Here is a 57671-nt window from a genome sequence, read left to right as displayed (position 1 = left end):
ATCGTGATGCGTCGCTCGCGGGTGGTGGAAACCGGTCTGACCGACCAGATCCTCGATGACCCGCAACATCCTTATTCGCAGTTGCTGGTGTCTTCGGTGCTGCAGCCGTGAATCGCCTTTTGGGGGACGTCTCATGAATACGCTGATCGAGGTCCGCGACCTCTCGAAAACTTTCACATTGCACCAGCAGAACGGTGTCGTGCTCAACGTGCTGCGCGGCATGAATTTCAAAGTACGCGAAGGGGAATGCCTGGTGCTGCATGGCGACTCCGGCGCGGGCAAAAGCACTTTGCTGCGTACGCTATACGCCAACTATTTGCCCGCTGGCGGCAGCATCCGCGTGCAGCATGACGGGGAATGGCTGGAGCTGGTGGGTGCAGAGCCCCGACAAGTGCTGGCGGTAAGGCGCCAGACGTTAGGCTACGTCAGCCAGTTTCTGCGCGTGATCCCGAGGGTTTCCAGTCTGGATGTGGTCATGGAGCCTGCGCTGTCACGGGGCTGGTCAAAAGCCGACGCCAAAGCCCGCGCTGAACAGTTGCTGACCCGCCTGAACATTCCACAACGCCTGTGGCAACTGGCACCGGGGACTTTTTCCGGCGGTGAACAACAGCGCATTAATATCGCCCGCGGCTTCATGGTGCCCTGGCCCGTGCTGCTGCTGGACGAGCCCACCGCATCGCTGGATGACAGCAATCGCCAGGTGGTGCTGGAACTGATGAATGAAGCCAAACATGCCGGTGCCGCGTTGATTGGCATCTTCCATGACCGCACCGCCCGTGAAGCGGTTGCCGATCGCTATCTGGACATGACCCCGGTGGACCTGACCGCCAAGGAGTTGCAGCAATGCTGACCGAACAGATTCTCACCAATGCTCAAGTGGTAACCGCCGATCAGGTGTTCAACGGCACCGTGGTATTGCGCGATGGCGTGATCGTTGAGATGCAAACCGGGCGTAGCCAGGCGCCTCAGGCGCAGGACCTGCAAGGCGATTTCCTGCTGCCTGGCCTTGTCGAACTGCACACCGACAACCTTGAAAAACACCTGTCGCCACGCCCCGGCGTAGATTGGCCTTCGGCGTCGGCCGTGCTCAGCCATGATGCGCAGATCATTGCATCGGGCATCACCACGGTGTTCGACGCGCTGTCTATCGGTGACGTCAATCCCAAGGGCAAGCGCATGCAGCAACTGCCTGCGATGCTTGAAGCGATTGCCCACGCTAACGCGGCAGGCCTGACCCGTGCCGAGCACCGCCTGCACTTGCGTTGTGAAGTCTGCCACCCGGATACCTTGAGCGTGTTCCGCGATCTGGTAGCGCAGCCACTGGTGCAACTGGTGTCAGTGATGGACCATTCGCCGGGTCAGCGCCAGTTCGCGCTTGAGTCCAAGTACCGCGAGTACTACATGGGCAAATATCAACTGACGACCGCGCAAATGGACGAGTTCATCGTTGAGCAGGTGGGCAATTCCCGTGAGTACAGCGATCGTTTTCGTCGCGCTATCGTCGAGGATTGCCTGGCGCGAGGGCTGTCGGTGGCCAGCCATGACGACGCGACACTGGCTCATGTCGAGGAGTCCGCAGGTTACGGCATGAGCATCGCTGAATTCCCCACCACCATGGAGGCTGCGCAGGGTTGTCGGCGTCTGGGCATGAGCGTATTGATGGGTGCACCCAATGTGGTACGCGGTGGATCTCACTCCGGCAACGTGGCAGCCGTCGATCTGGCAAAAGAAGGGCTACTGGATATTCTCTCCAGCGACTATTATCCGGCCAGCCTGTTGCAGGCCGCGTTCACGCTGGCCGGGCAGGGCGATTACTGTACGCTGCCCCAGGCAGTCGCAATGGTCAGTCGGGCTCCGGCCGTTTCAGCCGGGCTGGATGATCGCGGGGAAATCCGGGTCGGGTTGCGAGCCGATCTGGTTCAGGTCCGTGCTGATAAGAGCCGTGGTGATAAGAGCCGTGCTGATAATGTCCGGAATCAAGGTACGCTGCCGGTTATTCAGCAGGTCTGGCGACAAGGCAAGAGGGTGTATTGATGGCAGGCAGGTTGATCTATCTCATCGGGCCGTCCGGTTCGGGCAAGGACAGCCTGCTGGATAGCGCGCGCGATGAACTGACCCGGCGCGGTTGCCGAGTGGTACAGCGCGTCATCACGCGTTCGGCAGAGGCCGTCGGTGAGTCCGCGCAGGCGGTGACCGTCGAGCAGTTTATGGCCATGCAGGCGCAGGGTGAATTCGCTTTGAGCTGGCAGGCCAACGGCTTGCATTACGGCATTCCGAAACAGGTCGATGAGTGGCTGGCCGCTGGGCTGGACGTTCTGGTCAACGGCTCCCGCGCGCATCTGTCTCAGGCCCGTCAGCGCTACCCTGATTTGCTGGCGATCTTGCTGACGGTCAATGACGACACCTTGCGCCAGCGATTGCTGGCCCGAGGCAGGGAATCACTGGCTGACATCGAAGCGAGGCTGCAACGCAATTCCCGTTTCACTGTGGAGTTGCTGGACAGCGATTCAGCGGTATTCCTGCTCGACAACTCGGGAGCGCTGGAGCAGACCACCGAGCGTTTGTTGCAACACATCGCCCGTGAGCACGCATGCGCCTGACTTTGCTGGGCACCGCAGATGCTCGTCAGGTTCCGGTGTATGGCTGTCAGTGCCCGGCGTGTCTGGCAGCCATGGCCGATCATCGCTTGCGGCGTCTACCGTGCAGCGCTTTGATCGAGTGTGGCGATCAACGCTGGCTGATCGACAGCGGGCTGACCGATCTTGCCGAGCGTTTTCCACCCCGTACGCTGAGCGGCATCCTGCAGACCCATTACCATGCTGATCACGCCCAGGGCCTGCTGCATTTGCGTTGGGGGCAGGGACTGATCATTCCGGTACACGGGCCAAAGGATCCGGAAGGCCTGTCCGACCTTTACAAACACCCGGGTATTCTTGATTTCAGCCAGCCGTTCGATGCTTTCGAGACCCGTGAGCTTGGCAGCCTGACCGTCACCGCATTGCCGCTGCTGCACTCCAAACCCACCCTGGGCTATCTGCTGCAAGGCGAGGGCAGGCGCGTTGCTTATCTCACCGACACAGTAGGTTTGCCTGACGCAACGCGCGATTATCTGCAACGTCAACCGCTGGATGTGCTGGTCCTGGATTGTTCAATGCCGCCGCAACCGCAAGCCCCGCGCAACCACAACGATCTGAATCTTGCGCTTGAGATCATCGAGCAACTGCAACCGGGCAAAGCCGTGCTGACCCATATCGGCCATACGCTGGATGCGTGGTTGATGGAGCACGAGGATGAGTTGCCGGAGCAGGTGGTCGTCGCCAGGGACGGTATGCAGGTTTGATCTGCGGTCGAACTTCGTCATACACGACCGTTCAAAAGTGACAGATTGATCACGCGGTCATCGTCATGATGGTTATTTGCAGTGTGCGGAGACTTACCTATGAGCATTCAGCCTTACGCTACAGCGGCCCCGAGTCGCGCCGAAGTTGACGCCTTTGCGGGGGCGACCCTGATCCAGTTCGGGACCGATTGGTGCGGCTTCTGCAAGGCCGCCGAGCCGCTGGTCAATAAGGTGCTTGCGGACTATCCCGACGTACGTCATCTGAAAATCGAAGACGGCAGTGGGCGACCACTGGGCCGCTCATTCAGGGTCAAGCTTTGGCCAACACTGATTTTCATGCGCGATGGTGTTGAACTGAGTCGTCTGGTACGGCCCGGGAATGTCAGTGATATCGAAGAGGCGTTTGAAGTGATGGTGGGCCAGGGCTGACAGGACACAATGCTAATAGAGGACCTGTAGGAGCTCACCGAGGTTACGAGGCCAGCGATGGCGGAGTGTCAGATGAACCGCTATCGATGCCTCGCGTTGCTCGTGAGCTCCTACAGGGGCCATCTCTACCTCGCGGCTCAACAGGCTTCTCTAGCCACCCGTCATATTCATGAACCGCACCACCTGCACTTCATCGTTGACGCTGAAGTTGTGGCTCCACGGCTTCAACTGCATGGCGTCGATGATCGCTTTCTCAAGCTTTTCCGGTTGGCCCGGATTGGCACGCAGCACGGCTTTGAGGTCCGCAGAGTGTTCATTGCCCAGACACAGGAGCAGCCGACCCTCAACGGTCAACCGTACCCGGTTGCAGGTCGCGCAGAAGTTATGGCTGTGGGGGGAGATGAAGCCGACACGAATGTCCGGTGCTTCCGCCAGGCGCCAATAGCGTGAAGGACCTTGAGTGGATTCAGCGGAATTGATCAGCGTATAGCGCTCGGCAATCCGTTCGCGTACCTGATCACTTGAGTAGAAGGACTCGGCGCGGCTGTGATCGCTGATGATGCCCAGCGGCATCTCTTCGATGAAGGAAATATCCAGCTTGCGGTCGATGGCGAAGGCCACCAGATCATTGATCTCATGATCGTTGCGACCTTGCATCACCACGCAGTTGAGCTTGGTGTGCACGAAACCCGCAGCGTTGGCTGCATCGATCCCGGCGATGACCTTGCTCAGGTCACCCGTGCGGGTCATTTCCTTGAAGCGCACCGGGTCAAGGCTGTCCAGACTGATGTTGAGTCGGGAAACTCCGGCGTCGAACAGCGGCTGAGCAAGTTTGTCCAGTTGCGAGCCATTGGTGGTCATGCACAGCTCACGCAAGCCGGGCAGGGCGGCAATCTGCTGACAAAGCCCGACAATTCCGGATCGAACCAGCGGCTCCCCGCCGGTCAGTCGAATCTTGCGTGTGCCAAGGGCGACAAACTGTTCAGCTACCTGATAAATCTCTTCGAGCGACAGAATCTGTTGGCGCGGCAGAAATGTCATTTCCTCGGCCATGCAATACACGCAACGGAAGTCGCAACGGTCTGTCACTGACATCCGCAGGTAATCGACCTTGCGTGCAAAGCTGTCCATCAGGATACGGTCTGACATTTCCACCTTCTCAATACTTTATCCAACAGCCATATAACAGCACTGTGCGTGGCAAGTTTCATATTTTTTGCGAACTGGCCGCCGGTGACGCTACAGGGTTATCGGCCGATGTCAGCGTTTCGCTATAGGACACATAGTAAGCCAGACCCACAAATACTGCGCCACCCACCGCGTTACCTAGAAATACCGCGACGAAGTTGTCCACGAACTGGGTCCAACTCAGGGCGTCGGCGAATATTGCCGCAGGAATCAGAAACATGTTGGCCACGACGTGCTGGAAACCGATGGCCACAAAGGCCATCACTGGAAACCAGATGCCGAGGATCTTGCCTGCAACATCCTTGCTGGCGTAGGACAGCCACACGGCCAGACAAACCAGCCAGTTGCAGCCGATCCCGGAAATGAATGCCTGGGTAAAATCTGCGTTGACTTTGCCGGTAGCGATGGCGATGGTCTTCGCCAGGAACGGACCTTCAGTCAAGCCCAGCAGGTGACCAAAGAAAAACGCGACAAACAGGGCTCCCAGCAAGTTGGCCACTGTCACCAGCAACCAGTTGCGTGCCACCGCCGACAGCTTGATGCGCCCAGCGAACATTGCCATCGGCAGGCTCATCATGTTGCCGGTGAGCAACTCGCCGCCTGCAAGAATCACCAGGATCAGGCCAATGGGGAAAACAGCAGCCCCGAGCAAATTACCGAATGAAGCCCACTGCGCCGGAATCATGGTGCTGACGTGGATATCCAGCAGGAAGCCGAGGGAAATGAATGCCCCGGCCAGAAAGCCCAGAATCAGGACTGAGAGCATGGGCAGGTGGGCTTTCTTCACGCCTGCTTCGACGGTCAGTTCGGCAATCTGTTGCGGGGTATTCACGGACATAATCATGGCTCAAGCAAGGCAACTTTCAGGGTGCGAGCGCGGGGCCCGCGACTGCTGGCAGTCACCGGTCAATATTTGGGGTTCTGGCGTCCTGTCGGGTTGCGCAACATGCGCGTGGGCACGTCGGCGAAGTCCTGTGATTCAGAAGAGTGGTTCGCGGCATGTTCGGCGGCGGGCGGCGCACGGTACAACGCAGTCGCTCGCGGGCGGTCAGGGCAAGCTGGGCTCGTTCACCGAATTAGTAAGCAAGCTACTGAGTCGAAATGCCGCAGTCCAATCGCTTGTTCCGATGAGGTGATCGATAGACTCAATCACTGGTCTACAGGCCCCGTGCAACAAGGGGTTAGCGGCATGGCTCAGTTGAGGGGATCAAGCTTCAACATGAGCTCAACCTGTGCGCCATGACCCTTATCGAGTTGTTTGTTGCTGCGTTGCACGGTCGCGCCGCAGCGTTTGGACAGTGCATCCACAAGGCTCAAGGCCAAGGGCGTGCCTGACGCGGAGAAGGAAGTTAACACCTCATCGCTGAATCCGGGGCCTTGATCACAGATACAGATCCGCGCTGTTTGCGTATCCATTGGCTCTATTTGCAGGTCGATACCACTGCCGTTGCTGTGCTTGATCGCGTTGTCCAGTAGCTCGTTGAGAATCAAACCCATGTTGGACGCTATTTGCAGGGAAACGTAAACCGGCCGGGTTTGAAGACTGAGCGCGATAGGCCTGCTGTACTGGGTGTCGATAACGCCCCGCGCCAAGTCAGGCAGCAGTTGTGCGAGATCGACCTGATTCTGGCTATTGCGGTGCAATTGCTCCTGGACGGCGCCAATCCCTACCACTCGTGATATGGCCGACTGCATCAGGTTTTTTGCTTCGTCACCCTTGGCGCGCAGGCTGGAAAGTTGCAACAGGCTGATGATCAACTGAAGGTTGTTCTTGACCCGATGATTGAGCTCGGCAAGCAGCGCCTGCTGATTTTCCGCCATTTCCCGTTGTTCAGTGATATCGACGCAGCTGCCGAAATATCCCGCGAACTCTCCGTCGCGGTAAAACGGTGCGCCGCTGTCCAGCATCCAGCGGTATTGCCCGTCATGACGCCTGACCCGGTAGGGCGTTTTGAAAGGTGCGCGCTCGTCGAATGCCTTGTCATACGCATCGACACAGGCGTCCAGGTCTTCGGGATGAATATCGTCCTTCCAGCCATAACCGCAGAGTTGCTGCTGGCTCTTGCCGGTAAAGTCTGTCCAGGGCTTATTGAACCAGTCGCAGTGTTTGTCGCTTCTGGCTCGCCAGATCATCACCGGTGCGTGGTCAGCCAGCTCCCGGAATTCCCGCTCACCGAGTGCTGCCGGGTGGCTCGTCTCCTCAGGCTCGGATTTCATTGATGCTGACCGTTGGCAATCGTGACCGGGCAGGCTGGAATATCTCCAGTGCGTTATGAGCAGGGAGCGTGGCGAGGGGCCGACCATCCAGCAACGCTTGAGCAACTTTCGCGCACAGGCTCAGGTCATGCGGCGCATAGGGTTTGCGCAACAAGCCCAACGCTGCATCGGCGTTGGCCCGGGCAGTGAGGATTTGCCCGCTGATGAACATCGAACTGACGCCATGCTCTTCCATAAGACTGCGGGCCAGCGCGATGCCCTCGTCATGACCACCGAGATTGATATCGACGAAAGCGATGTCTGCCCTCTGTTCACGGGCGAGTTTCAGCGCGTGAGACACGTCGTATGCAGGGCCGATTACTTCATGCTCTGCACCTAGCGTGGCGGCGGCAATCATTGCCAGGACCGGATCATCTTCTATTAGAAGGATGCGCATTCTTTATTCCTGCCTTTCAAACGGGAGACGCAAACGTTGGCGTGGGAGTGGCCAGTTACGTCGCGAGGCAAAAAGCGTCTACTCATGCAAATGCACGTCGTTGCAAGATTGGGCTGCCCCTTGACTGAATGGTTCATAAATGGTTTTAAAAACATTCAAACGAGTGTAAGTCTCTGTTATTCCTCTCGGATGCTTCGCTCATAACGCTCCAAAAGCGGTTGAATGCTGACACCGTGGAGCAGAATACTAAGTGCCACTACTGACAGCGTGAGGCTGATGCTGATACTTGCTACATCGTCCGGTAGCCCGTGGCCCAAGGCAAAGCACAGGTAGAACAGGCTGCCGATACCGCGTATGCCAAACCAGCCAACCAGAGCTTTCTGACGTTTGTTGAGCAATCGCTTGCTGACCAGAAGCCATACCGCAATGGGCCTGATGAAGCAGAACAGCACCAGGCCCAGGCCCACAGCGCGCCAATCCCAGTAGATCGCCAGCGATGCGCCGAGCAGGGTGATCAGAAGCACTTCCATTGAGCGCTCCACCAGGCTTGAGAACGCCAGCATGTCGCCCATCATCACGCCCGCAGCGAGTTGCGATTCACTGAGGTCGCCTTTCTCGGCAACCGTAGTGCGTTCAATGCTGCCGCTCATGTGACCTATCACCGGTTGCGCCAGATGTTCGGCGGGCACCTCGGACCGGGTTGTCTGTGCTTCTGCCTGACGCAAGCCAAGCCCTGCAGCGAACACTGACAGAAAGCCAAACGCGCCCAGACCGTCGGCGACTACGTAAGCGATGGCGATGAGAGCCAGGGCCAGAAAGTCGTTAGGCGAGGTGTCACTGTCAGCGTTTTTGATGCGCAGATAAATCATCAAATGCCCGATCCCACGGCCCAGGCCGTAGCCGACCAACAGTCCAACAGGCACACCCCACAGCAGGTTTTTTATGGCCCAGTGCTGGATCCAGTCAGTGTCACCGCTGGCGTGAGTCAGAAACATCAGGGCGAAGATCACGAATGGAAAGGCCGTGCCGTCGTTCAGCCCCGCCTCACCTGACAAGCCAAAGCGCAGCCGGTCGGAATCCTGAGCATTATTGACCTGCACCAGCGAAGCGAGAACCGGATCGGTGGGCGAGAGCATGGCGCCCAGCAAGATCGAAACGCCCCAGGACAGGCCGAACAGGTAGTGGGCCGCCAGGGCGGTGCCAGCAATGGTCGCCAGCATCACCGGTCCAGACAGCCAGTAAGCGGAGTGCCAGGCCTTGCTGTTCAGCGGCAGACGCAGTTTGATCCCGGTGCTGAACAACGAGAACAGCACGGCGGCTTCGGTCAGACGTTCCAGCCAGCTCGCCGCGTCGCGGAAGTCCAGATCCAGCATGCCCAACCCGGCAGGGCCAATGGCAAAGCCGAATGCCAGACACACAGCCGACGTCGTGACGGGCAGCCAGCGCAAATAAGAAGAAGTCAGCGCGAGCATCATCAGCAACGCGCCAAGTACGGTCATGCAAAGAATGAAACTCATCCGGCCTGTTTTCTCACAACTGAACCCCGTCAATGCGGAGCGATAGAGTTGTGACTGTTCAGGTTCGGGATAGTTGAAACATTTTGTATCAGAGCATCAAGGGGGGGGCTTCTATAGTCACAAAGTATCTGACTTTTTTCAGCCCCCTTCACGGGCAAGCCTCGCTCCAACAGAAATCGCTTAACGCTGTTGGAGCGAGGCTTGCCCGCGAAGAACGATGACACGGTTATCGGTAGTCCAAGGCTGGTACCGAGGTTTATCTACCGCTCCACTGTCCTGTTCCAGCGCGCATTCCACTCTGGGCGCGTCTGGTTGACCTGATCCCAATCAATGGTCACTGCCGTTTCCAGATACTTGTTCATCGCCTCGACCTGAGCTTTGGTCTTCTCGGTCGTCGGGGTTTTCGGGTTTGACGGGATCTGATCACCAAACTCCAACGCGGGTGCCTGAGCTTCTGGCGTCAACAGATAGGCCGCAAGCTTCTGCGCCAGTTCTGGCTGGTCGTTTTTCGCGATGGCGCACTCGGCGACGTTCAGTACCACACCACCTTCCTTCGGAGGCGCGTACTCGACAGGTACGCCCTTGATCTTCAGCGCAGTCACCTGCGTGGGTGTGAGCGGGAACAGCGCGGCTTCGCCGGTTTGCACCATCTCGGAAATCTTCGCCGAGCTGGCGATATATTCCAGGACGTTCGGGCCCACGGTTTTCGGCCAGGCCTTGAAGCCCGGCTCCACGTCAGTTTCGCTGCCGCCCTGAATGCGGTTGAACATCAGGAAACCATGCAGGCCGAATGTGGAGGAGGCCATGGACTGAAATACCACTTTTTCCTTGAACTTCTTGTCCGCCAGATCCATCCATGAGGTTGGCGCGGCCCAGCCGTTCTCCTTGAACATTTTCGTGTTGTAAGCCAACCCGGTGACGCCGAGGCTTACGGCAGCACCTTCATCCTTGATCTTCGCCTTGGCCGGCAGGTCAGCCAGGGAAGGGCTCGGCTGTAGCTTGTCGCACAGACCCATGGAGATCGCCCGGTACATGATGCCGTCATCAAGGAACATCACGTGCATCTGCGGGTTGTCTTTACTGGCCTGAACCTTGGCGAGAATGTCCGACGAGGTTCCCGGTACGATCACCACTTTGACGTTGTTGGCTTTCTCGAAAGCAGGCAACACCTGATCGGCATAGAGGCGTTCCATGGTGCCGCCGTTCATGCCCAGATAAAGGGTCGTTGCGGCGTGGGCCGGGGAAGCGGCCAGCAATGCCGCCAAGGGCAGGCTCGACAAGCCGGTAAATGCGATACGTTTTACGTTCTTCATTGCAGCGACCTTCCTCTGTGCAAAGTAATGAAATCAATGGCTAACGGTTTTACAGGGTTGGGCAGTGTGTTGAAAACGGCGGACGGAAAAAGCGTCCAGGGAAATCGTTGACTGGCCAGCGCATACGTATTCGGCGAGAGCCTCACCTGCAGCGGGTCCAATCTGGAAACCAGAACCTGCAAAGCCGAAGCCATGCAGCAGGCCTGGTTGCAGAATGCTGGGGCCTAGCACCGGCTCGCGATCCGGAAGATAACCTTCGGTGCCGCTCCAGGTGCGAATCGCCTGAGCACCGGCCAGCGGCGGGTAAAGCTCGACCGCGTTGCGCAGAATTTCCAGTACAGCCGCTTGCCCAGGCCTGGCGCGGGCCGGGTCCAGCGCAAAACCCTGTCCGCCACCCAGCACGCAGTTGCCTCTGGCGACCTGCCTGGCATAGATGCCACCCCCCTCGACGCCGGTGCTGACGTCCATGAACATCGGCAGCGGCTCAGTCACCAACATGGCCGGATGGCCCGATACCATCGGCACCGGTTCGCCAAATTGTGCAGCCAGATCGCTGGCCCAGGCTCCCGCGCAGTTGAGCAACCAAGGCGCGCGCAGATTAAGACCGCTGGCCGTGTGGACCACAAATGCCTGGCCGTCGTGACCGACTTCAACCACCTTGGCCTGTTCGAAAATCTGCGCGCCAGCCCGCCTGGCTGCCTGGGCGAAAGCCGGGGACACCAGTCTCGGGTTGGCGTGGCCATCGTCGGCGCACAGGGAAGCGCCTACCGCGACATCGCCTGCCCAAGGAAAGCGCGCCCGTAACTGCTCGCGATCCAGCAGTTGCAGCTCCAGTCCGAAACCGCGACTGGCTTCGGCGTAAGCGCGCAAGGCATTCATGTCTGTTTCGCTGCGGGCCAGTTTCAGGTGCCCGGAGCGCTGATATTCGCCATCAATGCCAATCAGTTCGCGCAAACCGCTCCAGATGTCGTGGGCGCGTTGCGACAAGGGTAGTTGGCTCAACGGCCGACCCTGACGGCGCACGCCGCCGTAGTTGACGCCGCTGGAATGCGAGCCGCAAAAGTCCCGTTCAAGCAAGGTCACGCGCTTGCCTTTCATAGCCAGAAACAGGGCGGCTGAGGCGCCGACGATTCCACCGCCAATGATCAGCGCATCGCTTTCAATCACCGCGCTCATGACTGCGCCTCCACGCCAAAGGGCAACGGTTTGATCGGTGCCTGGCCGCGCAGCCGACCAATGCCTTGCAGGTCACGACCGCTGCAGTGGGCGACGATTTCCGTGGCTGCCAGTCCGCACATCCGGCCCTGGCAACGTCCCATGCCGACCCGGCACATGGCCTTGACCCGATTGATTTCCCAATGGCCTTCGTCGACCACGGTACGGACATCACCGGCGCTGACTTCCTCGCAGCGGCAGATAATGGTTTCGTCCGGAACCTTCGCGGCCCAATCAATGGGAAAGGGGAAAGCGGTTTCCAGTCCGTGACGAAAGCGCTGGATGCTCTCCAGTCTGCTTTTCAGCTGTTCGCTACGAGCGATATCAATGTTCTGCCCGGTATCGGCAAGCAAGGCCAGCGCCGCCAGTTCCCCGGCCATTTCCGCTGCATCCGCGCCCATGATTCCTGCTCCGTCACCCGCCAGATAAACCCCTGCAATGCTGCTGCGTCCTGCGTCATCACGCGCGGGCAGCCAGGCGCGATTAAGGGCGCTCCACTGAAAATCGCAGCCGAGCAGGTCGGCCAGTTGCGTCTCACTGCGTAGTGCATGAGCGAACGCCACTGCGTCGCAATCCAGCGTTTCTACACGGTTGCTGCCTTGCCACTGCACGGTATTGACGCGTTTATGACCGTCGATACGTTGCAAGGTCGCGCCTTGATGGACAGCGATACCATGAGCGGTCAGCCAGGCGCGGTAGTACAAACCTTTGGCCAGCGTCAGCGGTTGGCCGAGCAGCGCGGGCAGGGCGCGGCACTGGGCGGAAAAGGGCGCGCTGTCGAGCACTGCAACCACGTTCGCACCGGCTTTGGCATATTGATACGCAACCAGGTAAAGCAGCGGACCACTGCCAGCAAACACCACTCTTTCGCCGATGGCACAGCCTTGGTATTTCAGGGCAATCTGCGCCGCACCCAGGCTGTAGACACCCGGCAACGTCCAGCCAGGTACCGGCAGAATGCGGTCGGTGGCGCCGGTTGCGATGATCAGATGGCTGTAGTCGATGCTCCCGGCACGGTTCTCCTGCAGGGTGTCGAGTCGCCGATCTTCGGCATTCCAGACCAGCGTTTGCGGACGATAGTCGATATGCGATGCCAGTTCGTCGAGGGTCTGATGCACGGCGATAGCCTTGCCCGCTTCAAAGCCATACAGCGCTTTTGGATCGCGACGGAAGTTCTCGGGCTGACGGCGATAAATCTGTCCGCCGCCCCGCAGGCCCTCGTCCAGCAGACAGGCTTTCACTCCGTGGGCATGCAAGGTTTGCGCAGCGCGAATGCCCGCAGGACCCGCGCCGACGATCACCACCGATTGCACGGTATTCGTATTCATAGCTGCCGTCCCGGATCGCGGCTGACGATTTGCCCACTTTCGAGCAATGTCGAACAGGCGCGTACCCGGCGACCATCGCCCAGGCGCACCCAGCAATCCTGGCACGCGCCCATCATGCAAAACCCGGCGCGGGGTTCGGCGCTGAAATCGCTGCCGCGCAAGTGTTCGCTGCTGGTCAGTACCGCCGTGAGCAACGTGTCACCCTGCAAGCCGCTGGCAGGCTGGCCGTCGAGGGTGAAGGCCAGCGCCGGACGGTCTTGTTCGACCAAACGTTTGAGCAATGCCATGAGGTTCGTGCTCCCGGCCTCGGATTAATGTTTGCCAACCAGCACTCGATCCAGGCCATAAACCCGGTCGAGGATGATCATGGTGGCGGCGGTCAGCGCGATAACCAGCGCGGAAACGGCGGCCATCATCGGGTCGATGGACTCTGTGGCGTAGACGTACATGCGCACCGGCAGGGTCTGGGTCGAAGGTGAGGTGACGAAGATCGACAGCGTTACTTCGTCGAAGCTGTTGATGAACGCCAGCAGCCAGCCACCGGCCACGCCGGGCAGAATCATCGGCAAAGTGATTTTGCGGAACAGCGTGAAGCGGCTGGCGCCCAGTGATTCAGCGGCCTGTTCGGCGCTGCGATCGATGCCGATGGCCGCTGCAATTACCAGCCGCAGCACATACGGCGTGATGATCACCACGTGGGCCAGGGTCAGCCAGAAGAAGCTGCCGTTGACGCCCATCAGCGCGAACAAACGCAGCATCGCCACGCCAAGGACGAGATGGGGAATGATGATCGGCGAGAGGAACAATCCATTGAGGAAGTTGCGCCCCGGAAACTGGTGACGGGTGATGGCCAGCGCTGCCGGTACGGCAATAATCGTCGCCAGTGTGGCGGCGACAAAGGCCAGAATCAGGCTGTTGTAGAACGAGTCGATGAAGTCGGCACGCTCGAAGATCGCCCGGAACCAGCGCAGGGAAAAGCCTGAGGTCGGCAGGCTGAGGGTATTCTCTGGCGTAAAGGCCACCAGGCAGACCACCACCAGCGGCGCGAGCATGAACACCACCACCAGGGCATGAAACGACAGGGCCAAAGGACCGTTTTTAGACATGGCTCATTCCCCCAGGGTTTTCTTGTAGCGGCCTTCGACCATGCGGTTCCAGGACAGCATGACCAGCAGGTTGACCAGCAGCAGCGCCACCGCAATGGTTGCGCCCATGGGCCAGTTCAGTTCCGAGAGGTATTGGTCGTAGACGACTGTGGCGACCATCTTCAGACGGCGTCCGCCAAGCAGGCCGGGGATTGCAAAAGAGCTGGCCGACAGGCCGAAGACGATCAGCGTGCCGGACAACACGCCGGGCATGACCTGAGGCAGCACTACCAGACGCATCACCTTGGCCTGACTGGCGCCGAGGGACAGGGCGGCCTGCTCAGCCGCCGGGTCAAGCTTCTGCAAGGAGGTCCAGATCGGAATGATCATGAACGGCAGCATCACATGGACCAGCGCAATGATTACGGCGAACGGGGTGTAGAGCATCTTGATCGGTTGGCCGCCCAGCGCTTGTATGCCCTGATTGATCAGGCCGTCGGCACCCAGCAGCAGGCTCCAGCCGAAGGCACGCACCACCACGGAAATCAGCAGCGGCGTGAGAATCAGAATCAGAAAAATCGAACGCCAGGGCGTGCCCATGCGACTCAGGATATAGGCCTCGGGCACGCCGATCACCACGCAGAGCAAGGTGACCAGCGCACTGATCCAGAAGGTGCGCAGGAAGATTTCGTAGAAGTACGAATCGGTCAGCACCTCGCCATAGTTGGCCAGGGTGTAAGAGTCGCTTTTGACCCCGACTTCATAGTCGAACACGTTGAACGACAGGATCAGGGTCAGTGCCAGTGGGACCAGCAGCAGGCAGGTAAACATCACCAGTGCCGGTGCCGACAGTAAGTAGCCGCGGCCGCCGCGGCGCATATCGCTCAGCAGACTCATGGGTGCACCTCGTCGGCATCCAGTACGCGCAGCAGACCGGCTGGCCAGTCCATGCCCACTGCGGTGCCTTCTTCCATGGGCGCTTCGCCGTCGTTGCGACGGACCACGGTCAACTCGCCGATGGCGGTTTCAATGCGGTACAGCCATTGGCTGCCGAGGAAGTAGCGGGTGATGACCTTGCCTTGCAGGCGCCCTGTGCCAGCGGCCACCAGATCAATCTTTTCCGGGCGCAGGCTCAGGGTCAGCGTGCCGTCGCCAGGGACTTGGCGTACCTGCGCAGCGCCTTCGCTGTCCAGATCACCGGGCAGCATATTGGCCTTGCCAACGAAGCCGGAGATGAACCGGGTGCGTGGGTGTTCATACAGTTTGTACGGTTCGTCGATCTGGGTGATGCGCCCGGCCTGCATGACCACTACGCGGTCGCTGATGGACAGTGCTTCAGCCTGATCGTGAGTCACCATCAGCGTGGTAATACCCACTTCGCGCTGAATGCGGCGAATCTCGAACTGCATCTCTTCGCGCAAATTGGCGTCGAGGTTGGATAGCGGTTCGTCGAGCAGCAGTACCGGCGGCTCAATCACCAGCGCTCGCGCCAATGCAACCCGTTGCCGCTGACCGCCAGACAGCTCGCGCGGGTAGCGCTGGGCGTGCTGGCTCAGGCGGACCAGTTCCAGCACGGTTGCCACGCGGCGCTGAATATCTGCGGCGGGCACTTTGCGCATCCGCAGGCCAAAGGCGACGTTGTCGGCAACGCTCATGTGGGGGAAGAGGGCGTAACTCTGAAACACCACCCCCAGGCCGCGGCTGCTGGGTTTGGCGTGAGTGATGTCACGGCCATCAAGAATGATGCGACCGTCGCTGACGTCAACGAAGCCGGCGATCATTTGCAGGGTAGTGGTCTTGCCGCAGCCCGACGGGCCCAGCAGAGAAACGAATTCGCCTTTCTCCACCGCCAGATTCGTGGCGACCACGGCGTCGATGCTGCCGTAGCGTTTGGAGAGACCTTCAAGCTGCAAAAAAGCCATAGCTGCGTTCCACCTTTTCATCACGCACAGCGTTGCGGTGCGTTTTTGTTATGGGCAGATGCGAAATGAAAGCTTTGCAGTTGCTGTGGACGTTGGTGCTCGATCTGGGTCGGCTACCAGGTTTTGTTCAAATCGCCCTGTGGACTGAGATTAAGACGAAGACTAGGATGGGTGAAAGGGTGAATTTCACTGGATGGTATATTTCTTTCAGTTCTTTCGTTCAATGAATTAGTTATTGATAAGTGATCATATGAATTCCACTGAGCGGAATGAAAATTCAAAGGATGCCGGTGTGGGTGCGGTCTCGCGGTTGTTCGCGGTGCTGCGCTGCCTGGGTGATTGCTCCGAAGAGGGTGAGCGCGTTACTCAACTCGCTCAGCAAGTGGGTCTCTCGCAACCCACGACGCATCGTCTGCTGCGCAGCCTGATGGATGAAGGCATGGTCGAGCAGGATCAGCGCAGTAAACGCTATCGCCTGAGCATCGAGTTCTTCGCTTTGGCCGCAAAGGCAGGCAAGACCAGCAACCTGCGTGACGTGGTGAGGCCGAGCATGCTGCGGCTTTCTGCCTCTTTGGGGGATTCATTGTTCCTGCTGGCGCGCAGTGGCTTCGATGCAGTCTGCCTGGATCGCAGTGAAGGCCCATACCCGATTCGCACCTTCACCGGCGACATCGGTGGTCGTGTCGCATTGGGCGTGGGGCAAGGCAGCCTGGCGATACTCGCGTATTTGCCGGAAGAAGAGCGCGACACGGTCATCCGCTACAACCTGCCACGTCTGAAGGATTTCCACCTGTACGACGAAGTGTTCCTGCGCTCTGAAGTCGAGAATGTCCGCCGCCTCGGCTACGCCGCCCGCAATACCGGCGCGCTGCCTGGCATGGCCGGTCTCGCAGTCCCCATCTTCGACCGCGAAGGCCGCTCGGTTGCCGCCCTTAGCGTCGCCACCATCAGCGACCGCCTCGGGCCGGACCGGTTATTGACGGTGGTGGAATTGCTCAAGCGTGAAGCAGCGATTATCAGCGCCAGGATCAACCCGTTTGACCCGACGTTGCGGCGGCCGAGTCAGGTGTTTGGGCAGGTGGATTAATAAGCTCGCTGGAATAGGTTCTCTGTGGGGTAGCGCCCGTCTTAGACACCGCGCTGTCGCGCAGCAAACGGGGACTTTCAGGAGCGCGCTAGCCCGCGATGGGATCTGGTCAGGATGCGCATTTTCCGCTGACGCACCGCATCGCGGGCAAGCGCGCTCATCAAACATAAAATAACTACCTGATACCCCAACAGATCCGTGTTTGCTGCGCGACAGCGCGGAGTCTGGACGACGGGGAATGTCCTACAGAACAAGATTTAAATTCATGCAGTTATTTTATGGTTGATGAGGGCTGCCTTTGGCTGCAATCCGGTCCTGAAGTCCCGCTGTTCGCTCTGTCATTGCAAGCTCCGAATCAGCCGCTCTCAAGAACCCACCACCCAAGCCGATGCGCATACAAGTGCATTACGGGCTCTCGTGCATCTGACATTTGTACAAGCAAGTCAATACTTCCGGTCTACTCGCCGCTGCTACTTATTGCACTGGCCTGATCTTCGCAGCGGCTTGTAATACCTCGCCCGCACCGGCACCATTCACCGCAATCGGCCGCCAGGCTTTGGCATCACGATAAACAATGGTAGGGCATGAGCAGCGATTTTAAGGATGAATGGCCAGATAACAGCGGACCGCTTGAGTTCCCGGCAAGGGATGCGGCTGAGCGGCTACAACTCGCCCTGGATGCCGATGCGATCATCGGCACCTGGGTCTGGCATGTGCAGGATAACCATGTCATCGGTGACGAGCGTTATGCCGCAACGTTTGGCCTGACTGCACAGGAGGCCGTGGAAGGCCTGCCTCTGGAGAGGGTGACGGCCTCAATCCACCCGGATGACAGGGCGCGCGTCGAAAGCGAAATCGGTCAGACCTTGCTGCGCGGCGGTGTCTTCAGATCTGAGTACCGTGTATTGCACCGCGATGGTACTTATCGCTGGCTTGAGGCTAAAGGCCGCGTCGAGTTCGACGAGGAACGCCAGCCGACCCGTTTTCTGGGTGTGCTCATGGACATCGAGCTGCGCCGCGAGGCTGAAGTCGAGCGCGACCGGATCACGACGCTGTTACGCACCTTCACAGCAGCAGTTCCAGGCGTGGTCTACGCCAAGGACCGCCAGGGGCGCATGCTGGTTGCCAACCGTGGCACCACCGAGCTGATCGGCAAACCTCCCGAGTTTTATATCGGCAAGACCGACTTTGAATACCTTGAGGACAAGGATCAGGCACGCGTGATCATGGCCACTGATGAGCGGATCATGAGCGCTGGGGTGTCTGAACAGGTGGAGGAACAGGTCAGCCTGGCTGACGGCTCCGCAGCGACCTGGCTGTCGATCAAGTCACCGTTGTTCAGCGAAACGGGTGAAGTCATCGGTCTGATTGGCTCGTCCATTGATGTGACGGCCAGGAAACGGGCCGAAGCGGCGGTGCAGGAGCTCAACCAGACGCTGGAACAGCGCATTCGTGAAGCCATCAGCGAGCGTGAAGTGGTTGAGGAAGCGCTGCGTCAGTCGCAGAAGATGGAAGCGGTCGGGCAGCTTACCGGCGGTATTGCCCACGACTTCAATAATTTGCTGGCGGGTATTTCCGGAAGTCTGGAATTGATGCAGATGCGTTTGGGTCAGGGCCGGGTGGCGGATGTTGATCGTTATCTGGTGGTCGCTCAAGGCGCGGTGCAACGAGCGGCAGCGCTGACTCACCGGCTGCTGGCGTTCTCGCGCCGCCAGACACTCGCGCCTATTCCCACCAACGTCAATGCCTTGATCATGGACATGGAGGAGCTGATCCGGCGTACTGTCGGGCCTTCGGTTGATATTCAGGTTCGGGCCGACGCAGATTTGTGGGCTGCATTGATCGATCCGGCGCAGCTGGAAAACTCGCTGCTCAACCTGTGTATCAATGCGCGTGACGCCATGCCCCACGGCGGCAGCATTCTGATCGAGACACGCAATGAGTGTCTGGACGACAGTCACGATCTCGACCCTGAGGTGCTGCCGGGGGATTACCTGAGTATCCGCGTCACTGACAGCGGCTGCGGCATGAGTGCCGAAGTCGCGGCCAAAGCCTTCGAGCCATTCTTCACCACCAAACCGGTCGGCGAGGGCACAGGCCTTGGACTGTCGATGATCTATGGCTTTGCCCGCCAGTCAGGCGGCCAGATCAGGATTCGTTCGGAGGTTGATCTGGGCACGACGGTTTGCCTGCAGTTGCCACGTCACGAGCGTGAGCTGGAGCTTCCGGAACTTGCGGTGCCGGTCAGTCGTGCAGCTTTGACGGGGCAGGGTGAGGCGGTTCTGGTTGTGGATGACGAGTCATCGGTGCGGATGTTGGTCACCGAGGTGCTGAGCAGTCTCGGCTACGTGGCCATTGAGGCCGCCGACAGCCAGGCGGGTTTGCGTATTCTGCAATCGGACGTGCGAATCGATCTGCTGGTAACGGATGTCGGGTTGCCCGGTGGAATCAACGGGCGGCAGATGGCCGATGCGGGTCGGCAATGTCGACCGGGTCTGCCGGTACTGTTCATCACCGGTTATGCAGAAACCGCAGTGCTCGATAAATGCCACCTTGAGCCGCTGACCGAAGTGCTGACCAAACCCTTCGCGCTGGAAGCGCTGGCTTCCCGGATCAAGGACTTGATCAAGGCCGTTTGACGATCCGTTGATGGGGTAGGGTTGAGTGTTCGAGATTTCCAGCTATGCCGGGTTGTTCCTCGCTGCGTTCGGTGCGGCGACACTATTGCCGATGCAGTCTGAAGCGGTGCTGGTGGGCATGCTGCTGTCCGGGCATTACACCGTCGCAACATTGCTGCTGGTTGCGACGCTGGGCAACGTGCTCGGCTCATTGCTGAACTGGGTACTGGGTCGTTCGGTGGAGCGTTTTCGCCATAAACGCTGGTTCCCTGTCAGCGAAGCCAAACTCGAGAAAGCCCAGCGGTTCTATCTGCGTTACGGACGTTGGTCGTTGCTATTGAGCTGGGTACCCATCATTGGCGACCCGCTGACGATGGTGGCTGGCGTGATGCGCGAACCGCTGTGGAGTTTTCTGCTGATCGTCACGTTTGCCAAAGGCGTGCGGTATTTGCTGCTGACGGCCGCGACCCTGGGCTGGACGTGAATTAACGACGCGCTATGCTGAGTGATATCAATGCGCCATACTGTGCGCCTGATCATTCCATTCGCGCTGACCAGCGCAGAGAGCCGTCTATGAAGTTGCTTGCCGTCGTAATCGTCGCATTCCTGTCCATGGTTTCAGTCACTGCCCTGGCCCATAGCGGTGGCACTGACTCCAAGGGTTGCCATCGCAACCACAAGACTGGCGATTATCACTGTCACTGAAAACCACAGCGATCCAAGGAGCGCACGAGCACCGCGAGGCGGCGATAGCGGTTTTTCTGACACACCGTCATTGCTGGCCTCGTAACCTCGGCGATCTCTTACAGGGGCTTGAGCTGAGTCATAAACCCATCACTGGGCACCAAACACGCCCGTCCAGTAGATCCCCGCATCGCTCTTGGGATCCACCGCGTAGGCCGCGCCCAGTTCGCTGAACGCCGGATTCATCAGGTTGGCGCAGTGACCGGGGCTTGCCAGCCAGCCCTCCACGACCTTGGCGACACTGCCTTGTCCGGCGGCGATGTTCTCACCAATCTGCCGACCTGAGTAACCCGCCAGTTCTGCCCGATCACCTGGCATGCGACCGTCGCGGTCCATGTGGTCGAAGAAATTGTTGTTGGCCATGCCCCGGCTATGATTTTCCGCCGCCGAGGCCAGTGCCGGGTTCCAGGTCAGCGGCTTGGCAGCAGCCACGGCCTGAGCGCCGCATTGGCGAGATTGTGCTCGCGCAGTGTTGATCAGCGCCAACAGCTTTTGACCTTCAGCCTGCCAGTCTCCGAGACGCGCGGTCAGTAAGGGCCGGGCCAGCACGATGCGCCAGTCGCGTCCTTCGCGGCTCACACCGATATCGACAAACTGTGGGTCGAGCACGACGCGGCAGAAGCTTTCCTGGATGGTGTTCATGGCCGACTGTGCATCCCGAGGGCCAGACAGGCTGATCGCCTGCACATTGACCATCGGATAAGTGGCGCGGGCCATGGCTTCCTGTAGATCTACCGGGCTGGTAGCTGAAAGTACCAGCCGAGTGTCTACGTTGAGTGGAGGCAACTCTTGTGAAACCTGATCGCCGCAACGCTGTGACTGGTTGCGGAAATTGTTGATGGAGTCGACCAGTTGAGACTCTTCCGATGCCACCGCGGTGGCGGTAAATACCAATCCCAGTGACAAGGTGGCAAAACGCAAAAAAGATAAAGTAACGCGCATTAATGTCTCCTTGAACTGACCGCGCCCATGATGCGCGATTTTGCGCTGTGCTGCGAAATGCCATTTATCGAAGCAATATTGAGGCTCAAGAGCGCTGTCAGTTCAGTACCGCAGGTCTTCGAGGGTCAGAAATTGGCTTTAAGAGCGTCCAGCCCGCCTTGATAGACCTCAAGAAACAGTGCTTCAGCCTCTGCGTCGGAGATACCGTCAGGGGTGAAGCTGCCTGACCAGGTAATCAATGCCTCCTGATCGCCTGCTGCTGCGACCACGACGGTGGCGAGATAGTTGGTCACCGGGAACGGGCCTTTCACGATCGAATAGCTGTAGGTACGGTTGGCTTCGTCGAAAGTCTGCAGCTTCTCGACAATGACTGCGCCGTCGGCTGTGGTCAGCGTCCGGACACGTCCGCCTTCAGAGGCTTCGCTGCTGGCAATGAACGGCAGCCAGTCCGGCAGGGACAGGAAACCACCTACCAATTGCCATACTTTGTCGGCGGATACGGGTACACGAATGTTTGCAGAGGCCGTTGCCATGGGATTTGCTCCTGAGGGAATGAGGGGATAGTAAACGCAATTGCGTTGCGACTGACACCGTGGCGGCTATCTCGCTGTGGATCTTCATGTAAGCCATCCGGTTCCATGTCCCTGACCGTCTAGCGTGCATTGGAGCTGCAGCTTATCCTTGCGCAAAAGTCCCAGAGCTATTGCCCATGCCGTTTTCCCTCATCATCAACGGTTCCCCGGCCGTAACCGAACCGGCCGATGCACTTGAGAAACTAGTTCCCTGGTGGAGCTTCACCAAGACCGTCCTGGCCGCAACAGCGCTGACGCTGGTTCGTGATGGTCTTGTGGGGCTTGACGATCGGGTTGCTGAGGGCCCTTTTACCCTCCGGCAATTATTGCGTCATCAAGCGGGTCTCGCAGATTACAGCGAATTGCCGGAATACCATGCTGCGGTGGCCAGCGGTTCGCTTCCCTGGCCTGCGGATGAAATGCTGCTGCGCCTGGACGCCACCCGATTGCGCTACACGCCCGGCGAAGGCTGGCGCTATTCGAATGTTGGCTATCTGTTTGTAACCCGGTTGATCGAGCGATTGACGGGGCTTTCACTTGAAGAGGCACTCGTTCAGCGCGTGCTGTCTCCATTGGGGATTACGCGGGCGCGTTTGGCAAACGCCGGGGAAGACATGCAGGTTGCGTGTCAGGGCATCGCCCCTGGCTACGACCCCGGCTGGGTTTATCACCGTTTATTGATCGGGCCATTGGCAGAAGCGGCGCTGCTTCTGGATCGCTTGCTGTCGGGCAACCTGCTGCCGCACGGGCTACTGGAAGACATGCAGGCAGCGCTTGTGCTGGGTGGTCCGTTGCCAGGCCGTCCGTGGCTGACTCCGGGTTACGGCCTGGGCTTGATGCGTGGCGGCGTAGCGGGAGGCCTGACATTGAGCGGCCACAACGGCGTAGGGCCGGGTAGCGTTGTGGCGGTGTATCGCTGCACTCACGGTCGGAGCACTGCGACCTGTGCAGTTTTCCATGAAAGTGCGGACGAGGCTCTGGTCGAAGCAGAAATGGTAAGCCATGTGAGAGCAGCTCTTGGCCTCGCCCAGTGATAGCTCGGCAATTTACAGCTTCGCCTCTACCGCCATGAAGATTTCCTGCTTTTTGAATCGACCGCTGTTGCTCTGAAAGTCAGCGATTGTCAGCCCTTTGCTGTCAGCGATCTGGCTGACGATCTCGCGATTGGTCAGGCCGTTCTTTTCGTCTGCCAGATAGCTTTCAACCGAGACCCACTTGGCTTCGGCAATTTCATCGGTGTCGATGACATTAATGGCTTCGGTCAGCGGTTTGAGGCGGCAGATGAAGTGAATATTGGATTTGCCGAACTCGTAGGGATGCCGGGTCGTGAAGCCGAGGATCGCATCGAAGCTGACCTCGACGCCGGTCTCTTCCAGAACCTCGCGGACGATAGAGTCCTGAATGCGCTCACCAGGATCCACGTGGCCACCGGGTAAATTGAAGCTGGTAGCGCCTTGATCCCTGACCACCAGAATCTCGTTGTGCTGATTGATCACGATGGCCCCGGCACCCACGATGTGCGTCGGCATGAACGGCACGTAAGTCGATTCCTGGGGCTTGCGAACCAGCGTGAGGCTTTCGGGCAGGCAGCTGTGAAAGATAAAACCGTGCGCCACGAACTGCTCGACACTCGCGCATCGGGCGATAGGCAAAGTGATCCACGCAAGACCCTTCTTTTCGGTTTCCATGTACAGCAGAAAGCCTTTGATGGCGATTTCAAGATCGGCTTTTTCAAAAGAGAAAGACGTCGGATCGATGATCACGCCGTTGTAATCGTTCAGCTTGTACTTCATTGAAAGTCCTGGATGACGGAGGTCAGTGCGGTGAGTTTAATCCTGTCCATTGATTTGCTTCCACTCAATGCCAAAACGCGCCAGATACTTGCGCAGACGATCTGCGTCATTGGGGTTCGCCTTGTTCAGACGCGAGACGTCAAACAGTTTGCGTCCGGCATCCGACAGGCTTCGAGCATTGCGGCACACCTTGAGCACCGCCTCCAGTTGCAAACGGTCAAACAGATCCAGTTCGATACCTTCGTCCAGTATCGGTGATGGCTCATCCTGTCCGTCGTTCCGATCGTCGTTCAGCGCCCATGCGTAGCGCAAGCGCTGCAGCTCCTCTTCGACCTGGGTTTCATCGATGCGTCCGCTGTCAGCCAGCGTTGCCATGCGCGTGATCGAGGCTGACAGCTCGCGAAAGTTGCCAGACCATATCGAGTCCTCATGATTGGCGAACGCCATATAGTGCTGCCGGGCCTCGCGATTGAAGCGTATCAAGCGTCCGTGTTCGCGGGCGTGACGTTCCAGCTCGAAGTCGATGTTCGGCTCGATGTCTTCCCGTCGCCTGGCCAGGCCTGGCAGGTTGAACGTCCAGAGGTTGATCCGCGCGTACAGGTCTTCGCGGAATAAACCCTGCGCCACCCGGTCGCGCAGGTCGCGGTGAGTGCCGGCAATAATCATGAAGTCGCTGGCCACTTCCTTGTCCGAGCCCATGGGCAGGAAACGTTTCTCCTCAATGGCTTTCAGCAGCATCGCTTGTTCATCTGCGCCCAGTTCACCGATTTCGTCCAGAAACAACATGCCGCCTTCGGCTGCCCGCAGGAGGCCTTCGCGAGCAGCCAGAGCGCCGGTAAACGCGCCTTTTATATGCCCGAACAAGGTCGACATGGCGCCATCACCACGCAGGGTGGCGCAGTTCACTTCGACAAAGCGTCCTTCGATCTGGTGTCGGCTGCGCTTGAGTTCGTAGATGCGTCTTGCCAGAAACGATTTGCCTGCGCCGGTCGGACCAATCAACAGCATCGGAGCCTTGGAGCGCACGGCGACCTGTTCGATCTGCTCAATGGAGCGGTTGAACGCAGCATTGCGCGTAGCAATGCCTGACTTGAGAAACGCGAGGCCCTCCAGTCTTTTATGGGTGAAGCGTGACGCGATGCGGTCGTAGCGCGAGAGGTCCAGATCGATCAGCGAATGGGTGCCGGTGGCTCGCGCTTCATCATTGTCTCGCCGAGACGGGGAAGTCTGAATCAGTCGGGCGGGCAGGTAACGGGCTTCGGTGAGCAGGAACCAGCATATCTGTGCGACGTGAGTCCCGGTGGTGATGTGCACCAGGTATTGCTCATTGTCAGTGTCGAAATCGTAGGCGGTGGTGAAGTCATGCAGCGCGCCATATACCTCCTCGAAGTCCCAGGCGTTGCGAAGCGTCATGGGGTGAAGGCGAACTTCAGTCTGCGGGGATATTTGCCGGATATCCTCGGCCACCCGCTGCGCCAGACTGACGTCCCGGGCGGTCACACCGTGAATCAGCTCCAGTCGGTGAATCTGCATATCTTCTTGCTGGCACAGGCCAACGCTGGGACGCCAGTGATTCCAGCGGTTGGCACCCTTGCCGACGCGGTCGAGTTTTGAGCCGATGAAGCCGATGGCTACAGTATGTGTCACAGGCATGTCTATCTCAAAAGATAAGAAGCGATACAGAAGGATAGATAAATCGGGCCTGAACTGTCTTGCGGTTTTTGCACATTTGCCCGTTTAAAAATATATTTCTATTAAAAACAATTAGTTATAAAAGATTGCATGCCTTCTTCTAGATGTTGGCATGCCCGCTGCAATTACCTGTTCATAGCAAGGGGCAGTTGTAGCGCTGAACGCCAACCGCCGGAATGCAATCCAGGCCCATCTTTATGAATAGCGGCCATTGAATAGAAGTAGAGATCATGGAAACGAACACCTACCAACTGCTGGAAGTCATCAACGGTAAACCCATCAAAATGTGGACCGAGGGCGTGCCGGTAGAGAACGAAGCCAAAGAGCAATTGATGAACACGGCGCGTATGCCGTTCATTTTCAAACACATGGCTGTCATGCCGGACGTGCATCTGGGCAAGGGGTCCACGATCGGCAGTGTGATTCCGACGGTGGGGGCGATCATTCCGGCGGCTGTCGGTGTGGATATCGGCTGCGGCATGATTGCCGCGCGAACCTCGCTCACGGCGGCGGACCTTCCGGACAACCTGGCCGGGCTGCGCAGCGCCATCGAAAAAGCGGTGCCTCATGGCCGGACATCGACTCGTTCCCGTCGGGACAAAGGCGCCTGGGACGAGATCCCGCAACAGGCGGATAACGTATGGGGCGCGCTGTATCCGCGCTTCAAGTTGATTACCGATAAATATCCTTCGCTGGCTAACACCAACAACCGCCAGCATCTGGGAACGCTGGGCACCGGCAACCACTTCATCGAGGTCTGCCTGGACGAGGCCAACCGTGTCTGGTTCATGTTGCACAGCGGCTCCCGCGGGGTGGGGAACGCCATCGGTAACCTGTTCATTCAGATGGCACAGGCAGACATGCGGCAACACATTGCGGATCTGCCGCATCGTGATCTGGCTTATTTCGAAGAGGGCAGTCAGCACTTCGATGACTATGTGGAAGCTGTGGGATGGGCGCAGGATTTTGCCCGGCAGAACAGAGAACTGATGATGCAGGCAGTGATTCAGGCCACACGTCAGGTGATCAGCAAGCCGTTTCAAGTGGCGCTGGAAGCCGTCAACTGCCACCACAACTACGTGCAGAAAGAGCAACATTTTGGTGAAGAGGTGCTGATCACCCGCAAAGGTGCGGTGTCGGCGAAGAAGGGCGAACTGGGGATTATCCCCGGCTCCATGGGGGCAAAGAGCTTCATCGTCCGGGGTTTGGGCAATGAAGAGGCTTTCTGCTCTTGCAGCCACGGTGCCGGGCGCACCATGAGCCGGACCAGAGCCAAGAACACGTTCACTGTGGAAGACCAGATTCGTGCCACGGCTCACGTTGAGTGCCGCAAGGACGCCGCAGTGATCGACGAAATTCCAATGGCCTACAAAGACATCGATAAGGTCATGCACGCCCAGCGTGAGTTGGTGGAAGTGCTGCATACCTTGCGACAGGTCGTATGCGTTAAAGGATAGGGCGATGAATGAGGTGATGACGTTCGAACACTTGCGAGACTGGCATTACCAGCTGACTGACCACGAGGCCAGGTATGTTCGGGAAATCCAGGAAACTCATGATGCGGCCAGAGCCCTGGTGGCGCTGAGTCGGTTCGGTAATGGTTTTGTCCGGGAAGCGGCCGTGCAAAGGCTTGCCGGGCAGGCCTCCACTGAGGCGCTGCTCGCGATCCTGGAACGCTTGAATGATTGGGTGCCGCAGGTCCGGCAACAGGCACAAAAGGCGCTTGAGCAGTTTCTGGTTATCGAGCGGGTTGACCTGCTACTGCAAGCCCTGACGCCGCTATTGGCCTTGGGAAACAAGCAGCGCGTTGATCATCGCGACACCTTGCTCAAGGCCCGCAGCCTGTTATCACTGCCGCAATTGCGGGAACAGGTCGGGCAAGCGTTTGCTTCATGCCGCGGCAAGGCGGCGCGGTTTGTCTTCGATCTGTTGCTTGAGCATTGCGTGAATCGGCCGTCGTTTCTGGCTGCCGCTTTGATGCACGAGGACGTCACGGTCAGGCAAAAGGCGGTCACTGCCTGCGCTGACTTGCCGATGACAGACGCAGTGCCCTTGCTTGAACGAGCACTGCAATCATCGGCGGCCAGTCTGCGCGTGCAAGCGCTGCGGGGTCTGTTGAGCATGCTGGACGATCCCCGTGAGCATTTGCAGGCTGGCCTGCTCGATGGCTCCTCGGCCGTTCGCTGTCTGGCTCGATGGGCTGCGCCGCGTTACGCCGTGGACAGCCGGGAAGTATTGCGGTCGCGACTGGACAAGGACGTTCCGTCCAGCAAGCGCGAATGGCTGGGGTTGCTTGGGCTGGCGAAAGAGCTGGATGAGCCACTGCCTGCTTCGGCGTTGCAAGCTGCATTGGAGTCGCCTGTCGCCGTTGTTCGTGTGCAGGCGCTGCAATTGTTGGGGGAAGCGGGGCTGGAGCGGCAACTTGCGGCGCTGGACGATCAGTCTGACAAGGTGTTCCGCGGCGCGGTGCAGCTGTTGAGTCACCAGACCTGGTCGAGGTTCGATGCGCAACTCGATCAGCGCCTGGACAGCGACTGGCATGTCCTGAGTGATCAGCGTCGTGGGGCGTTATTGGGCCTGAAGCCCGTGTGGCTTCAGTTGCAGTATCTGCTGCGACGTTACGATCAGGCCACGGTGGATGCTGATGCCTGGCTAAATCATATCGTCCTCTGGTGTGACGCTCAGTACACGCTGGTGGATCCGGTTACGCCGAAAGCGCAGCGCGAGGCGCTATTGCAGCGTTTACAGGCTATGGAAGATTCAGGTGATTTGAAGTCAGGCGCGGTACGTCGCCTGCGTTAAATATGAAACATGAAGGACAGGATTATGGAAATGGAAGATGCAGTCGCTCATCCCCTCAGCAGCGCCATGCGCGAACGGGTGCTGGATGAGCTGAAGCGCATAGAACGCGAGCATAACGTCACAGTGCTGTATGCCTGTGAATCAGGCAGTCGCGCCTGGGGTTTTGCGTCCACTGACAGCGATTACGATGTGCGTTTTGTGTACGTCGAGCGCCCGGAATGGTTCGTTCAGGTCGACGCGCCTCGGGATGTAATCGAGCGCCCGCTGGATGACGAACTGGACATCAGTGGCTGGGAATTACGCAAGACCCTTGGCCTGCTGCGCAAGTCCAATCCGACGTTGCTGGAATGGCTCGACTCGCCGCTGGTTTATCGCAGCGAAGCTGATGCGACCCGGCGTCTGCGCGAGTTGGCGGAGGCGTTCTACAGTCCGCCAGCAGCACGTAATCATTACCTGTCGATGGCGAAGAAGAATTTTCGCGGTTATCTGCAAGGTGACGAGGTGCGGCTCAAGAAGTACTTCTACGTGCTTCGTCCGTTGCTGGCGGTGCGCTGGATCGACCAGGGCAGGGGAAGGCCGCCCATGACGTTCGCGGACTTGTTGACCACGGTTGACGATCAAGCGCTGCTTGATGAAGTTGCCGAGCTGCTGGTTCTCAAGCGCAATGCCGATGAGGCCGCTTATGGCCCGCGTCGAGTCGCGTTGCATGCCTTCATCACGGCAGAGCTTGGGCGTCCGGTGCCCGTGCTGAAGCGAACGGTTGAAGACAATGGATTACTGGACGAATACCTGCGGCAAATGGTTCGGCACTATTCAGAAGGGTGAAACACACGCAGAAGGGTGAAACAGATGAAGCAGGACATGGTTGAACTGGACGGATCCATTGGCGGCGGTCAGGTGTTGCGCAGTGCCTTGAGCTTGTCGATGCTGACCGGTCGGACGTTACAGATCGAAAACATCAGGGCCCGGCGCAGCCGTCCGGGATTGCTGCGCCAACACCTGACCGCTGTGCTTGCCGCTGCGCAGGTCTGTGGGGCCAGCGTCTCGGGTGCGGAGTTGGGTTCCCAGCGTCTGCGTTTCGAGCCAGGCATTGTTCGTGGTGGCGATTACCGTTTCGCCATTGGTACGGCCGGAAGTTGCACGTTGGTGCTGCAGACCTTGCTGCCCGCGTTGTTACAGGCGTCGGAGCCGAGCAGGGTGACGATCTCCGGTGGCACTCACAACCCGATGGCGCCGCCGGCGGACTTTATAGAGCGAGCGTGGCTGCCTCAATTGCGGCGCATGGGCGCTGGCGTGGAGCTGAACCTGTTGCGTCACGGGTTTGTACCGGCCGGTGGCGGTGAGCTGGAAGTGCATATCAAGCCCTCGATGCTGAAGCCGTTGCATCTGACGGATCGAGGCAGGTTGCTTGAATCGCGGGCTATCGCATTGATCGCCGGGCTGGCCAGGCAGGTTGCAGAACGTGAACTGCTGCACGCCGGGACGAGTCTCGATATCGCCTCTGAAGCCCGGCACTGTGTGGTGCTGGCTGATGAGCGTGGCCCGGGTAACGTCCTGATGCTGGAGTTCGCCTGCGAACAGGTCACTGAGCTGTTCAGTGCTTTTGGTCAGTCAAGAGTGCGTGCCGAGGTGGTGGCGCAAGGTGGGGTAGAGCAGGCCCGGCACTGGCTGGGCAGCCCTGCGGCCGTCGGCGAGCATTTGGCAGATCAATTGCTGCTACCCATGGCAATCGCGGGTGCTGGAAGCTTCACCACGCCCTCAATGACGGAGCATTTGCAGAGCAACATTTCTGTCATTGAGCGCTTTTTGGCGGTGCGTTTCGACTGCCAGCTACAGGCTGAAAACCTGCTGCGGGTGGAGTGCCATTCACTTGGATAGGGTCAGGTTTCCCGTCAAAACGTCCTGCGACGATCCGTCCATTTTGACAGCAGGCAAAGAGCTACACATTTGGTAACCGTTCGTAGATAATAACAATTCCCATTAATACCCGGAATTGTTCTCTGTGTTCATCCCAATGCGTCGCGCCTATTGCGTTTCCCTGGCTTTCGGTTGTGTGTTGCTGCCTGCCTTCTCTCATGCTGAAGACACCGTTACCGAGCTGCCTGCCACCGATATTCAGGCCGCAGGCGATATCGAGAGCAGCCCTTATGTGCGCTCTACCAGCAGCACCGCAAGTAAGTCGGAAGTGCCGATCAGGGATGAAGCACAGTCAGTGAACGTGGTCACCCAGCAGACCCTTGACGATTTTCAGGTCAAGTCGCTGGACGATGCGATGAAGTTTGTCAGCGGGGTGTCGCAGTCCAACACCCTCGGCAATACCAAGGACGCTCTGATCAAGCGTGGCTTCGGCACGAACGATGACGGGGCTATTTTGCGCGACGGTATTCGCTCGGTGGTAGGGCATAACCTTGGGGCGACCACTGACCACGTTGAAGTATTGAAGGGGCCGGCGTCGCTGTTGTATGGCGCAATCGAACCGGGCGGTTTGATCAACGTCGTCAGCAAGCAGCCGCAATATACCCGCAGCACCACCATCACCGGCTCTGGTTACAGCGAAGGCGGCGGCACGTTCAGCGTCGACACCACCGGACCTATTGAAGATACCGGGCTTGCTTACCGGCTGGTTGCCGAGCGCGGCCACGAAGATTACTGGCGCAACTACGGGGTCAACGAACACACGCTGGTAGCGCCATCCCTGAGCTGGACCGGCGAGCGCGCCAAGCTGACACTGGCTTACGAATACAATGACTATTCCAGCCCGTTCGACCGCGGCACCGTGTTCGCCAATGGCAGGCCCGCAGCGGCCAGCTACAAGGATCGACTGGATGAGCGCTGGGCCAAGACCGTCGGCATCAGTGAAACCGCGACTGCGAAGTTTGAATACCAGCTTAATGACGACTGGAAGACCCGGGTGACGTATGGCTGGAACAATGATCGGTATAGTCTGGCGATTGCGCAGCCCGGTAGGTTGACTGGAAGCAGCCTGGCACGCACCGCCAACGGGGGACACTACGATTACGAAACTCGGTATACCAGTCTGGATTTCATCGGCGAGCAGCAGTTGTTCGGCCAGCGCCATGACATTTTGGTGGGAGTGGATAACGAAGCGCTAGACAAGTATCGAGGCAAGACCTATCGCAATAGGGCTGGTGCGCCAATCGACATCAATGACCCGCAATATGGGCGTCTGGATGAGCCTAGCCTTGTCAGTCCAACTCAAAGTAATGCCCGCAATGAGCTGACTTCCACGTCCGTTTACTTCAAGGACAACTGGCATTTGAATGACCAGTGGATTCTGGTCTTTGGTGGGCGTCAGCAGCACTACGATCAATACAGTGATCAGGGTTTGGTGACCCGCGTAGTGGGTCGTGACGACAATGGCGACGCCTTCGTTCCGTTTGTCGGTGTCGTCTATCAACCCACCGAAGCGCTTTCGCTATATGGCAACTACAGCGAATCGTTTGTACCTAATGAAACCGTCTCAGATGACAACAAGACCTTTGATCCCGAAGAAGGACGCAGCTACGAAGTTGGCTTGAAGTACAATCCTTCAGATCGGTTGAACGTCAACGTTGCTGTGTTTGATATCGTCAAGAAAAACGTAGTCACTCCAGTCACGGTCGGTACCATTACCACCAATGAGCTAACAGGCAAAGCAGGCTCCAGAGGCCTGGAACTTGACGTCACAGGCAAACTGGCCGAGCGCTGGGACATGATCGGCACCTACGCCTACACCCACACCGAAGTGCTTGACGATCCGACGAATGAAGGCAAACGCCTCAGCAACGCGCCGATGCATACCGCCAGCCTGTATCTGACACACCACCTGGCTTTCCCTGAGCAGACCGGCCAATGGCATGTCGGTGGCGGTGCACGTTACGTTGGCGAGCGCGCGGGCGACAACGCAAACACTTTCTTCATGGACAGCTTTACCGTTGCTGACGCTTTCCTGCGTTGGGACTTGCCAACCAAAGACTACAAGACCCGTTTGCAGTTGAACGTCGATAACCTGTTCGACAAAGAGTACTACCCGTCAGGTACTGGTAGCAGCGAAGTACAGATCAACGTCGGCGAAGCGCGCACTGCGCGTTTGACTGCCAGTGTAACGTTCTAACTGCGCTTGATCCCTGGGAACTGTCGGCATTGCACCTGACAGTTCCCGGATTGCCCTACCGTTTTACTTCTTGCAGGACCCTTTGGCGCACAGTTCTTTGACTGTTGCCTCGGTGATCGCCTGTAGACCTTCTTCGGTGATGACTTTCCAGTCACTCTCCACGACCAGTTGCATGGATTCACGCTTGTCAGTGATGAGACTGATTGGGGAAGGCTGACCCGTTGAGGTGATGTTCAGGCGCGCCTTGTTGTTGACGGCAATTGAAAACGCACCGGGCGAAAACCACGACCAGAATTCTGTGATATGCACGGTCACGGCCTGGGCTTCACCATTCTTTTCTGCAGCCTCAACCACTTGATAACCGGCCTTTCGATAGCCCTCAGCGACGCTTTTGGCAATGAGCTGAGAAACGGTTTTGCCTTCAGGAAGCAGCACGTCACCCATGGCCATACCGTAACTGTTGCGCTTTCTGCCGATGGCGCGCTCAGTGATTTTCTTGTCGGAGATTTCTTCAGCGTTTTTCAGTGACGGGGTATCGGCCTGCTTTGGTGCGGTTTCGAAACGACGCTCATCAATCGCGCTAATCGTCACCTTCTGACCTGTACCATTTGCACTTTGTGGCGTCTGTACCTCTATGACAGAGCGGCTGCTGACACAGCCAAAAAGTACGGTGGAAAACATCAGCAGGGCGGCGATTTTCAGGTGTTTCATGACGGCTCCAGTCATTGTCTCTATCCATTGTTAATGCGCGTACTGCCACTTCGGGTGGCTATGCGGTGATGTCATTGTGCCTTTTTTAGCGTCGGCATCATGTCCATTCCTTACCCGCAGCACAAGTGCAACATTACCGTCCCGGATTTCTGCTAGCCTCGTCCGCCGACATCCATGCCTGACGAGCGCTATCAATGTTCACCATCCGCATCATGACCATGGACGACTACGACGCAGTCATTGCACTCATGAGCAGCACCCCCGGTGTATCGGTCAGGGATGCAGACTCTCGCGATTCGACCTCCAGGTATCTGCAACGCAACCCCGGAATGAGCTTCGTTGCTGAAGTGGATTCCGTACTGGTGGGTTGCGTGATGTGCGGCCACGATGGGCGACGAGGGTATTTGCAGCATTTGCTGGTGCTGGATGATTATCGGCGCCAGGGCATTGCCAATCAGTTGGTGGAGCGCTGCCTTGCAAGTCTCGAACGGGAAGGCATTTTCAAGTGCCACATCGATGTCTTGAAAACCAATCACACTGCCGCCGATTATTGGGTCAGGCAAGGTTGGCAATTAAGGACAGACATTGACCGCTACTCTTTCATCCGCACCGGTAACGCCAACGCGTGATGGATGCAGGGAACGTGCTGCTTGTATGGAACCAACGCTCTAGCCTGCGGTTCGAAGCAGTACATTCTCAATCAGGGACATTCACCCCATGCTTAAAACTCTTGCCTACAGTCTGATGCTGGCTTCCACCATTGGCCTCGCCGCTTGCGATCCGAAATCCGAGGACAAGGCGCAGGAAGCCCAACAGCACGCTGAGAAAGCACAGGACAAAGCCGCCGATGCGGCCAAGGAAAATGCCAAAGCTGCAGAAGCGCAGGCCGAGTCTAAAGAAGCCAAGGCCGAAGAAGACAAGACTTTTGTGCCAACCACCCAGGTTCCAGAGTCGCTCAAGACACCTGAGAAGAACTGATAAGCAGGGTGTCAGGTCATCCATCCCTGACACCCTTGCGTAGTGCATCAAAAAGAAGACCAGCAGGACCGGCTAGAGCCGATCCTGCTGGTATTTGTTTTCTCCACAAACCCCACCGCAGAATCAGGCAATCACTCCGAAGGATCGGTCTAATTGCTCCCGCGTTATCGCCTTACTCTGAATGCGTATCGAGCTACCGGCTCATCATTCGGATAAGGACAATAATCATGTCGAACATCAAAAACAAAGTCGTGGTAATCACCGGCGCAAGCAGCGGTATTGGCGAAGCCACGGCGCGGCTACTGGCCGAGAAGGGCGCGCACGTTGTGCTCGGTGCGCGGCGTACCGAGCGCTTGGCAGACCTCTGCAAAGAACTGGTTGCCGCCGGTGGCAGCGCGCAGTATCAGGCCGTAGACGTGACCGATCGGGCCAATGTGCAAGCCTTCGTCGACTATGCCGTGAACGAGTTTGGCCGCGTCGATGTGATCGTCAATAACGCCGGGGTCATGCCGCTGTCCAGGCTGGATGCGTTAAAAGTCTCCGAGTGGGACCAGATGATCGATGTCAATATTCGTGGCGTATTGCACGGCATTGCGGCCGGCCTGCCATTGATGCAGAAGCAGCAATCCGGGCAGTTCATCAACATCGCTTCCATTGGTGCCTATGCGGTCAGCCCGACGGCGGCCGTTTACTGCGCAACCAAGTACGCCGTAAGGGCGATCTCCGAAGGCTTGCGTCAGGAAGCGGGTGCGGACATCCGCGTTACGGTGATTTCCCCGGGCGTCACCGAGTCCGAACTGGCCGACAGTATTTCTGATGAAGGCGGGCGCGCCGAAATGCGCGAGTTCCGCAAAGTCGCCATTCCGGCACTGGCCATCGCTCGGGCAATTGCCTACGCCATTGAGCAGCCAGCCGATGTCGATGTCAGTGAATTGATCGTTCGTCCTACTGCCAGTCCTTATTGATTTACCTGGTATCTGTAGTGGCCGCGAGGGTTTTCCGCGACGTTGATATCGGGCAAACCCTCGTCCTTAACACTTGTACGATGACTTAAGCCGATGTACAACGAGCACCCCGTCCAACAATAAAATAACGGAGATGCACGATGGACTCATCGCAACAGGACACCACCGCCGACCACGGTCGCAGAGCATTCCTCAAAACGTCGCTGGCAGTATCCGCCGGTGTGGCGGCTCTGGGCAGCCTGGCGTTACCTCGATTGGCCAGTGCCGAGCCATTGAGTCAGCGTTATCCGGATCCGCTGGTCAACATCCTCGATGACAGCTTCATGGACCTGCGAATTTTCAATGCCAGCGTTGAACGCCTGGCGACGGGCCTGCGTTGGGTAGAAGGCCCTGTCTGGGTGGGTGACGGTCGTTACTTGCTGTTCAGCGACATCCCCAACAACCGCATCATGCGCTGGGATGAAGTCACCGGTGGCCTGTCGGTGTATCGCGATAACTCCAACTTCTCCAATGGCATGTGCCGTGACCGTCAGGGTCGCCTGCTGGTTTGCGAAGGCTCGACGACCAGCAAGGAAGGCCGTCGCGTCACCCGCACCGAGTACAACGGCAGCATCACCGTGCTGGCCGACAACTACGAAGGCAAACCTTTCAACTCACCTAACGACATCGTCTGCAAACGCGATGGATCAGTGTGGTTCACCGATCCGCCGTTTCAGACGGGTAACAACTACGAAGGGCACAAAGTCACCCCGGAATTGCCCCATGCGGTCTATCGCATTGATGGTGTGAGCGGCAAGGTCAGTCGGGTGATTGACGATCTGGCAGGGCCGAACGGTCTGTGTTTCTCTCCGGACGAGAAAACCCTCTACGTGGTTGAAGGTCGAGCCAAACCCAACCGGATCATCTGGGCCATTGCGGTCAACGATGACGGCACCCTGGGTTTGCGTCGCAAACACATTGAAGGGCTGGAGTTCGCCGGTATTGACGGCATCAAGTGCGATGAAAGCGGTAACTTGTGGTGTGGTTGGGGCAGTAACAGTGATCCCAAGGCTGATCCGGAAAAGCTCGATGGCGTTCGAGTGTTCAATCCGGATGGCAAAGCCATCGGTCACATCTCCTTGCCGGAGCGTTGCCCGAACCTGTGCTTCGGCGGGCGCGAAGGTAACCGGTTGTTCATGGCGGGCAGCCACTCGGTCTACTCGTTGTTCGTGAATACACGCGGCGCGACGTTCGTTTGATTGGGGGGACATGACACTGCGTTGTCATGCCGTAATTCGGTCTCTGTAGGAGCTGCCGAAGGCTGCGAAGCATTTCTCCTGACACGCCGCCATCGCAGCCTTCGGCAGCTCCTACAGACCCGTGTTTGCCGCGAAACAAACACCTCTCCTGGGATCAGCGTTTCGCCAGTTCGTGCTTGATGCACTGTTCATAATAGGTCTGCTTGATGGCCGCAGGTTTGAGTCGCGAGGTGCTTTTATAGGTCTGCTCGGTAATGCCCATGGCGGTCATGCGCATCCAGGGTTGTTTGAACTTGCGACCCTGCAATTTCTTGCGGGCGCCGTACAAAGTGATTCCGGCGAGTTTCGATTCCTGGGCGCCTGCGGCGATGCCCGAACCCCATGTACAAATCGATCGACCGCTCTGAGTAACGTCCTTGGCTTGCGACGCCAGTGAAACGCTGGCCAGCGCGAGCGTCGCTACGGTCAATACAAGAATCCGCATAAATGCCAGCCCCTAAGCTTCTGAAAAGAAAGCAAGTTTGCCAAGCTCGCTAGGAGGCGAGGGGCCAGCAATAGGTATTATTTCGGAACAAATTCACCTGACGCTTAACGGTCAGTTGAAATGCCGGGTCACGGCATGCGGCGCATCGGGCACGTCCATATTGATCTTGCGCCAGGCAGCTTCGGCGAAGCTGTATACCGAAAATGCGATCAGTCCCAAGGCCACGATCATCAGCACGATACCTCCAGCGGGAAGATCCTGCAGGCCGTTAAGCGCGTCTTTCAGACCCGGCGGGTGCATGGCCTGATAGCTTGAACCGCTGATGGCCAGCAACGCAGAGATTTCGATGAATGCCACACCTCGGGCAATCAGGCCGAATTGCGAAACCGGACGGACGTAGCGCATGACTTCTTCGTCGGCTTCGAAGTACTTCTCGAAAGACGCCTTCCAGCCTTTGATGATGTGGGTGATGCCCACGCCGAGCGGCACCAGTGCCACCAGATAAACAAGGATATTCGAATGATCCCAGGACAAAATCGTGGCAAGCAGGTCCTGGGTTTTGCCCCCTGAATCACCGGAGCTTTTGAGTGCGCTGATTAACAGACCCAAGGCAAAAAAGGCCAATGCGCCGTAGGTCACGCCGCCGACCAGCAGGCCTGTGCGAATCACCAAACCTTTGAATTCTGTGCCGTGATGATCCACGTCGCGAGTGGCCTGCAGGATTCGCCAGGCTGCAAACGCCAGCAGGCCGACTACGACAATCGCAACCATGACGTTGCCAAAAGGCTGACTCAACAGCGCTTCAAGGCTGCTATGGCTGTCTTTGGGCTGAGACGAACCCTGGGCGGCGAGCAGGGCAAAAATACCAATGATCAAATACACCACACCACGAGCGGCATAGCCGCTTCGGGCAAGGAGAGTGAGGCTGCGTTGCGGGGACATAAAGGCGATCTTCCTGAAAGTGATACAGGAGCAGACCGATGTCGGCACGCGGGGTTCGGTTTAATTGGTGGGTAGCCGGTGCTAAACAAACCATCCCCGTGGAGCTCGCCCAGTGTCCCTGACACAACTCGGTTCCCATGTGCGGTGCTTGCCCGCGATACATGAGACGCAGCTCGAAGACATACCGCGTTAGTGTTTATCGTCGGAATGCCGCCCAGGGCAAGCACCGCACATGTTGGCGCTGATCTTCAGTTCATGATCGACCTGTGGGACCGGCCGGGGTGGCGCTCCACTTCATTCGGGAAGACTATTTCAGGCGGCAGAAAGGCGGCGAATGTCCCGGCCTCTTCGCGAATGAATTCGCTCCCACCAGGATCAACGCTTGCAGGCCAACATAGAATCTCCCACACAAGATTGTATCTATCCAGTGGCTTGCGTTTTGTTCAATCGTAAATGCCGACTTTCCTTATCGCTCACACGCAGCCGCGATGGCTTTGCCCAGCGCTTCGGTATTGCCCTTGCCGCCAATATCAGCAGTCAGCGGTGCGTTTTCCGGTCCCATGGCCAGCACGGTTTCAATCGCGGTTAGCACTGCCGCACCGGCCTCCGGATGGCCCAGATGCTCAAGCATCATCGCGCCGCACCAGATTTGACCGATCGGATTGGCAATGCCTTTGCCTGCGATGTCCGGAGCTGAGCCATGCACTGGCTCGAACAGGCTCGGGAAGTTACGCTCAGGGTTAATGTTGGCCGACGGCGCGATGCCGATGGTGCCCGTGCAGGCCGGACCCAGGTCGGAAAGGATATCGCCGAACAGGTTGCTGGCGACCACGACATCAAACCAGTCCGGATGCAGGACGAAGTTCGCGGTGAGAATATCGATGTGGTACTTGTCGACGTTCACGTCCGGGTATTTCTTGCCCATTTCCACAACGCGCTCGTCCCAGTACGGCATGGTGATCGCAATCCCGTTTGATTTGGTCGCAGACGTCAGGTGCTTTTTCGGACGGCTCTGGGCCAGGTCATAAGCGAATTTCAGGATACGGTCGACGCCCACCCGGGTCATGACGGTTTCCTGCAGGACGATTTCCCGGTCGGTGCCCGGGAACATCTTGCCGCCAACACTGGAGTATTCGCCCTCAGTGTTTTCACGCACCACCCAGAAGTCGATGTCACCCGGTTTGCGATTGGCCAACGGTGCTTTCACGCCAGGCATGAGGCGGCAAGGGCGCAGGTTCACGTACTGGTCGAACTCGCGGCGGAACTGCAGCAGCGAATCCCACAGGGAAATGTGATCAGGCACCACGTCCGGCCAGCCCACTGCGCCGAAGTAAATCGCATCGTAGCCTTTGAGAATCTCGAACCAGTTGTCGGGCATCATTTTGCCGTGGGCCAGGTAGTAATCGGCACTGGCGAAGTCGAACCAGTCCCATTGCAACTCCAGATTGTGCTGCGCGGCCACCACGTCCAGCACGCGTACGCCTTCGGGCATGACTTCCTTGCCTATGCCATCGCCAGGGATGACGGCAATTTTGTAATGGGCCTTGCTCATGAGTTTCGACTCCAGGGTTGATGGTGGACGAAGCTCAGTGTATGCAGTGTTTCTGGATTAATAATTAGTCAATCGCGAAAGCCATTCTTAGATTCAAGGAAACAATCCATGAGCATGATCGATGACCTGAGCTTCTTTCAGCAGGTGGCCACGCGGGGCAGCCTGACCGAAGTTGCACGGCAGATGGGGCTGTCGCTACCCGCGGTGAGCAAGCGCTTGAGCCAGCTGGAAGCCCGGCTTGGCGTGCAACTGCTACAGCGCACCACCCGCCGGTTGTCGTTGACCCCCGAGGGCGTGCTCTATCTGGAGGGAGGGCGGCCGATCCTGCGGCAGCTCGAAGAGCTGGAAAGCGCCCTGAACAGTCGCCAGCCGACGTTGCATGGTCGTTTGCGAATCAACGCCACGCTGGGTTTCGGGCGACGGCATCTGGCACCGGTGGTATCCAGCTTTGCCCGGCTGCATCCTGAACTGGAGATTTCCCTGGAACTGACCAGCCAGCCGGTCAGCTTGCTCGATGATCAGTTCGACATCGGCGTGTTCATGGGCGAGCCGCCGGACTCGCGGCTGATCGGTATCCGCCTGCTAGAGAATCCGCGAATTCTCTGTGCGTCACCCCATTATCTGGAAGGTCGGCCGGTGTTGACGCGCGTAGCGGATCTGGCTGAGCACAACTGCATCGTGCTCCGTCAGTTCGGCAGTGATTACGCGATCTGGCGTTTTCAGAAAGACGGCCAGGATTTTACCCATAAGGTCAGTGGCACGTTGTCGAGCAACGACGGGGAAGTGGCGATGAATCTGGCGCTTGACGGCCACGGTTTGATTTTGCGTTCCCGTTGGGATGTGCAGGCGCATCTGGAAAGTGGGCGGCTGGTGGCGGTACTGGACGATTATCAACCGCCGCGCGGCGATATCTATGCGATGTACCAGCACCGACGCCACATCCCGCAGCGCATCTCGCTGTTCACCCGGTACCTTGCGCAGGAGCTGGCTAAACGCCTGCCGTTTGCGGCACGTAGCGAAGAGGTCTTTGTGGGAGCCGAGCTTGCTCGCGATGAACGATGATGCGGTCTGGCTTGAAACTGCGGTGTTCATATCGCGAGCAAGCTCTGCTCCCACAGAGCGTACGCAGTCCTTCAGGACCAGCATAGAGTCGCCCACAGATTCGTCATAACGACAGATCATGTTAGTAATGATTATTGGTGCATTGCCGGACAGGCCCCGGCTCTTGTAACGTCCTGCCGACCCGCTCGGTAACAATAAAACTTAAACCTGAGCATGCGTTGGATTTGCAGGGTGTTCAGAAAAGGGTTTTTAAGCTGCCGAATCATTCTACGTTCAGGAAGATTTGCCATGAAAACCGTTTCATTGGGTTCAGTCTTATCCCTGTTGTGCGTTTCGATATCGTGCACGATGTCGGTATCGGCAGAAGAAATCACCTTCGTTTCCCAAGGCGGGGTTTATCAGGAAGCCCAGACCAAGGCGATTCTTGATCCGGCAGCCAAGCGCCTGAACATCACCATCAAACAAGACAGCGTTCCCGACGCCTTGCCCATGGTCAAGGCTCAGGGATCGGCGGGCAAGCCGGTCTGGGACGTGATCGATACGCCGCCGTCCAACTGCATCCGCGGCGGCAACGAAGGGCTGATCGAAAAACTCGACCTGAGCAAGATGCCCAATGTTCAAGCTATGCCGGAGGCCTATCGCACGCCTTACTCCGTCGCTTATGAGTTCTATTCTTCAGTCCTGGGCTATAACACCAAAACATTGAAGAAGGTGCCGCAGAGCTGGGCCGACTTCTGGAATGTGAAGGATTTTCCGGGGACGCGCTCATTACGTAATGACCCGATGGGGACCCTGGAGGCGGCACTGCTGTCGGACGGCGTGCCTCGTGACAAACTCTACCCGCTGGATGTTGATCGCGCCTACAAAAGGCTGGAGCAAATCAAACCGGATATCGCCGTGTGGTGGAGCTCCGGTGGGCAATCGGCACAACTGCTCAACGATGGCGAGGTCGACATGCTGATGATCTGGAACGGTCGCGCCAGTGCGGTTCGCAAGGACAATCCTGACGTCGCCTTTACCTATAACGACGGCATTCTGCAAAACACCCAATTGTGCATCCTCAAAGGCGCGCCGAACTACGCAACTGCTGTGAAGTTCGTCAACGAAGCGCTCTCACCGGACCTGCAGGCCAACCTGCCGATGTATATCGATTACGGGCCAGGTAACCCGGCTGCATTCAGCACCGGCAAGTTGACCGCCGAACGGGCCAAAGAGCTGCCAAGTTCGCCGGATAACGCCGCCAGGCAGGCATTGATGTCTGAAGAATGGTGGTCGTCGGCTGCGGGCATTGCGGCCAAGGATCGCTGGCTCAAGTTTGTTCAGTAGGTCGTCATCTTGAAAGTGCTCGATTACCTGATTCTGGGCGGCGGTTCGGCAGGCTGCGTGCTGGCTGCGCGGCTGTCCGAGGATGCAGACAAACGTGTGTGCCTGGTGGAAGCGGGGCGGGACATCTCGGCGGGTAACATGCCTGCCGAGATTCGCAGCCGCTATCCCGGGCGTGCTTACCTGGACACGCGCAATATCTGGCGACAGCTGACGGCGCTGATGGGCAAGCGTTCCACCGAACGTCGCTATGAACAGGCACGGTTGCTGGGCGGTGGCTCTGCAATCAATGCCTTGATGACCAATCGCGGCGCGCCCGATGACTACGACGAGTGGCAGCGACTCGGTGCCGAGGGATGGAACTGGGACAATTGCCTGCCGTACTTTCGCAAGCTGGAAAACGATACTGATTTCGAAGGCCCGTTGCACGGCAAGCAAGGACCACTGCGGATCCGCCGCACCGCGCAGGAGTTTCTCTCTCCCTTCGTCAAAGCAGTGATGACGGTGCTGGGCGAGGCCGGACTGGCTACCAAAGCTGATCAGAACGGGCCCTGGGAGCCGGGCGTATTCGTTGGGGCAATTGGCGTCAGCCCGGAAGGGGAACGCATTCCCACGTCGGTCTGTTATCTCTCCGATGAGGTCCGCCAACGCAGCAATCTGACAGTGCGCACTCAATGTCTGGTCGACCGCGTGCTGTTCAAGTCCCATCAAGCGATAGGGGCGCGTATTGTGCAGGCGGATGGCACCTCAATGGATCTATTCGCCAAAGAAGTGATCGTGTGTTCCGGGGCGATCCACAGCCCGGCAGTTTTGATGCGCAGCGGTATTGGTCCTGCCGATGAGCTGATTCAACTGGGGATTTTTGTGGTGGCGGATCGTCCGGGAGTCGGCGGCAATCTGATGGAGCATCCATCGATTGCGGTGTCTGCGTTGTTGAACAAAGCGGGGCGTACGGCATTTGTCAACGAGCACCACGAGCAGGCCATTGTGCGCTTTTCCTCGGGTTTGCCGGACACAGTGCCTTGCGACATGCATGGCGCGATTCTGTCCCGATCCGGTTGGCACTCGCTGGGGTATCGATTGGGCACGATGTTTTTCTGGGTCAACAAGTCCTATTCCCGGGGCTGTGTGCGACTGGTCTCCAGTGATCCAGCTCAGGAACCGGAGGTGGACTTCAACATGCTTTCTGATCCACGGGACCTGGAGCGCCTCAAGCAGGCCTTGAAGTTTGGGGCCGGGACGCTGTCAGCCGCCCAACTCGGTGCCTTGCGTAGCGTGGCGTTCCCGTCCAGCTATTCGCCCCGGGTCGCTAAAGTGGCTCAGCCTGGTGCGATCAATGGCATGTTGCGCGGCGCATTAAGCCTGTTGCTGGACGTGGCCGGGCCGTTTCGGACGTGGCTTGTTCACGGGTTGGTCACTCAGGGTGTGACGCTGAAAAAACTGCTCGCCGATGATCAGGCCCTGACCGGGTTTGTCCGGCGAAATGTCGGTGGGACCTGGCATCCATCGGGCACCTGTCGCATGGGCCGGGCCGATGATCCGCAGGCCGTCACCCTCAGTGATGGGAGAGTGATTGGGGTCACCGGCTTGCGGGTATGTGATGCGTCGTTGATGCCTTCCATCCCGTGCGCCAATACCAACGTGCCCACAATCATGATTGCCGAGCGGATCGCAGATTTGATCAAGGCCGGGTAGGAGCGAACTTGTTCGCGAGGCGCCGGTACAGACACAGCTTCTCCCCATCATGACAATGACGAACCTGTGTGACCGACCGGGGTGGCGCTCCACTTCATTCGGGAAGGCGGTATTTCAGGCAACACACAGGCTGCGGATGGCCCGGCCCCTTCGCGAATGAATTCGCTCCTACCGTTTACTCGGGCAAGACGCAGAACCTGGTAGGACCGAATTCATTCGGGAGGCGGTATTTCAGGCAACACACAGGCTGTGGATGTACTGGCCTTTTCGCGAATGAATTCGCTGCTACCTTTGACTTGGGCAAGACACAGAATCCGGTAGGACCGAATTCATTCGGGAGGCGGTATTTCAGGCAACACACACAGGCTGCGGATGGCCCTGCCTCTTCGCGAATGAATTCGCTCCCACCGGTAATCTGGGCAAGACGCAGAACCGGTAGGACCGAATTCATTCGGGAGGCGGTATTTCAGGCAACACACAGGCTGCGGATGCCCCGGCCCTATCGCGAATGAATTCGCTGCTACCTTTGAGTTGGGCAAGACATAGAACCCGGTAGGACCGAATTCATTCGGGAGGCGGTATTTCAGGCAATACATTGGCTGCGGATGTACCGGCCTCTTCGCGAATGAATTCGCTCCCACCGGTAATCTGGGCAAGACGCAGAACCCGGTAGGAGCGAATTCATTCGGGAGGCGGTATTTCAGGCAACACACAGGCTGCGGATGCCCCGGCCCTATCGCGAATGAATTCGCTGCTACCTTTGACTTGGGCAAGACACAGAATCCGGTAGGACCGAATTCATTCGGGAGGCGGTATTCAGGCAATACACAGGCTGCGGATGTACCGGCCTCTTCGCGAATGAATTCGCTCCCACCGGTAATCTGGGGAAGACGCAGAACCCTGTGGGACCGAATTCATTCGGGAGGCGGTATTTCAGGCAACACACAGGCCATGGATGTACTGGCCTTTTCGCGAATGAATTCGCTCCTACCGGTAACTCGGGCAAGACGCAGAATCCTGTGGGACCGAATTCATTCGGGAGGCGGTGGTTCAGGCAACACATTGGCTGTGGATGTACTGGCCCTTTCGCGAATGAATTCGCTCCTACCTTTGACCTGGGCAAGACATACAACCCGGTAGGACTGAATTCATTCGGGAGGCGGTATTTCAGGCAATACACAGGCTGCGGATGTACCGGCCCTTTCGCGAATGAATTCGCTCCTACCTTTGATCTGGGTAAGACGCAGAACCCTGTGGGACCGAATTCATTCGGGAGGCGGTATTTCAGGCAACACACAGGCTGTGGATGGCCCGGCCCCTTCGCGAATGAATTCGCTCCTACCTTTGATCTGGGGAAGACGCAGAATCCTGTGGGACCGAATTCATTCGGGAGGCGGTATTTCAGGCAACACACAGGCTGCGGATGTCCCGGCCTCTTCGCGAATGAATTCGCTCCCACCGGTAATCTGGGCAAGACGCAGAACCCTGTGGGACCGAATTCATTCGGGAATGCGGTCTTTCAAAGCACACATTGGCTGCGGATGTACCGGCCTCTTCGCGAATGAATTCGCTCCTACCGGAATTTGAGCCGGCGGGCGATGGTGGGTCCATCAAGGGTAGAAGCCCACAATCGCCTTCGTCTCCAGAAACGCCTCCAGTCCCCACTCGGCATATTCCCGACCATTCCCCGATTGTTTGTAACCGCCAAACGGCGCGCCGGGATTCCAGTCGGGATGGTTGATGTAAACGCCGCCGACTCTTAGCTGCAAAGCAATCTCCCTGGCCCGCTGCAGGTTGGAGGACTGCACGTAACCGGCGAGACCGAACACGCTGTCATTGGCCAGCGCAACCGCGTGTTCATCGTCGTCATAGGCCTGAATCACCAGCACCGGGCCGAAGATTTCCTCCCTGGCAATGGTCATGTCCGGCGTCACTCCGGCGAACACTGTCGGCTTGACGTAGTAGCCACGCTCCAGGCCTTCGGGTCGGCCGAGGCCACCGCAGACCAGTTGCGCACCCTCGTCGATGCCGATGGCGATCATTCGCTGGATGGCCTGGAACTGCCGGTCGCTGATCACCGGTCCCATCGTCGATTGCGGGTCGGCGGGATCGCCAACCTGATGGGCGAGAGCCGCACGCCGGGCGATTTCCACCGCTCGATCATGCAATGAAACAGGCACCAGCATGCGGGTCGGCGCATTGCAGGACTGTCCGCTGTTTCCGAAGCAGCCATTGACCCCAGAGGTCACGGCTTTCTCCAGATCAACATCGTCCAGCAGGATATTCGCCGATTTGCCGCCCAGTTCCTGATGCACACGTTTCACGCCAGGCGCCGCGAGACGCGCGACTTCCACACCCGCACGCGTCGAGCCGGTGAATGAAACCATGTCCACTTCAGGGTGCGCTGCCAGTGCAGCACCCACGGTTGGCCCGTCGCCATTGATCAGGTTGAACACCCCGGCGGGCACACCCGCTTCGTGCATGACTTCAGCAAACAGCAAGGCATTAAGCGGGGCTACTTCACTGGGTTTGAGGATCATCGTGCAACCGGCCGCGAGTGCTGGCGCGACCTTGCAGACGATCTGATTGATGGGCCAGTTCCAGGGTGTAATCAGTGCAACGACCCCCACCGGCTCCAGATTGATCAGCGTATTACCATTGGTTTTCTGAAACGCGAACGTATCCAGCGTGCGCAGCAGTTGTTGCAGATGACGCTTGCCGATACCCGCCTGCCAATCGTACGCAAGTGCCTTGGGTGCACCGACTTCGGCCATGATCGCCTCGGCAATCTCGTCGTAGCGCTGCATGAATACGTCGAGTATCTGTTCGATCAGAACTCTTCTCTCGTTGGGCGTCGTGCGGGCAAATGCCGGAAATGCACGTCGTGCTGCCGAAACTGCTGCGTCCACGTCGGTCTGATTGCCCATGGCTATCTGGCTGAAGGGCTGTTCAGTGGCCGGATTGATGACTGCCAGCTGCGAGTCCCCGGCGGGTGCTATCCAACCACCATCGATATAAAACTTCAGAGCGTTTTCCATAATCAGGCGGGCCTCGTCGGGAAGAGCAGAAAAGGGCGAGTGAGGATCTTGATCGTTGCAAAACACACACTCGGTCGCTCGCAAGAATAAGCATCAATTTCTGCATCCGGCAATTTACTAATAGTTGCTTCAGGCATAAGCTCAGGTCATGTCTAATCTTCGTCGAAAGCTTCCCAGTTCAAGTTCCCTGTTCGTCTTCGAAGCGGCTGCGCGGTGTGGCAGCTTCACCCGGGCGGCGGATGAACTGTGCGTCAGCCAGCCAGCGGTCAGTCGAATGCTTTCCCGTCTTGAGGAGCATCTCGGTGTGCAGCTTTTCGAGCGCACTCGGGGCGGTGCACGACTCACCGAGAGCGGCAGTATTTTGTACCGGCGGGTGCAGGAGGGGTTCAGCACCATCGAGTCGGCGATCAGCGAAATTGAGTCCCGTGCAACGGGCATCGAAACCGTCACGTTGTCCGTTTCAACGGCGTTCACGACCCACTGGTTGATGCCGCGCATGAGCCGCTTCAGTCAGCGATTTCCCAGTGTGGACATGCGATATCAGCTGATGTCTGGCCGAATCGGCGGGCCATTGGTGGATGTCGATCTGGGCATGCGCTACATCGATTCAGGCAGCCTGAAAGCCACGGATATGCTGGTTGTGCCGGAAATAACCTTGCCCGTCTGCAACCCTCAGTATTTCCAGCAGGTCTTGCAGGATGCAGGCAAAAAACAGCCGCCGACGATGATCTGCATGGACAATCAGGATCGGGACTGGACACTGGAATTTGGCTCGTCCGGACGCGTGGAAAATGCCCTGATTTTTTCTGACTATGCGGTGGTCGTGCAGGCTGCCTTGTTGGGGCAGGGGATGGCGCTGGGCTGGTTAACGGTCGTCTCGAACAGCCTGGTCAAAGGCGAGTTGGTGCCCGCCGCCGAACAGGTTCATGTCACACAGCGTCGGTGTTGTCTGGTGACTCCAGCGAATCGTCCGGTGCGCCCGGTGGTCGAAAGTGTTCGTGACTGGATCATCGAAGAGATGCGTGCCGACGTCGCAAAAGTGGACGCGCTTTACCCTCATTTGGGGCTGTCGGCACTTCTCCACTCGGGTCGTTGAGATCAGGTGTGCCGCACAGCGTGGAAAAACCGTAGGTTATGCTTCAAGGTCCGTGAAAAACGGAATATTTCATGAGGGAAGCAGGCTGATAATGGGTCAACCAGCTTGCTCTACCCCCATGAATATCTTGCGGAGCGCCCTATGTCATTCAAGCAGTTCAAAGCCCTGACGTTCGATGTCGTCGGCACCCTCATTGATTTTGAAGCAGGCATTCTCGCTCATGTTCGTGAGGTGGCGGGCGAAGCGGGTAAAGCCCACAGCGATGACGATATTCTCAAAGCTTATCGCGAGGCTCGTGCACAGACCGATTCAGGCTGGTGGCCGGATGACCTGGAGCGCTGCTACCACGTCATCGCCTCGAAACTGGGGCTGCCGGACAGCGACGAATACGCCAAAGGCCTGAGCCTTGCCGTGAAGAACTTCCCGGCGTTCCCCGATTCGATTGAAGCGCTGAAGCGTCTGCGCAAGCATTTCAAACTGGTCGCGACCACCAACTCGCAGATCTGGGCGCTGGATTTCATGGCCAAAACGCTGGAGGAACCGTTTGATGTGCGGGTGACCGTTGACGACGTACGCTTTGAAAAGCCTGATCCACAGTTTTTTGCCTACACCCGAGGCGTGCTGGCGACTCAAGGCATCCTGTTCGAAAACATCCTGCACGTCGCGCAGAGTCAATACCATGACATTGGCGTAGCGATGCGTCTGGGCTATCAAACCTGCTGGATCGAACGCCGTTTCGCGCAAAAGGGCACCGGGGGCACGCTTGAGTCTGATCGCGTGGAACCGCATTACCACTTCACTTCGCTGGCGCAGTTGGCGGACGCGGTCGAGAAAGAGCTGGGTTGACTGACGCTGGGTGACGACTCTGGCGCTCTGGCCTTGCTGCGAGCGCCTTTTCTCTTTTTAGCTGGATGTTCGCCATGACTGTTCAGAGCCTGTGGGCGGCCACTGCCCAGCCTTCTCCCGCGCTGCAATCCCTTGAAGGCGATCGCCAGTGCGACGTGGTGATCGTCGGTGCCGGTTACACCGGTTTGGCTGCGGCGCATCACATTGCGCTTGGCGGTCGCGAACCGTTGATTGTCGAGGCCAATACCCTCGCCTGGGGCGCCAGTGGGCGTAACGGCGGGGTAGTTTCGCCCAAGTTTCGGGTAGGCTTTCCAACGCTGATGGAGCGTTTTGGTCGTGACACGGCCTTGCAGATGTATCGCACAGGTTATGCGGCAGTGGACAGCCTGGTGGAAATGGTCGAAAGCCTTGGCCTGTCAGGGGCCCAACTCAACATGGGCGGTCACATTGCTGCTGCGCACAACGTTCATGCGTTAGGCGGGCTTGAGTCCACGGCAAACTGGATCAAGCGGGAAACCGGTGGCTCGTCGTCGCTGATGATCAGCGCCGAGCAGGTTCGTGAAGCCACCGGGTCGACGATTTTTACCGGCGGCTTGCTGACACCCAAAGCAGGCGGCATTCACCCCCTTAATTACGCCCGTGGCATCGCGCAAAGCTTGATTGATCGCGGCGTGAAGTTGTACATCAACAGCCCTGCGAACCAGGTGCGTCATGAGGCCGGCCGCGTTATCGTCATGACCCCGCAAGGGCGAATCAGCGCCCGGCAGGTGATCTACGCCACCAATGGTTATTCCGACCAGACCCGGGTCACTGACACCCTGCATCGACGCTTGATTCCGTTTCGCAGTGCGATCATCGCGACTCAAAAGCTTCCCGCTGATGTACTGGCGCGGATCATGCCGGGCGGTCAGGTGTGCGGTGATACCAAGCGCATGTTGCGCTGGTTCAGGGTTGTCGGCGACCGGCTGATTTTTGGGGGGCGGGGTGCGTTTGGCAAGAACGATTCCGAGAGCGCCTTCCGTACCTTGCAGCGCAGCATGGGTGAGGTATTTCCGATACTGCGTGATTACCAGGTTGATTTTCGCTGGTCCGGCCTGGTTGCCATGACGCTGGACTATCTGCCTCATGCCGGGCAACTGGATGAACGTAGCTTCTACTCGATTGGTTACAACGGCGGCGGGGTCGCCATGTCGACGTACATGGGCGGGCAGTTGGCGAAAATGACGTCCGGAGAGAAGTTCGACCTGGGTTTGCTTTGCGGTGATAAATTCAAACCCATTCCCATGCATGCGTTCCGCGCTCCCGGCGTACGCCTGGCGGCAGGATGGCAGCAATTCCTTGATGTGATTGGCCGGTGATCATTCCACCAGGCTATCTGCCTCAAACATTGGATCTGTAGGAGCTGCCGAAGGCTGCAATGGCGGTGCATCAGAATGAATGCTTCGCAGCCTTCGGCAGCTCCTACAGAAAAAGCATTCCAGATCGGATGGTGCAATTTTGTTTACCAGGAGTCACCGAGTCTTGTGTGTCAAACCGCCCTGACCAGACTCCGCAGCGGCACGGTGCTTTTCACCACCGGTGATTTGATCACGATGTAGCTGAAGTACTTCTCGATCCCGATGTTCTTGTCGAGGATCGATTCCATCAATTCCTGGTAGTGCTGGATGCTGCTGCACAGGAAGCGCACCAGATAATCGTAGCCGCCGCTGATCAAATGACATTCCAGCACTTCGTCGATGTTGCGGATGCTGGATTCGAATTTCACGAAGTCGCCACGTTTGTGGTCGGAGAGGGTGACTTCGGTAAACACAGTGACCGAGTTGGCGAACTTGGCGAGATTGACGTGGGCCTCGTAGCCGCTGATGTAACCGGCCGACTCAAGACGTTTGACCCGCTGCAAACAAGGACTGGGGGACAGACCGACGGCTTCGGCGAGGCTGACGTTGGTCATTCGCCCGTCTTTCTGCAATTGGACCAGGATGTTGATGTCGATACGATCGAGCTTCGTTGCAGCGTCCATGGTTCAGTCCTCGCCATTTCAAAATCCAGACTGCCCACCTCAGGCGTGCAGTGCTTTTTGATGCGCGTGGACGAGGTCTGCCAGGCTGGCGTATTCACAGCGCTTGCCATCCAGTGCCTGCGGTGAGTGATTCCACGGCTGGATATGACCCCGTCGCAACGTACATACCGGGAAATCCACCCGCTCGTTCCACGGGTCGTCCACCTCGGTACTGCGCACCGGTAACAATTCTGATCGCTCCAGTTCCAGCTGGAGTAACGCGGCGTCCAGGCTCGTGTGCCAGTCGGTATCAACGGGCTCGATGACGGCATCGAACGTCACCGGCAACCGGCTGGTCAGCGAGCTCACGTTGATGCCGTGAGGTGGGGCAATCAGTATCAAACGGTAGAACTTGCTCAGGTACTGCAAGGCACCTGGAACATCTTCGAATATGGGCCAGTGGTCAGAGGAGCTACTGAAAGCAACACTCTGATCCCAGTCAGGAATGGTATGCAATTGGTGAGCCAGACGTTGGTACAACTGGCCGTGAAAAGCGCTCGGGCTGCTTGCTGGTCCACTGCTGATCAGCAGGTCGGCGGTCTGTCGGTAGGCGCTGAGCAATTGTTCGTCACTGATCGCCGGATTGCCTTGCACTGCCAGCGGTCGAAGCCCCTCAAGAATGCCCCGTTCTCGATCAACCAGTGTTCCAAAGGAAAAACCCAATGCCTTGTACTGGGTGACTTTCATGATTCGCTCCTGAGTAACAGCTGTCGGTTCCATCATGTTCCGCACCCGTGTTCCGAACCCAGGCCCTGCGCTGCATGAACAGGCCGGGCCAGGTCTTGCCGCGCGTGCCTCAGCAGGCCGCAGCCAGTGCGGTATCGAGCATCTGCAAAGCTTCGGCCACTTGTTCCGGGGTTGTCACCAGCGGCGCGAGGAATCGCACCACGTTACGGTGTACGCCGCACTTGATGACCAGCAGGCCGGCGTTGCGCGCGCCATCGATAACCTTTTGCGCCAGCGCAGCGTCCGGGCTTTGCTTGTCGCCGGCTGCCACCATTTCAATGGCCAGCATGAAGCCAAGGCCTCTTACGTCACCGATACGCGGGTAACGTGCCTGCAAGGCCAGCAAACCTTCATGCAACTGGGTGGAGAGTTTCGCGCCCTGAGCCAGCAGATCCTGCTCTTTGAAAAGGTCCAGTACTGCCAGTGCCGCAGCACAAGCCACCGCGTTGCCGCCATAGGTGCCGCCCAGGCCACCCGGTGTCGGCGCATCCATGATCTCGGCACGGCCGACAACACCGGATAGCGGCATACCGCCCGCCAGGCTTTTCGCAACGGTCACCAGATCAGGTTTGATGCCCGAGTGCTGGAAGCCGAACATTGTGCCGGTACGCCCAAAGCCGGTCTGGATTTCATCGAGGATCAGCACGATGCCGTGTTGAGTGCAGCGTGCCCGCAAGGCCTGGAGAAATTCGCTGGAGGCCGCAATGAAACCACCATCACCCTGAACCGGCTCGATAAGGATTGCCGCAACCCGGTCAGGTGCGACATCGGTGGCGAAGAGTTCATCCAGCTCGGCCAGCGCGTCATCGCTGCTGATCCCGCGATAAGGGTTTGGGTAGGTGGCGTGGTAGATCTCGGCCGGGAAGGGGCCGAAATTCTGTTTGTAGGGCTGGCTCATGCCGGTCAGGGTCACACCGAGCAGGGTCCGGCCATGGAAGCCGCCCCGAAAGGAAATCACCGCGGTGCGATTGGTGTGGCTGCGAGCGATCTTGATCGCGTTTTCCACCGCTTCGGCACCCGAGGTAAACAGGATGCTTTTGTAGTGCTCTTCGCCGCCAATCAGCGTATTCAGGCGCGCGGCGACTTCGATGTAGCTTTCGTAGGCCGCGACCTGAAAACTGGCATGAGAAATTTCACCGACCTGACGCCGTACCGCATCGACAACCTTAGGGTGGTTATGGCCAACGTTGAGTACGCCGATGCCACCGACGAAATCCAGATAGCGCTTGCCGTCCACATCCCACAGCTGCGCCCCTTCGGCGCGTGCCGCGACAACCGGGTGAGCCGTGATGATGCCGCGCGGGATGTGTTGCTCACGCAGTGCGAGCAACCGTTGGGTTTCAGTCAGTGCAGAATTCATCTCAATCTCCGTGATCGCCGGGGTGGCAGGTGATGTGATCAGGATAAGCACTGGTCGGAACCACAAGCACTGAAGTTGCCCGGACCAGTGCTGTGATCGACTGTTTTAGGGGGAGGTTGCGACATATTTCACTGTGGGGTGTTGCCGGGGATCCTGCGTGAAGGTCAACCCCCTGTGGGAGCGAATTCATTCGCGAAGAGGATGGTACATTCGGCAGACATTTATCTGCTGGAATGCCGCTTTCGCGAATGAATTCGCTCCCACACAGTCTGCACAGTTCATTGACGAAGATGATGTCTTAACTCATAGCCCGCGGCACAACAATGGTGTCTTCCGGGTGCAAGCGCATCAGCAGCGGAGAGCCAATAGGCGGCAGGCTCAGGTTGCCTTCGTGATGGCTTGGCTGACGCAGGCTGACGGTCGGGCCGCCTTCCAGATCGACGAAGACCTTGAGGCTTTCGCCCTGGAACACGATGTCCGAAACCCGTCCGCGCAAATGATTCCACTCGGGGCCTGAACTGTCGTTGTCCAGCAACAGCTTTTCCGACTGTAACGCGAGGAACACATCCCCCGACGGCGGGATTGGACGGGTTGTACGTAGCGCCGTCGCGCCCAGGTTCAGGCCGCTTTCACTGCGTTGCAACGGGATCAGCGTGCTTTCGCCAATGAAACTGGCGACGAAATCATCGGATGGATGATCGTGCAAGCGACGCGGCGTATCGACTTGTACCAACTGGCCGCCACGCATGATCGCGATACGGTCGCTCATGGTCAGCGCTTCACGCTGGTCGTGGGTCACGTAAATCATTGTTGCGCCGAGGCGTTTGTGCAGGGCGCGCAGCTCAATCTGCATGGTTTCGCGAAGTTGCTTATCGAGCGCGGAAAGGGGTTCGTCCATCAGGATCAATTTGGGTTCGAAGACAATCGCCCGGGCCAGTGCCACCCGTTGTCGCTGGCCGCCGGAAAGCGCTGCGATGGAGCGGTTTTCGTAGCCGCTCAATTCAACCGTTGCCAGCGCCTGTTTCACGCGGCCGAGGCTTTTGGCGGCGCTTTCACCTCTGGCGCGCAGAGGGAAAGCAACGTTTTCGCCCACCGTCATGTGCGGGAACAGCGCGTAGTTCTGAAAGACCACACCGATTTCGCGTTTGTGCGGTGGCATCAGCGTGACGTCGCGCTCGCCAAACAGGATGTTGCCGGAGCTGACCCGGATAAAGCCGCCCAGAATGCTTAGCAATGTGGTTTTGCCCGACCCGGAAGGGCCCAGCAGGGACATGAATTCTCCCGCTTCCACCTTGAGGTTCACGTTGTTCAGCGCCTTCAAACTGCCGTAGTCCTTGCAAACCTGATTGACGCTGACTGATTCAAAACCTTCGGTGAAATTCATGAAGCGTCCTCCTGTGCAGAGCGGGTGTCTGCATCCATCTGAACACAGGCGCTGGCCGTGTTCGTGCCGTTTTGAGCCGCCGGGAAGACAGGATCTGCTGCCCGGCGGTATCCGTGTCCAATGCTGGCCGTCAGTCCAGACCGCCGATATGCCAGGCCTTCACTTCGAGGAATTCGTCCAGGCCGTACTTCGAGCCTTCACGGCCGGTGCCTGACTGCTTCATGCCGCCAAAGGGGGCGACTTCCATGGAAATGATCCCGGTATTCAGACCGACCATACCGAACTCCAGTCGCTCACCTACGCGCCAGGCGCGACGCATGTCCTGGGTGAAGTAATACGCACCGAGGCCATACGGCGTCGCGTTGGCCAGCGCCAGCGCCTCGGCCTCGTCCTTGAAACGGAACAGCGGCGCAACAGGGCCGAACGTTTCTTCGCTGGCCAGCAACATGTCGGCTTTGGCATCGCGCAACACGGTGGGTTGAACGTAAAGGCCATTTCCCTGAGGCGCGCCGCCAATGACTACGCTGGCACCTTTTTCTAGCGCATCGCCGATATGGCGGGCTACTTTGTCGACGGCGGCGGCATTGATCAGCGGGCCAATCGTGACGCCGGTTTCCAGGCCGTCGCCGACTTTAAGATTGGCGACTGCAGCACTCAGGCGCTCGGCAAAACGGTCATAAATACCGTCCTGAACCAGAATCCGGTTGGCGCAGACGCAGGTTTGCCCGGCGTTGCGGAATTTGCTTTGCATGACCCCGGCAATGGCCAGGTCCAGGTCCGCATCATCGAAGACGATAAATGGCGCATTGCCGCCCAGCTCCAGGCTCAGACGTTTGATGGTGCTTGCACACTGACTCATCAACAATTGGCCGACCCGGGTCGAGCCTGTGAATGACAGCTTGCGTACTGCCGGATTGCTGGTCATTTCACCACCGACCCCGGCAGGCAAACCGGTCAACACGTTGAACACGCCGGCCGGGATTCCGGCGCGCTCTGCCAGCACCGCCAGCGCCAGGGCTGACAGAGGCGTCATCTCCGAAGGCTTGACCAATACCGAGCAGCCGGCCGCAAGAGCCGGTGCGCATTTGCGGGTGATCATCGCGTTGGGGAAGTTCCACGGGGTGATCGCCGCGACGACACCGATCGGTTGTTTGAGGACGATGATCCGTCGATCAGCGACGGGTGAAGGAATGGTGTCGCCGTAGATCCGGCGGGCTTCTTCAGCGAACCATTTGACGAAGCTGGCGCCATAGGCGATTTCGCCACGTGACTCAGCGAGGGGCTTGCCTTGCTCGGCGGTCATGATCAGCGCCAGGTCTTCCTGGTTGTCCATGATCAGCTTGAACCAGACTTCAAGAAAACGCGCTCGCTCGGCCGCCGGGACTTCGCGCCAGGACACGAAGCGGGCTTCGGCGGCTTCGATGGCACGGCGGGTTTCAGCGGCTTGCAGGGCTGGCACACGAGCGATAACACTGCCATCGGCGGGGTTGGTCACGTCCAGCGTCGCGCCGTCATCGGCACTGATCCACTCGCCATTGACGTAGGCGCGCTCAACGAGAAGGGAAGGGTCACGCAGGGTATTTTTCAACATGATCAGGGTGCCTTGAGGGTCCGAACGATGGACTCATTTTAAGAATGTCTGCCCGGTGGCCGATGCCGAGATGGCCGCTGGAGCGGGTGGTAGATGCTGAATTTGCGCTGCTGGCGGCAGATGTTGCTAATTCACCATTACCCTTGTAGGAGCTGCCGAAGGCTGCGAGGCGGTGTGTCAGACAAATTGCCTTCGCAGCCTTCGGCAGCTCCTACAAGATGGTGTTGTCAGCTCGGTTTATTGCGCCCCGCGATCACCACTAACAACAGTGAAGCCAGAATCAGGATTGAGCTGATCGCCGCAATCGTCGGGTCGATTTCATCGCGCAGGGCGGTGAACATCCGTTTGGTCAGGGTCTGGTTGTCGCCGCCGGAAATGAACAGCGCCACCACGGTTTCATCCAGCGAAGTGATGAAGGCAAACAGCGTGGCCGAGACCAGGCTTGGCTTGATTTGCGGCAGCGTCACGGCCATGAATGCCCGGAAGCGGTTCATGCCCAGGCTGCGGGCGACCATCTCCTGTGACATGTCGAAATTACGCAATCCGGCCAGCAGGGCGATGATCACGTAGGGCAGTGCCAGCATGATGTGCGCCAGAATCAGCCCGGTCATGGTGCTGATCAGGCCTACCCTGGCGTAGACAAAAAACACTCCGGCGGCGATCAGGATGATTGGCACCATCATCGGCAGCAGCAGAATGATTTGCAGGGTGCGCACCACCTTCAGGCTGGAGCTATTAATCGCGTAAGCGGCAGCCATGCCGATGGGCAGGCTGACCAGAGTTGTGACTGCTGCGGTAATCAGACTGACCCGTGCCGCCGACATCCATTCAGCACTCTCAAAGAACGCTGCATACCAGCGCAGCGACCACTCCTTGGGCGGGAATTGCAGGAAGCGGGCTTCCGAAAACGACATCGGCACCACGATCAGGACCGGCAGGATCAGGTAGAGCAGGATGGCGGCTACCAACACCGTGAAAAGCAAATGGGAGACGCGGACCTGACGCAGATAGGCAACCAGTTTCATTTAGCGCGCTCCCAGAATGCGTTCGATAGGGATGAACTTGTTGATACCCCAGAAAATCAGGAACACCACCAACAACAGCACCAGACCGACCGCACTCGCGGCGCCCCAGGCGTGATAAAGCTCAACGTTGCGCTGGACCAGCATCGATACCAGGATTGTGCGACCACCACCCAGCAGTTCAGGGGTGATAAAGAAGCCCAGGCAGATGACAAAGACCAGAATTGACCCTGCCATGATTCCGGGAGCAGCCATCGGCAAGAACACCCGGCGGAAGGTGTAAAAAGGCTTTGCCCCAAGGCTTTCCGAGGCTTGCATCAGGTCCTGCGGGATTTTTTTCATCACCGAATACAGAGGTAGAACCATGAACGGCAGCATGACGTGCAGGGTGCCGATTACCGTGCCCGTGGTGTTGTGCATCAGGTTCAGCGGTTGATCGATGATGCCCATGTCGATCAACGTCTGGTTGACCAGTCCACGGCGTTGCAGCAGGACCAGCCAGGCATAGGAGCGCACCAGCACGCTGGTCCAGAACGGGATAATCACGCAGATCAGAATCAGGTTTGCCCAGAAGCCATGCAGGCGCGACGCGGCATAGGCGATGGGGAAACCGAGGAAAATCGACAGCACGGTGACAATGAGGCTGATCTTGAAGGTCAGGACAAAGGTGTCCCAGTAGATTCGCTCTTCGAAAATACGGACATAGTTGGCCAGGGAGAAGCCTTCTTCGGTCTGCACCGACTGGAACGCCAGCCAGCACATCGGCAGGATCAGCAGCACCACCACCATGACCAGCGCCGGGGTGAGCAGCAACATCATCGATGTGTTTTCCTTGCGCTCTTCGCGGGCAAGGGCATCGCTATTGGTCAGCGGCGGTTGCTGCTTGTGATTGTCGGATTCGGGCAGGGACTTGGCGAGATAAGCATTGGACATGTTTGTCTCCCGTCACTGGTTCTGGCTGAAGCGCTGGAAGGCGCTCTGCTTGAGTATTGGCATATGAACGACTCCCGAAAAGTGGGGGCAGATGCTGAAAGCGAGTGTGTTGCTGTTCCGGTCGCTCTGCGGGACCGTGCAATTTCCAATGTACCCATATGTCGCCAACGGAAGCCGCTGAAATGCCCTGCGCCAAAGTGCTTTATTGCGTAATGAGGCGGGTAGACGGCATGTCCTGCGTTGAGCGCAGCAAACCTGAATTTGTAAGAGCGCACGAGCACCGCGAGGCCGCGATGGCGTCTTGTCTGATGC

General features: G+C 58.2%; 53 protein-coding genes and 1 pseudogene (1 of these 54 running past the window's edge). 26 read left to right on the top strand and 28 right to left on the bottom strand.

The genetic code is table 11. The annotated features are described in order from the left end of the window. The 6 genes from phnK to KDX30_RS17280 form a co-directional block, all read left to right on the top strand. On the top strand, positions 1-111 hold the final stretch of the coding sequence (phnK, locus tag KDX30_RS17305; RefSeq protein WP_027901489.1) for a phosphonate C-P lyase system protein PhnK. It extends 708 nt beyond the left edge of the window; the window shows 111 of its 819 coding nt (coding positions 709-819); its start codon lies off the left edge, out of view; the stop codon is at positions 109-111. A 22-nt stretch (positions 112-133) separates the two neighbouring features. After that, positions 134-850 (top strand): phosphonate C-P lyase system protein PhnL, encoded by a 717-nt coding sequence (phnL, locus tag KDX30_RS17300; protein ID WP_027901488.1) that lies wholly within the window; start codon positions 134-136, stop codon positions 848-850. Next, on the top strand, positions 844-2034 hold the full coding sequence (locus KDX30_RS17295) for an alpha-D-ribose 1-methylphosphonate 5-triphosphate diphosphatase (protein WP_231677012.1): 1191 nt from the start codon (positions 844-846) through the stop codon (positions 2032-2034). Before phnL ends, KDX30_RS17295 begins: the two co-directional genes overlap by 7 nt. Further along, positions 2034-2600, top strand: a complete 567-nt coding sequence (phnN, locus tag KDX30_RS17290; RefSeq protein WP_231677011.1) for a phosphonate metabolism protein/1,5-bisphosphokinase (PRPP-forming) PhnN — start codon at positions 2034-2036, stop codon at positions 2598-2600. Before KDX30_RS17295 ends, phnN begins: the two co-directional genes overlap by 1 nt. After that, positions 2591-3340 (top strand): phosphonate metabolism protein PhnP, encoded by a 750-nt coding sequence (phnP, locus tag KDX30_RS17285; RefSeq protein WP_231677010.1) that lies wholly within the window; start codon positions 2591-2593, stop codon positions 3338-3340. The genes phnN and phnP overlap by 10 nt, the downstream gene beginning before the upstream one ends. 99 nt (positions 3341-3439) lie before the next feature. Continuing rightward, positions 3440-3769: a thioredoxin family protein gene (locus KDX30_RS17280; RefSeq protein ID WP_231677009.1), complete on the top strand. Its 330-nt coding sequence runs from the start codon at positions 3440-3442 to the stop codon at positions 3767-3769. A gap of 150 nt (positions 3770-3919) precedes the next feature. Here KDX30_RS17280 and moaA read toward each other — a convergent pair whose 3' ends face one another. The 12 genes from moaA to KDX30_RS17220 form a co-directional block, all read right to left on the bottom strand. Continuing rightward, entirely contained in the window at positions 3920-4918 is a 999-nt protein-coding gene (moaA, locus tag KDX30_RS17275) for a GTP 3',8-cyclase MoaA (RefSeq protein ID WP_027901483.1), read from the bottom strand. Positions 4919-4976: 58 nt separating this feature from the next. Next, on the bottom strand, positions 4977-5795 hold the full coding sequence (locus tag KDX30_RS17270; protein ID WP_099268306.1) for a formate/nitrite transporter family protein: 819 nt from the start codon (positions 5793-5795) through the stop codon (positions 4977-4979). Positions 5796-6151: 356 nt separating this feature from the next. Next, a complete protein-coding gene (locus tag KDX30_RS17265; RefSeq protein ID WP_231677008.1) occupies positions 6152-7174 on the bottom strand; it encodes a sensor histidine kinase in 1023 nt (340 codons plus the stop codon). Beyond that, positions 7158-7610, bottom strand: coding sequence for a response regulator (locus KDX30_RS17260; RefSeq protein ID WP_027901481.1), 453 nt, complete (start codon positions 7608-7610; stop codon positions 7158-7160). The genes KDX30_RS17265 and KDX30_RS17260 overlap by 17 nt, the downstream gene beginning before the upstream one ends. Before the next feature lie 176 nt (positions 7611-7786). After that, the gene (locus KDX30_RS17255; RefSeq protein ID WP_231677007.1) at positions 7787-9127 is read right to left on the bottom strand and encodes a cation:proton antiporter; all 1341 of its coding nucleotides are present in this window, start codon (positions 9125-9127) and stop codon (positions 7787-7789) included. A 260-nt stretch (positions 9128-9387) separates the two neighbouring features. Beyond that, positions 9388-10440 carry an ABC transporter substrate-binding protein gene (locus tag KDX30_RS17250; RefSeq protein ID WP_099268310.1) on the bottom strand — a complete coding sequence of 351 codons (1053 nt, stop codon included), beginning with the start codon at positions 10438-10440 and terminating at the stop codon, positions 9388-9390. A gap of 33 nt (positions 10441-10473) precedes the next feature. Beyond that, on the bottom strand, positions 10474-11607 hold the full coding sequence (locus KDX30_RS17245) for an NAD(P)/FAD-dependent oxidoreductase (RefSeq protein ID WP_231677020.1): 1134 nt from the start codon (positions 11605-11607) through the stop codon (positions 10474-10476). A gap of 5 nt (positions 11608-11612) precedes the next feature. After that, on the bottom strand, positions 11613-12983 hold the full coding sequence (locus tag KDX30_RS17240) for an FAD/NAD(P)-dependent oxidoreductase (protein ID WP_231677006.1): 1371 nt from the start codon (positions 12981-12983) through the stop codon (positions 11613-11615). After that, positions 12980-13270, bottom strand: a complete 291-nt coding sequence (locus tag KDX30_RS17235) for a (2Fe-2S)-binding protein (RefSeq protein WP_027901477.1) — start codon at positions 13268-13270, stop codon at positions 12980-12982. The genes KDX30_RS17240 and KDX30_RS17235 overlap by 4 nt, the downstream gene beginning before the upstream one ends. Positions 13271-13294: 24 nt before the next feature. Further along, a complete protein-coding gene (locus KDX30_RS17230) occupies positions 13295-14089 on the bottom strand; it encodes an ABC transporter permease (RefSeq protein WP_027901476.1) in 795 nt (264 codons plus the stop codon). A gap of 3 nt (positions 14090-14092) precedes the next feature. Continuing rightward, entirely contained in the window at positions 14093-14965 is an 873-nt protein-coding gene (locus KDX30_RS17225; protein WP_122395149.1) for an ABC transporter permease, read from the bottom strand. Continuing rightward, positions 14962-15990: an ABC transporter ATP-binding protein gene (locus KDX30_RS17220; RefSeq protein ID WP_122395150.1), complete on the bottom strand. Its 1029-nt coding sequence runs from the start codon at positions 15988-15990 to the stop codon at positions 14962-14964. The genes KDX30_RS17225 and KDX30_RS17220 overlap by 4 nt, the downstream gene beginning before the upstream one ends. A 250-nt stretch (positions 15991-16240) precedes the next feature. Here KDX30_RS17220 and KDX30_RS17215 point away from each other — a divergent pair, with 250 nt between their 5' ends. From KDX30_RS17215 to KDX30_RS17200, 4 genes are all read left to right on the top strand, one after another. Continuing rightward, positions 16241-17077 (top strand): IclR family transcriptional regulator, encoded by an 837-nt coding sequence (locus KDX30_RS17215; RefSeq protein WP_099268317.1) that lies wholly within the window; start codon positions 16241-16243, stop codon positions 17075-17077. Between the two features lie 584 nt (positions 17078-17661). Then, positions 17662-19716, top strand: coding sequence for a hybrid sensor histidine kinase/response regulator (locus KDX30_RS17210; protein ID WP_231677005.1), 2055 nt, complete (start codon positions 17662-17664; stop codon positions 19714-19716). Positions 19717-19741: 25 nt separating this feature from the next. After that, positions 19742-20179, top strand: coding sequence for a YqaA family protein (locus KDX30_RS17205; RefSeq protein WP_231677004.1), 438 nt, complete (start codon positions 19742-19744; stop codon positions 20177-20179). 89 nt (positions 20180-20268) lie between these two features. Next, positions 20269-20400 (top strand): YHYH domain-containing protein, encoded by a 132-nt coding sequence (locus KDX30_RS17200; protein ID WP_231677003.1) that lies wholly within the window; start codon positions 20269-20271, stop codon positions 20398-20400. A gap of 129 nt (positions 20401-20529) precedes the next feature. Here the strand turns inward: KDX30_RS17200 and KDX30_RS17195 are convergent, their stop codons facing one another. Continuing rightward, positions 20530-21381, bottom strand: a complete 852-nt coding sequence (locus tag KDX30_RS17195) for a CAP domain-containing protein (protein WP_027901469.1) — start codon at positions 21379-21381, stop codon at positions 20530-20532. 125 nt (positions 21382-21506) lie between these two features. Then, on the bottom strand, positions 21507-21914 hold the full coding sequence (locus tag KDX30_RS17190; RefSeq protein ID WP_231677002.1) for an SRPBCC family protein: 408 nt from the start codon (positions 21912-21914) through the stop codon (positions 21507-21509). A gap of 176 nt (positions 21915-22090) precedes the next feature. Here KDX30_RS17190 and KDX30_RS17185 point away from each other — a divergent pair, with 176 nt between their 5' ends. Further along, positions 22091-22987 (top strand): serine hydrolase domain-containing protein, encoded by an 897-nt coding sequence (locus KDX30_RS17185; RefSeq protein ID WP_231677001.1) that lies wholly within the window; start codon positions 22091-22093, stop codon positions 22985-22987. Positions 22988-22999: 12 nt separating this feature from the next. Here KDX30_RS17185 and KDX30_RS17180 read toward each other — a convergent pair whose 3' ends face one another. Both KDX30_RS17180 and rtcR read right to left on the bottom strand, forming a co-directional pair. Continuing rightward, positions 23000-23746, bottom strand: a complete 747-nt coding sequence (locus tag KDX30_RS17180; protein ID WP_231677000.1) for an NUDIX hydrolase — start codon at positions 23744-23746, stop codon at positions 23000-23002. A 36-nt stretch (positions 23747-23782) separates the two neighbouring features. Continuing rightward, the gene (gene rtcR / locus KDX30_RS17175; protein WP_231677019.1) at positions 23783-25393 is read right to left on the bottom strand and encodes an RNA repair transcriptional activator RtcR; all 1611 of its coding nucleotides are present in this window, start codon (positions 25391-25393) and stop codon (positions 23783-23785) included. A gap of 275 nt (positions 25394-25668) precedes the next feature. Between rtcR and KDX30_RS17170 the strand changes: the two genes are divergently transcribed. The 5 genes from KDX30_RS17170 to KDX30_RS17150 all read left to right on the top strand — a co-directional run bounded on the left by KDX30_RS17170 (position 25669) and on the right by KDX30_RS17150 (position 32354). Beyond that, entirely contained in the window at positions 25669-26895 is a 1227-nt protein-coding gene (locus KDX30_RS17170; RefSeq protein ID WP_027901465.1) for an RtcB family protein, read from the top strand. A 4-nt stretch (positions 26896-26899) separates the two neighbouring features. Beyond that, positions 26900-28240 (top strand): HEAT repeat domain-containing protein, encoded by a 1341-nt coding sequence (locus KDX30_RS17165; RefSeq protein ID WP_231676999.1) that lies wholly within the window; start codon positions 26900-26902, stop codon positions 28238-28240. A 30-nt stretch (positions 28241-28270) separates the two neighbouring features. Beyond that, the gene (locus tag KDX30_RS17160) at positions 28271-29065 is read left to right on the top strand and encodes a nucleotidyltransferase domain-containing protein (protein WP_099268345.1); all 795 of its coding nucleotides are present in this window, start codon (positions 28271-28273) and stop codon (positions 29063-29065) included. 24 nt (positions 29066-29089) lie between these two features. Then, positions 29090-30118: an RNA 3'-terminal phosphate cyclase gene (rtcA, locus tag KDX30_RS17155; protein WP_099268325.1), complete on the top strand. Its 1029-nt coding sequence runs from the start codon at positions 29090-29092 to the stop codon at positions 30116-30118. 136 nt (positions 30119-30254) lie between these two features. Beyond that, positions 30255-32354 (top strand): TonB-dependent siderophore receptor, encoded by a 2100-nt coding sequence (locus KDX30_RS17150; RefSeq protein WP_122706303.1) that lies wholly within the window; start codon positions 30255-30257, stop codon positions 32352-32354. A 63-nt stretch (positions 32355-32417) separates the two neighbouring features. Here the strand turns inward: KDX30_RS17150 and KDX30_RS17145 are convergent, their stop codons facing one another. After that, positions 32418-33065, bottom strand: a complete 648-nt coding sequence (locus KDX30_RS17145) for a YajG family lipoprotein (protein ID WP_099268327.1) — start codon at positions 33063-33065, stop codon at positions 32418-32420. Positions 33066-33259: 194 nt separating this feature from the next. Between KDX30_RS17145 and KDX30_RS17140 the strand changes: the two are divergent. The 4 genes and pseudogenes from KDX30_RS17140 to KDX30_RS17125 all read left to right on the top strand — a co-directional run. Continuing rightward, positions 33260-33625, top strand: a pseudogene (locus KDX30_RS17140) (GNAT family N-acetyltransferase); the annotation flags it as partial. A gap of 157 nt (positions 33626-33782) precedes the next feature. Beyond that, the gene (locus tag KDX30_RS17135) at positions 33783-34043 is read left to right on the top strand and encodes a hypothetical protein (RefSeq protein ID WP_027901457.1); all 261 of its coding nucleotides are present in this window, start codon (positions 33783-33785) and stop codon (positions 34041-34043) included. A gap of 227 nt (positions 34044-34270) precedes the next feature. Next, complete coding sequence (locus tag KDX30_RS17130; protein ID WP_231676997.1) at positions 34271-35008, top strand: SDR family oxidoreductase; 738 nt, start codon at positions 34271-34273, stop codon at positions 35006-35008. Between the two features lie 140 nt (positions 35009-35148). Beyond that, positions 35149-36246, top strand: a complete 1098-nt coding sequence (locus tag KDX30_RS17125) for an SMP-30/gluconolactonase/LRE family protein (protein WP_231676996.1) — start codon at positions 35149-35151, stop codon at positions 36244-36246. A 154-nt stretch (positions 36247-36400) separates the two neighbouring features. Here the strand turns inward: KDX30_RS17125 and KDX30_RS17120 are convergent, their stop codons facing one another. The 3 genes from KDX30_RS17120 to KDX30_RS17110 form a co-directional block, all read right to left on the bottom strand. After that, positions 36401-36730 carry a hypothetical protein gene (locus tag KDX30_RS17120; protein ID WP_027899337.1) on the bottom strand — a complete coding sequence of 110 codons (330 nt, stop codon included), beginning with the start codon at positions 36728-36730 and terminating at the stop codon, positions 36401-36403. Positions 36731-36841: 111 nt separating this feature from the next. Next, entirely contained in the window at positions 36842-37672 is an 831-nt protein-coding gene (locus KDX30_RS17115; protein WP_027899336.1) for a DUF1206 domain-containing protein, read from the bottom strand. A gap of 466 nt (positions 37673-38138) precedes the next feature. Continuing rightward, on the bottom strand, positions 38139-39224 hold the full coding sequence (locus KDX30_RS17110; protein ID WP_027899335.1) for a tartrate dehydrogenase: 1086 nt from the start codon (positions 39222-39224) through the stop codon (positions 38139-38141). Between the two features lie 108 nt (positions 39225-39332). Between KDX30_RS17110 and KDX30_RS17105 the strand changes: the two genes are divergently transcribed. The 3 genes from KDX30_RS17105 to KDX30_RS17095 all read left to right on the top strand — a co-directional run bounded on the left by KDX30_RS17105 (position 39333) and on the right by KDX30_RS17095 (position 43304). Next, entirely contained in the window at positions 39333-40286 is a 954-nt protein-coding gene (locus tag KDX30_RS17105; RefSeq protein ID WP_231676995.1) for a LysR substrate-binding domain-containing protein, read from the top strand. Positions 40287-40574: 288 nt separating this feature from the next. Beyond that, positions 40575-41612, top strand: coding sequence for an ABC transporter substrate-binding protein (locus KDX30_RS17100; RefSeq protein ID WP_231676994.1), 1038 nt, complete (start codon positions 40575-40577; stop codon positions 41610-41612). Between the two features lie 15 nt (positions 41613-41627). Next, a complete protein-coding gene (locus KDX30_RS17095; protein WP_319946089.1) occupies positions 41628-43304 on the top strand; it encodes a GMC family oxidoreductase in 1677 nt (558 codons plus the stop codon). A gap of 1610 nt (positions 43305-44914) precedes the next feature. On the opposite strand, the gene KDX30_RS17090 is transcribed toward KDX30_RS17095, so the two are convergent. Beyond that, a complete protein-coding gene (locus tag KDX30_RS17090; RefSeq protein ID WP_231676993.1) occupies positions 44915-46342 on the bottom strand; it encodes an aldehyde dehydrogenase family protein in 1428 nt (475 codons plus the stop codon). A 148-nt stretch (positions 46343-46490) separates the two neighbouring features. Here KDX30_RS17090 and KDX30_RS17085 point away from each other — a divergent pair, with 148 nt between their 5' ends. From KDX30_RS17085 to KDX30_RS17075, 3 genes are all read left to right on the top strand, one after another. Continuing rightward, positions 46491-47438 (top strand): LysR family transcriptional regulator, encoded by a 948-nt coding sequence (locus KDX30_RS17085; protein ID WP_231676992.1) that lies wholly within the window; start codon positions 46491-46493, stop codon positions 47436-47438. Between the two features lie 141 nt (positions 47439-47579). Further along, entirely contained in the window at positions 47580-48284 is a 705-nt protein-coding gene (locus KDX30_RS17080) for an HAD-IA family hydrolase (protein WP_099268336.1), read from the top strand. Between the two features lie 74 nt (positions 48285-48358). Continuing rightward, positions 48359-49642, top strand: a complete 1284-nt coding sequence (locus tag KDX30_RS17075; protein ID WP_231676991.1) for an NAD(P)/FAD-dependent oxidoreductase — start codon at positions 48359-48361, stop codon at positions 49640-49642. 170 nt (positions 49643-49812) lie between these two features. On the opposite strand, the gene KDX30_RS17070 is transcribed toward KDX30_RS17075, so the two are convergent. The 7 genes from KDX30_RS17070 to KDX30_RS17040 form a co-directional block, all read right to left on the bottom strand. After that, entirely contained in the window at positions 49813-50304 is a 492-nt protein-coding gene (locus KDX30_RS17070) for an Lrp/AsnC family transcriptional regulator (RefSeq protein ID WP_027900155.1), read from the bottom strand. Positions 50305-50343: 39 nt separating this feature from the next. Beyond that, positions 50344-51030, bottom strand: a complete 687-nt coding sequence (locus tag KDX30_RS17065) for an HAD family hydrolase (RefSeq protein WP_231676990.1) — start codon at positions 51028-51030, stop codon at positions 50344-50346. A 109-nt stretch (positions 51031-51139) separates the two neighbouring features. Continuing rightward, positions 51140-52429 (bottom strand): 4-aminobutyrate--2-oxoglutarate transaminase, encoded by a 1290-nt coding sequence (gabT, locus tag KDX30_RS17060; RefSeq protein WP_231676989.1) that lies wholly within the window; start codon positions 52427-52429, stop codon positions 51140-51142. 298 nt (positions 52430-52727) lie between these two features. Then, positions 52728-53813 (bottom strand): ABC transporter ATP-binding protein, encoded by a 1086-nt coding sequence (locus KDX30_RS17055; RefSeq protein ID WP_231671289.1) that lies wholly within the window; start codon positions 53811-53813, stop codon positions 52728-52730. Between the two features lie 130 nt (positions 53814-53943). After that, positions 53944-55404 (bottom strand): NAD-dependent succinate-semialdehyde dehydrogenase, encoded by a 1461-nt coding sequence (locus KDX30_RS17050; RefSeq protein WP_099269403.1) that lies wholly within the window; start codon positions 55402-55404, stop codon positions 53944-53946. Positions 55405-55631: 227 nt separating this feature from the next. Continuing rightward, positions 55632-56429 carry an ABC transporter permease gene (locus KDX30_RS17045; protein WP_027900150.1) on the bottom strand — a complete coding sequence of 266 codons (798 nt, stop codon included), beginning with the start codon at positions 56427-56429 and terminating at the stop codon, positions 55632-55634. Continuing rightward, on the bottom strand, positions 56430-57359 hold the full coding sequence (locus KDX30_RS17040) for an ABC transporter permease (RefSeq protein WP_027900149.1): 930 nt from the start codon (positions 57357-57359) through the stop codon (positions 56430-56432). Between the last annotated feature and the right edge of the window lie 312 nt (positions 57360-57671).

The organism is Pseudomonas quasicaspiana (genome assembly GCF_021147825.1).
Taxonomy (GTDB): domain Bacteria; phylum Pseudomonadota; class Gammaproteobacteria; order Pseudomonadales; family Pseudomonadaceae; genus Aquipseudomonas; species Aquipseudomonas quasicaspiana.
The sequence above is the reverse complement of the archived record's forward strand: the minus strand, read 5'-3'. Positions and strand labels throughout refer to the sequence as shown.

Coding starts and splice junctions, on each gene's coding strand:
- KDX30_RS17085 (WP_231676992.1), top strand. CDS start 46,491: ATGTCTAATCTTCGTCGAAAGCTTCCCAGTTCAAGTTCCCTGTTCGTC.
- KDX30_RS17190 (WP_231677002.1), bottom strand. CDS start 21,914: ATGGCAACGGCCTCTGCAAACATTCGTGTACCCGTATCCGCCGACAAA.
- KDX30_RS17235 (WP_027901477.1), bottom strand. CDS start 13,270: ATGGCATTGCTCAAACGTTTGGTCGAACAAGACCGTCCGGCGCTGGCC.
- KDX30_RS17145 (WP_099268327.1), bottom strand. CDS start 33,065: ATGAAACACCTGAAAATCGCCGCCCTGCTGATGTTTTCCACCGTACTT.
- KDX30_RS17160 (WP_099268345.1), top strand. CDS start 28,271: ATGGAAGATGCAGTCGCTCATCCCCTCAGCAGCGCCATGCGCGAACGG.
- KDX30_RS17215 (WP_099268317.1), top strand. CDS start 16,241: ATGAATTCCACTGAGCGGAATGAAAATTCAAAGGATGCCGGTGTGGGT.
- KDX30_RS17135 (WP_027901457.1), top strand. CDS start 33,783: ATGCTTAAAACTCTTGCCTACAGTCTGATGCTGGCTTCCACCATTGGC.
- phnL (WP_027901488.1), top strand. CDS start 134: ATGAATACGCTGATCGAGGTCCGCGACCTCTCGAAAACTTTCACATTG.
- KDX30_RS17230 (WP_027901476.1), bottom strand. CDS start 14,089: ATGTCTAAAAACGGTCCTTTGGCCCTGTCGTTTCATGCCCTGGTGGTG.
- KDX30_RS17250 (WP_099268310.1), bottom strand. CDS start 10,440: ATGAAGAACGTAAAACGTATCGCATTTACCGGCTTGTCGAGCCTGCCC.
- KDX30_RS17185 (WP_231677001.1), top strand. CDS start 22,091: ATGCCGTTTTCCCTCATCATCAACGGTTCCCCGGCCGTAACCGAACCG.
- KDX30_RS17050 (WP_099269403.1), bottom strand. CDS start 55,404: ATGTTGAAAAATACCCTGCGTGACCCTTCCCTTCTCGTTGAGCGCGCC.
- KDX30_RS17240 (WP_231677006.1), bottom strand. CDS start 12,983: ATGAATACGAATACCGTGCAATCGGTGGTGATCGTCGGCGCGGGTCCT.
- KDX30_RS17295 (WP_231677012.1), top strand. CDS start 844: ATGCTGACCGAACAGATTCTCACCAATGCTCAAGTGGTAACCGCCGAT.
- KDX30_RS17040 (WP_027900149.1), bottom strand. CDS start 57,359: ATGTCCAATGCTTATCTCGCCAAGTCCCTGCCCGAATCCGACAATCAC.
- KDX30_RS17200 (WP_231677003.1), top strand. CDS start 20,269: ATGAAGTTGCTTGCCGTCGTAATCGTCGCATTCCTGTCCATGGTTTCA.
- KDX30_RS17115 (WP_027899336.1), bottom strand. CDS start 37,672: ATGTCCCCGCAACGCAGCCTCACTCTCCTTGCCCGAAGCGGCTATGCC.
- KDX30_RS17120 (WP_027899337.1), bottom strand. CDS start 36,730: ATGCGGATTCTTGTATTGACCGTAGCGACGCTCGCGCTGGCCAGCGTT.
- KDX30_RS17130 (WP_231676997.1), top strand. CDS start 34,271: ATGTCGAACATCAAAAACAAAGTCGTGGTAATCACCGGCGCAAGCAGC.
- KDX30_RS17100 (WP_231676994.1), top strand. CDS start 40,575: ATGAAAACCGTTTCATTGGGTTCAGTCTTATCCCTGTTGTGCGTTTCG.
- KDX30_RS17210 (WP_231677005.1), top strand. CDS start 17,662: ATGAGCAGCGATTTTAAGGATGAATGGCCAGATAACAGCGGACCGCTT.
- KDX30_RS17125 (WP_231676996.1), top strand. CDS start 35,149: ATGGACTCATCGCAACAGGACACCACCGCCGACCACGGTCGCAGAGCA.
- rtcA (WP_099268325.1), top strand. CDS start 29,090: ATGAAGCAGGACATGGTTGAACTGGACGGATCCATTGGCGGCGGTCAG.
- KDX30_RS17180 (WP_231677000.1), bottom strand. CDS start 23,746: ATGAAGTACAAGCTGAACGATTACAACGGCGTGATCATCGATCCGACG.
- KDX30_RS17150 (WP_122706303.1), top strand. CDS start 30,255: ATGCGTCGCGCCTATTGCGTTTCCCTGGCTTTCGGTTGTGTGTTGCTG.
- KDX30_RS17090 (WP_231676993.1), bottom strand. CDS start 46,342: ATGGAAAACGCTCTGAAGTTTTATATCGATGGTGGTTGGATAGCACCC.
- phnP (WP_231677010.1), top strand. CDS start 2,591: ATGCGCCTGACTTTGCTGGGCACCGCAGATGCTCGTCAGGTTCCGGTG.
- KDX30_RS17255 (WP_231677007.1), bottom strand. CDS start 9,127: ATGAGTTTCATTCTTTGCATGACCGTACTTGGCGCGTTGCTGATGATG.
- KDX30_RS17195 (WP_027901469.1), bottom strand. CDS start 21,381: ATGCGCGTTACTTTATCTTTTTTGCGTTTTGCCACCTTGTCACTGGGA.
- KDX30_RS17105 (WP_231676995.1), top strand. CDS start 39,333: ATGAGCATGATCGATGACCTGAGCTTCTTTCAGCAGGTGGCCACGCGG.
- phnN (WP_231677011.1), top strand. CDS start 2,034: ATGGCAGGCAGGTTGATCTATCTCATCGGGCCGTCCGGTTCGGGCAAG.
- KDX30_RS17260 (WP_027901481.1), bottom strand. CDS start 7,610: ATGCGCATCCTTCTAATAGAAGATGATCCGGTCCTGGCAATGATTGCC.
- KDX30_RS17080 (WP_099268336.1), top strand. CDS start 47,580: ATGTCATTCAAGCAGTTCAAAGCCCTGACGTTCGATGTCGTCGGCACC.
- KDX30_RS17055 (WP_231671289.1), bottom strand. CDS start 53,813: ATGAATTTCACCGAAGGTTTTGAATCAGTCAGCGTCAATCAGGTTTGC.
- KDX30_RS17165 (WP_231676999.1), top strand. CDS start 26,900: ATGAATGAGGTGATGACGTTCGAACACTTGCGAGACTGGCATTACCAG.
- KDX30_RS17280 (WP_231677009.1), top strand. CDS start 3,440: ATGAGCATTCAGCCTTACGCTACAGCGGCCCCGAGTCGCGCCGAAGTT.
- KDX30_RS17265 (WP_231677008.1), bottom strand. CDS start 7,174: ATGAAATCCGAGCCTGAGGAGACGAGCCACCCGGCAGCACTCGGTGAG.
- gabT (WP_231676989.1), bottom strand. CDS start 52,429: ATGAATTCTGCACTGACTGAAACCCAACGGTTGCTCGCACTGCGTGAG.
- KDX30_RS17045 (WP_027900150.1), bottom strand. CDS start 56,429: ATGAAACTGGTTGCCTATCTGCGTCAGGTCCGCGTCTCCCATTTGCTT.
- KDX30_RS17075 (WP_231676991.1), top strand. CDS start 48,359: ATGACTGTTCAGAGCCTGTGGGCGGCCACTGCCCAGCCTTCTCCCGCG.
- KDX30_RS17070 (WP_027900155.1), bottom strand. CDS start 50,304: ATGGACGCTGCAACGAAGCTCGATCGTATCGACATCAACATCCTGGTC.
- moaA (WP_027901483.1), bottom strand. CDS start 4,918: ATGTCAGACCGTATCCTGATGGACAGCTTTGCACGCAAGGTCGATTAC.
- KDX30_RS17110 (WP_027899335.1), bottom strand. CDS start 39,224: ATGAGCAAGGCCCATTACAAAATTGCCGTCATCCCTGGCGATGGCATA.
- KDX30_RS17065 (WP_231676990.1), bottom strand. CDS start 51,030: ATGAAAGTCACCCAGTACAAGGCATTGGGTTTTTCCTTTGGAACACTG.
- KDX30_RS17170 (WP_027901465.1), top strand. CDS start 25,669: ATGGAAACGAACACCTACCAACTGCTGGAAGTCATCAACGGTAAACCC.
- KDX30_RS17270 (WP_099268306.1), bottom strand. CDS start 5,795: ATGTCCGTGAATACCCCGCAACAGATTGCCGAACTGACCGTCGAAGCA.
- KDX30_RS17225 (WP_122395149.1), bottom strand. CDS start 14,965: ATGAGTCTGCTGAGCGATATGCGCCGCGGCGGCCGCGGCTACTTACTG.
- KDX30_RS17220 (WP_122395150.1), bottom strand. CDS start 15,990: ATGGCTTTTTTGCAGCTTGAAGGTCTCTCCAAACGCTACGGCAGCATC.